Below are 57345 nucleotides of genomic sequence, written 5' to 3' on the forward strand. Positions count from 1 at the left end.
CCTTCAGCAACTGCTGGATACTTGTTTCCAGCACGAGCATGGGGCACCTCCCTTTCTGGCGATTGGGTGTGGTGCCTCATGCTCTTTCTTTTTTGCCGCGTGTCAACGAAAAGCTATGCTATCAGATCCTTCGGCCTGCAATCGATTGTGTGAGATTGTGTCCAGTGTGGCCGGCCTCAGGATGACGTCACTCTCTCACCCCGGTCGCGAGAGGCTTTCGGAAGCGCTGGCGGCGCGGCATCTTGCGATCATCCCCAACATCCCGCGAGGTGCGCCATGGAGCCCACGTTCATCGCGCTGGTCGGCGACCACGACCCGGAAGTGGTCGCGCACCGGGCCATCCCCAAGGCGCTGGGGCTGGCGGCGCTGTCGCTCGGGCGGATGGTGGACGCGGTGTGGGTTGCCACGGAGGAGGTCGCGGCCGACGAGGAGCAGGCGCTGGGGCACGTGGACGCCATCTGGTGCGTTCCCGCGTCGCCGTACCGGAGCATGGAGGGCGCGCTGGCGGCCATCCGCCGCGCCCGCGAGCGCGGGATGCCGTTCCTGGGCACCTGCGGCGGCTTCCAGCACGCCGCGATCGAGTTCGCGCGCAACGCCTGCGGGCTCGCGGACGCCGACCACGCGGAGACGAGCCCCGGCGGAAGCACGCTGCTGGTCGCGCCGCTGGCGTGCGCGCTGCGCGGCGTGGCCGGGCGCGTGCGGCTGGCGGACGGGACGAAGATCCGGGAGATCTACGGCGTGGAGGAGATCGAGGAGGAGTACATGTGCGGCTTCGGGCTGAACCCGGAGTACCGCGCGGTGCTGGAGCGCCACGGGATGCGCTTCACCGGCTTCGATCCCGACGGCGCGGTGCGGGCGATGGAGCTGCCGGAGCATCCGTTCTTCGTCGCCACGCTCTTCCAGCCGGAGCGCGCGGCGCTGCACGGGCACCTGCCTCCGCTCGCGCGCGCCTTCGTCCACGCGGCAACTTCGGCAGCCGCCGCACCGGCCTGATCATCCGAACAGCATCTCATACGGAATCCGGGAATTCAGTTCGTGTATTCTCGCCGCATCAAGCCGACGTCATCCTGAGGCCGACCACACGGGTAACCAGCGTCTAGGCGAGAGGTTGCAGGCCGAAGGATCTATCGGCGCCACAGCACGTGATTTGGCTAGATGCACCGATTCTCCCGCCAGATTTGGTATCATATCACTCAGAAAATCAGGGCAGCGGAGAGAACTCCTCCGCTGCCCTGCTTCTCTGCGTGAACCTTCCGTTCATCCCCGCAGCGGGCGGGCGATGAGGATGCCGGTGCCGCTGCGGAGGGCGGCGACGTACTGCGGAAGCGTGCCGCGGCTGATCTGCACCTGGCCGCCGGAGAGCGGGGCGTGCAGCACGCGCATCACGCCCCGCGGGTCGCGGTACGCCAGCCCGGTGTGCGTGCAGTCCAGCCCGTCGATGGAGCAGGCGAAGCCAAGCACGTCGCCCGTCTGGATGCGGTCCAGCACGGCGGGGATGCGCGCGGTGGGCACGAGATGGCGCGGCTGCGCGTCCAGCCGCCGCTCCATCGCCACGATGTCGCGGAACACGGCGTCGTCCTTCAGCGCCTCGTACGCGGAGCGGTGCGTGCCCATGAAGCGCAGCGGCCGCCGGTCCTCGGTAGCGCCCAGCTCCGGGCCCAGGTCGCGCACCAGTCCGCGCGCGGCGTTGTCGGAGATCCACTCGCTGAAGTAGTGCAGCCGGCTGGCGTACCCCGCCCGCACCCCGCCGCGGTAGCGCATCCGCTCGATCTCGTGCACGAAATCGTCCCATCCCGCCTCCGGCTTCCCCGCCGCGCGGGCGATGGCGAGCGACGACTCCACCAGCGTCACGCAGTCGAAGACGGTGAGGTAGCTCGTCACCGGCTCGTGCGCGGGGGTGCCGCCGGCCGCGGCGAGGTACTCCTCCAGCGTGTGCGCGCGGTAGGGCGTCCCCACCGCCAGCTCGCCCACGCGCGCCACCACGCGCCCCAGCGGCGCCCGCGCGGACGCCAGCCCGTCGCGCCGCAGCGCGCGCAGCCACGCCGCCAGCCGCTCGCGGTCCGCGTCCGCGTCCGCGGCGAACGCGCGCAGGGCGGACGCGGCTTCGAGCGGATCGGCGAGCGCGAATGCGGCCGCGGAGAGCGCGGCGGTGCGGAGGAAAGTGCGACGGGAGGAGGGCATCGGGTGCGAGAGTGCGAAGGTGCGAGAGTGCGAAAGTGGCCGCACGGCGGATCACGTCGCGTACACGGAATCTACCGCGAAGATGCGTGGGTTGGAACGGCGGGAGGATGGTGTGCGCCGGAAGGGCACCGCCGTGACTGGCCACGGATCCTTCGGCCTGCCGGCTCCGGCGAGTGCCCGGATTCGGCGTGGCCGGCCTCAGGATGACGTCTTTGTACCTTTGAATCCGCCGGTGACCATGAGTATCGACCGGATGGACGAAGCGGCCCGGTTCCGCTGGGGAACCGGGCCGCTTCGTCCATCACCATCTACCGAAACGCCTTTACCAGATCACCACGCGGTCGGCCTCGGGGCGGTACATCTTGTCGCCCTCCTTCACGCCGAAGGCGCGGTAGAACGCCGCGTTGTTCACCAGCGGGCCGTTGCCGCGGAACTGCCCCGGCGAGTGCGGGTCGGTGAGCAGCTGGTTGCGCAGCGACGCGTCGCGGTACAGCGTGCGCCACACCTGCGCCCACCCCAGGAAGAAGCGCTGGTCGCCGGTGAAGCCGCCGATGACCGGCGCCTCGCGGCCCTGCAGCGAGTTGCGGTAGGCGCGGTACGCCACCGCCAGCCCGCTCAGGTCGCCGATGTTCTCGCCCAGCGTGAGCTTGCCGTTCACGTGCATCCCCTCGAGCGGGACGTACGCGTCGTACTGCGCGGAGAGCGCGTCGGCGCGCTGCTGGAAGGCGCTGGCGTCGGAGGCGGTCCACCAGTCGCGCAGGTTGCCGGCGCCGTCGCTCTTGCGCCCCTGGTCGTCGAAGGCGTGGCTCACCTCGTGGCCGATCACCGCCACGATCCCGCCGTAGTTCACGGCGTCGTCGGCGTTCGGGTTGAAGAACGGCGGCTGCAGGATCGCGGCCGGGAACACGATCTCGTTGTTGGTCGAGTTGTAGTACGCGTTCACCGTCTGCGGCGTCATCCCCCACTCGGTGCGGTCCACCGGCTGGCCCAGGCGCGCCGTCATGCGGTTCCACTCGTACGCCCCGATCGCCCGCAGGTTGCCCACCAGGTCGCCGCGGGCCACCTGCAGCGCCGAGTAGTCCTGCCACTTGTCGGGATAGCCGATCTTGACCGTGATGTGCGACAGCTTGTCGTGCGCCTGCGCCTTGGTCTCGGGGCTCATCCACGACAGCGAGTCGATCCCCTGGCCGAAGGCGGCCATGAGGTTCTGCACCAGGCGCTCCATGGCGGCCTTGTTCTCGGCCGGGAAGTTCTGCTCCACGTACGCCCGGCCCAGCATCATCCCCAGCCCGCGCTGCACCAGCCCCACGCCGCGCTTCCAGCGCGGGCGCTGCTGCTGCAGCCCCGCCAGGGTGCGGCCGCGGAACTGGAACTGCGCGTTCTGGAAGGGCGTGCTCAGGAACTCGGCCGAGTTGTCGAGCAGGCGCACCAGCATGTACGCCTTCACGTCGGCCACCGGCGCGGCGGCCAGCACGCTGTCGAGCCCCGCGATGTAGCTGGGGGCGCTTACGATGACCTCGGGGGTGTTCAGCCCGGCGGCGCCCAGGTACTGCGTCCAGCCGAAGCGGGGCGCCAGCTTCTGCAGGTCCGCGATGCTCATCTTGTTGTAGGTGAGGTCGCGGTTGCGGCTGCGCACCCGGTCCCACTGGCGCTGGGCCAGCTGGGTCTCGAACGCCAGCACCCGGCGCGCGCTGCCGGCCGCGTCGGGCTCGCCGGCCAGGCGCAGCAGCGTTTCCATGTAGGTGACGTACGCGTCGCGCGCCTGCTGCAGCCGGGCGTCGCTCGACAGGTAGTAGTCACGGTCGGGAAGGCCCAGCCCGCCCTGGCGCACGTACACCGTGTAGCGGTCGGACTGCTTGGCGTCCTGCATCACCCCCACGCCGAAGGGATAGCCCACGCCGGTCTTTGCGGCGGCCGCGAAGAGCGCCGGGTACTGCGCGGCGCTGTTGACCGCGCGGATGCGGGCCAGGTCCGGCCGGATGGGGGTGATGCCCAGCTGCTCCACACGGGCGCTGTCCATGAAGCTGGCGTACAGGTCGCCCAGCTTCTGGGTGTCGGAGCCGCGCGCGCCGTTGGCGGCCACGGCCTGGTCCAGGATCTGGTGGACGGCGGCCTCGCTGCGGTCGGTCAGCGACACGAACGCCCCGAACGAGCCGCGGTCGGCCGGGATCTGCGCGGTGCGGGCCCAGTTGCCGTTCACGAACTGGTAGAAGTCGTCCTGGGGGCGCACGCTGCGGTCGAAGCCGGCGGTGTCCACGCCGAGCTCCTTGACCTGGGCCCCGAGCTGGGCCGCGGCGGCGGCCGTGAACGCCACGCCCAGCGCGGCGCCGCGCAGCCACGCGCGCGGGAGGGTGGTGCCGAGAGTCATGATGCGGTCAGGTTGAGGGTCCTGAGGGGGAGACGGGGGCTGATACGTCCCGCACCGCCGAAGGTTCCGCAAAGCGCGAATCCGCGTTCGCATCCGGAGCCGGGGCAAGGGTGCCTCCGCCATCGCAGGGGTGACGAAGATAAGACGCCTCGCACCCCCGAATCGTTTTTCCACCCTCCTCCACTCGCACCCGGCATGCGGTCGGATCGAGCGCGATTGATGGGCAGATGCTTCATCGTGGCTCCGCTGCGTCAGAATCGCCATCCCCCTCCCGTTCACCTCATGGATCGGGGACGGGACAATCGGCGGGGTGGCGGGTAGATTGCGGCGGGGATGCGGGAGAGGCTACGCTGGAGGGCGAGACGATGGCGGAGGCGGAGATCGCGGAAACCGGCGGGCCGCTGGTGCTGTACGACGGCACCTGCGGGCTGTGCAGCCGCTCGGTGCAGCTGATCCTGCGCCACGACCGGCGCGGGCGCTTCCGCTTCGCCGCGCTGCAGTCGGACGCGGGACGGGCGGTGCTGGCGCGCCACGGCCTCCCCGCGGACCGGCTGGACACCGTGGTGCTGGTGGACGGCGGACGCGCGTTCACGAAGTCGCGGGCGGCGCTGCGCATCGCGCGGGGGATGGACGCGCCGTGGCCCGCGCTGTGGCCGCTGGCGCTGGTGCCGCGCGCGGTGGCCGACTTCTGCTACGACCGCGTGGCCCGCAACCGCTACCGCCTGTTCGGCCGGACCGAGGCATGCATGCTTCCGCCTCCGGAGGTTCGCGCGCGCTTTCTTTCCTGAAGCGCGCCCTTCGCGGCTCATCCGCCCGGGGAGGGTGAAGATGAAGCGCCACAACGTGATGGCCGCGCTGCTCGCGGCCCCGCTGGCCGCCTGCGCGTCGGTGAGCGCGGGAGAAGAGGCCGGGTCCCGGATGGAGACCACGGACCCGTCCACGGTTCCCGTGTACTCCATCGGCCAGAAGGTGCCCTGCGGAATGGTGCGCCTCACCGAGGTGCAGGCGGGCTCGGTGGCCGGGCTGCGCTGGGCCGCGCTGCAGGTGCGCGGGAACGCGGTGGTCGGCGTCCGCAGCCGCCTGGTGGTTCCCGAGACGACCCGAGCCACCTACCGCCGCATGGCCGGCCCGGCCGCCGTGCGCGTGTACCAGGGGATGGCCGTCCGCCTGGACGACCGTTGCCACGCCTGACCCGCTGATCCACTCCACCCGCGCGCCGGGGGGACCCGCTCTCCCCGGCGCCGCTGGCGTCATGACACCCGGACCCCACCGTCCATGCCCGTGATCCGCCGCTCCGCGCTCGTTGCCGCGCTCCTCACCGCCGCCGGCACTCCCATGACCTCCCAGGCCCAGCAGCAGCCGCGCGACGTGCAGATCCCGCGGCTCTACGCGCGCGTCGTCTACCAGCCCGGCGTGGTGCGCGAGGACTCGTCGGGCCTGCGCTTCCGGCTGGACGCTCCGGCCGGCCGCGACGCCGTGGCCGCGCGCCCCGCCGCCGCCACCGGCCGGCTGCTGACCGCGGCCGAGCAGCAGCGGCTGCTGGCGCGCCTGGCCCCGCTCGCCGCCGACAGCACGCCGGCCGACGCCTTCAACTTCCCCGCGCAGACGCTGCCGCCGCCGCGCGCCGGCCGCGTCGTGGCCGAGCCCTTCCCCCCGCGCGACACGGCGGCGGCCGGGCGCCCCGTCTCCGCGCAGGCGCCCGCCCCGCTGGACGTGATCCGCCGCGCGCCCGAGGGCGACGTGGACACCGGCGCCGAGGTCACCATCACCTTCTCCCAGCCGATGGTGCCGCTCGGCTCCGTGGCCGACGTGGCGGCGCAGGCGGTGCCCGCGCGGATCACGCCGCAGCCGCCGGGGCGCTGGCGGTGGATCGACGTGCGGACGCTGAAGTTCGAGCCGCGGGGACGCCTTCCCATGGCCACCGAGTACACGGTCGAGATCCCGGCGGGAACGCGCGGCGCGGCCGGCGGGCCGCTGGGCGAGGCGGTGCGCTGGACCTTTGCCACCCCGGCGCCGCGGGCCATCGGCTCGCTCCCGCAGTACGGGACCACGGGGCTGCACCCGGTGATGGCCGTGGCCTTCGACCAGCGCATCGACCCCGCGGCGGTGCTGCGCGCCGTCACCGTGACCGCCGGGAGCGCGTCGTTTCCCGTGCGCCTGGCCACGGCGGCCGAGATCGCCGCGGACGTGGAGCTGAAGCCGGTGCTGGACACGCAGGAGCCGAGGCGGTGGCTGGCCTTCCGCACGGTGAACCCGCTCCCGCGCGACGCGCAGGTCACCGTGGCCGTGAACCGGGGAACGCCCTCGGCCGAGGGGCCGCGGCGCACCGAGGTCCGACAGTACTGGACGTTCCGCACCTACGGCCCCTTCCGCGTCCGCGAAAGCAGCTGCGGCGGGTGCCGGCCGGGGAACCCGTTCTTCGTCCAGCTGACCAACGAGGCCGACACGGCCTCGTTCCGCCCGTCCATGGTCACGGCGACGCCCGCCATCCCGGGGATGCAGGCGTGGGTGAGCGGGAGCTCGCTGGTCGTCTCGGGCGCCACGCAGCCCAACACGCGCTACACCGTCCGCATCGCCCCCGGGCTCCGCGACCGCTTCGGGCAGACGCTGGAGCCCGCGCGGCCGCTCACCTTCAACGTCGGCGCGCCGTACGCCTCGCTCGAGGGGCCCGACGGGATGGTGGTGCTGGACCCGCTGGCCGAGCGCGCCATCTCCATCTCCGCCGTGGGGCACCGGCGGCTGCGGCTGCGGCTGATGCGCGTGCAGCCGGAGGACTGGTTCCGCTTCAGCGAAGGACAGCGAGACCCGGCCACCGGCCGCCGCGTGCTCCCGGGCACCGCGGTGGTGGACCGCGCGGTCGCCGTGGACGCGCCGCTGGGGGAGCCGCGCGAGGTGCGCATCGACCTGGCCCCCGCGCTGGCGAACGGGCTGGGGAACGTGATCGTGGCCGTCGAGGCGCTGGACGGCACGGAGCGGGAGGAGCGCGAGCAGGCCGTGTACACCTGGGTGCAGGCCACCCACATCGGCCTGGCGGCGTTCTCGGACGAGACGGAGCTGCTGGCGTGGGCCACCTCGCTGGTGGACGGCGCGCCCGTCGCGGGCGCCGAGGTGCGGCTGGTCCGCGTGGGCGCGGAGACGGTGGCGGGGGCGACGGACACGCGGGGACTGGCGACGCTGGCGCTCCCGGCGGACGAGGCGGGGCGGCGGATCCTGGTGGCGCGCGCCGGCGGCGACGTGGCATTCGTCACGCCGGGGATCGGGGGATACGCCCGCTGGGCGCGCCGCGGCCAGGGCGCCAGCGCGGCGATGTTCTTCTTCACCGACCGCGGGCTGTACCGCCCGGGCGAGACGGTGCGCTTCAAGGGATGGGTGCGGCGGATGGCGACGGGGAAGGAGGGCGGCCCCGAGCTGCTGCGCGCCGGCGAGGGCGAGAGCGTGGAGTGGACGGCGTTCGACTCGCGGCACAACGAGGTGGCGAAGGGAACATCGCCGCTGACGGCGCTGGGCGGGTACGACGGCTCGTTCACACCGCCCGCGGACGCCAACCTGGGGAGCGGGACCATCGAGGTGCGGATGGTTCCCCGCGGCCCGGCGGGGCAGACGATGTTCAACTTCGGCTACCGGCTGGAGGAGTTCCGGCGCCCCGAGTACACGGTGACGGCCGCCGCGTCCGAGGGCCCGCACTTCGTGGGCGGCAGCGCCGAGATCACCGCCAGCGCCGCCTACTTCGCGGGCGGCGGGCTTCCCGGGGCGCCGGTGCACTGGGTGGTGAGCGCCATGCCGGGCTACTACTCGCCGCCGGGGTGGGACGAGTGGACCTTCGGCTCCAGCCCCGGCGTCTGGCGCGGCGTCTACCAGTCGCGCGGCGCGACGCGCACGGCCACGCTGGACGGCGCCACCAACGCCGCGGGCGAGCACGTGCTGCGCATCTCCTTCGACTCCGCCGATCCCCCGCGCCCCTACGTCGTCGCCGCGCAGGCCACCGTGACCGACGTGAACCGGCAGACCTGGTCGGCCGATGCGTCGCTGCTGGTGCACGCCGCCGCCATCTACGTCGGTCTCCGTCCGCAGAAGCCGTGGGTGAGCGCGGGCGATTCCATCGACCTGGACGTGGTCGCGGTCGATCTCGACGGGAAGCCGGTTGCCGGGCGCACGGTGGAGGTGAAGGCCGTCCGCCGCTCCTGGAGGAACATCTCCGGAAGCTGGGAAGAGGTGGCGGGGGATCCGGTGACGTGCACGCGGCAGTCCGACGCGCGCCCGGTGCGCTGCATCTTCCCCGCGGCCGAGCCGGGGTCGTACGAGATCACCGCGACGACGCGCGACGCGCAGGGGCGGCCGGCGGAGAGCAGCACCACCGTGTGGGTGACGGGGCGCGGCTACCTGGCCGGCCCGCCGGGCGAGAGCGGCGAACGCAGCGTGGAGCTGGTTCCCGACCGCAAGACGTACGCGGTGGGCGACACGGCGCGCATCCTGGTGCGCACCTCGTTCACCCCCTCGCGCGGGCTGCTGACGCTGCGCCGCAACGGCATCGCGCGCACCGAGGAGGTGCGGCTGGACGGCTCGACCTCCTCCTTCTCCGTTCCCATCACCGAGGCCGACGTGCCGAACGTGTGGGTGCAGCTGGACCTGGTCGGCACGAGCGACGGGCGGCACGGCGAGGGCGCGCGCGGCGTGCTGTACGCCGTGGGGCAGACCAACCTCTCCGTCCCGCCGGCGACCAGAAAGCTGGCGGTAAAGCCGCTCCCGCGCGACACCGCGGCCGCGCCCGACGCGCAGACCGCGGTGGGCGTGGAGGTGCGCGACGCCGCCGGGCGCCCCGTGGCCAACGCCGAGGTGGCGCTGGTGGTGGTGGACGAGTCGGTGCTGGCGCTCTCGGGCCACCGCATCGGCAACCCGATCGGCACCTTCTATCCCATGCGCGGGCCCGGGGTGGAGGAGATCCGGCTGCGCGAGGCGGTGCAGGTGGTGGAGCCGGACTTCGAGCCCGCGGCGCACACCCTGGTGGGCCGCGTGGTCGACGCGCGCAACGGCGGGTACCTGGGCGGCGCCACGGTGGCGGTCGAGGGCACGGCGCTGAAGACGACGTCGGACGAGGCGGGGCGCTTCCGCATCTCCAACGTGCCGTCGGGCGCGCACACGCTGGTGGTGACGATGGACGGGTACGCCCCGGCGCGCGAGCGGGTCACCGTGGCGTCCGAGGCGCCGAAGCCGCTCCGCATCTCCCTCGTCCCCGCGGCGCTGGAGCTCCAGGGGCTGGTGGCCACCGCGACGGGCTCGGAGTCCCGGTCGCGCATGATGGCCAGCGCGGCCATGCCCACGGCCCAGTTCGACGCCTCGGCGCCGCCGCCTCCGCCGCCGCCTCCCTCTCCCCCGCCGCCGCCTCCGCCGCCGTCTCCCGAGGGCGCGCCCGCCGCGGGCCCGCAGCCGGTGCCCATCGCGGTCCGCAGCAACTTCGACGCGCTGGCGCTCTTCGCGCCCACGGTGCGCACGGATGCCGACGGGCGGGCGGTGGTGCCCTTCAAGCTCCCGTCGAACCTCACCCGCTACCGCGTGACGGCGGTGGCGGTGGAAGGGGGGACGAAGTACGGCGTGGGCGAGAGCGCCATCACCGCGCGGCAGCCGCTGATGGTGCGCCCGTCGGCGCCGCGCTTCCTGAACTGGGGCGACCGCTTCGAGCTTCCCGTGGTGATCCAGAACCAGACCGGCGCGCCGCTCACCGTGAACGTGGCCGCGCGGGCGACGGGGGTGAACGTGGCCGAGACGGGGCGCCAGGTGGTGGTCCCCGCGCACGACCGGGTGGAGGTGCGGCTGGCCGCCGAGGCGACCCGCGCGGGAACGGCGCGCTTCCAGGTGGCGGCGGCCTCCGCGGCGCTGTCGGACGCGGCCGAGGGGACGCTCCCCGTCTACACCCCGGCCACGGCCGAGGCGTTCGCCACCTACGGCAATTTCGCCGGCGACAGCGCCGTCACCCTGCCGCTGCGGGTGCCGGCGGACGCGATCCCGGCGTTCGGCGGGCTGGAGGTGTCGACCTCCTCGACCGCGCTGCAGGAATTGACGGACGCGCTGCTGTACCTGGTCCGCTATCCCTACGAATGCTCGGAGCAGATCGCCTCGCGGATGCTGGGCATCACCGCGCTGCGCGACGTGCTGTACGCCTTCAAGGCCGACGAGCTTCCCCCGCCGGAGCAGCTGCGGGCGTCGGTCGACACCGACGTGCGCGACCTGGCGGCGCGGCAGAACCCGGACGGGGGATTCGGGTTCTGGCGGCGCGGCCAGCCGTCGTTCCCCTACGTCAGCATCCACGCGGCGCACGCGCTGCAGCGGGCGCAGGAGAAGGGATACGCGGTACCCCCCGAGGTGATGCAGCGCTCGCTGCGCTACCTGCGCGAGGTGCCGCGCAACGTCCCGTCCGACTATCCGGCCGACGTGCGCCGCGCGCTGGAGGCGTACGCCACCTACGTTCGCGCGCGCATGGGCGACGCGGGGGCGGAGGACGCGGTGCGGCGCTTCATGGCCGCGGCCCCGCGCGACTCCATCACCGTGGAGGAGGCCGGCTGGCTCCTCTCCGCGGCCACGGGAAAGGCCTCGCTCGCGGCCGAGCGCACCGAGCTGCTGCGCATCATCAACAACCGGGCGACCGAGACGCCCTCGACCGCCACCTTCGCCACGCGCTACACCGAGGGCGAGTACCTGCTGCTGCACAGCGAGCGGCGGACGGACGGCGTGGTGCTCGAGGCGCTGATCGGCGCGCAGCCGGACAACCCGCTGGTTCCCAAGGTGGTGCGCGGGCTGCTGGGGCACCGCGTGCGGGGGCGGTGGGACAACACGCAGGAGAACGCGTGGGTGCTGGTCGCGCTGGACCGCTACTTCCACGCGTTCGAGGGGCAGACGCCCGAGTTCGTCGCGCGCATCTGGCTGGGCGAGCGCTTCGCGGGGAGCCACGCCTTCAGCGGGCGGCAGGCGGACCGCGCGGTGACCTCGGTGCCCATGCGGGTGCTGCAGGAGCAGCGGCCGGAGTCGGTCACCATCGGCAAGGAAGGGCCGGGGAGACTGTACTACCGCGCGGGGCTGCGCTACGCCCCGCGCGACCTGGACCTGTTGCCGCTGGACGCGGGGTTCGTGGTGAGCCGCACCTACGAGGCGGTGGACGACCCGCGCGACGTGGTGCTGGGCGCGGACGGGCGGTGGCGGGTGAAGGCGGGGGCGCGGGTGCGGGTGACGCTCACGATGACGGCGCCGTCGCGGCGGGTGCACGTGGCGCTGGTGGACCCGCTCCCGGCCGGCTTCGAGCCGGTGAACCCGGACCTGCGCGGCGCGCAGGCCACGCCGCCGGCGCAGGCCGGCGCGCGGCCGATGGACTACGGCTGGTGGTGGCGCACGTACTGGTACCAGCACCAGAACCTGCGCGACGACCGCGCCGAGGCCTTCACCTCGCTCCTGCGCGCGGGCACGTACACGTACAGCTACGTGGCGCGCGCGACCACGCCGGGCCAGTTCATCGCCCCCCCGCCCCGTGCGGAGGAGATGTACTCCCCCGAAGTCTTCGGACGCGGCAAGACCGAGCGCGTCGTCATCGTCCCCGCAGACCAGCAGTAGCGGCTGGGGAGAAGTTCAGCGGTGACGGCAGAAAAGACGGGAATTTCGGTAGATGAATAGCCAAGGGCCCGCGGATGCATCTCCGCGGGCCCTCGGCGTTCGTGCAGCTTGGATGCTTTGGTGAGGGTCACGCGACACACCACCATCCGACGAGTGCGTCACCCTCTGCACGGAGCACACGAAGTTACCCCCTCCCGTTATCGGGAAGGGGGTACGCGGCCCCAGCCGCGGGGGGAGGGCTCCGCCGCGCGCACCGAAGTCATCCCCGCACCGATGCCGAGCGGCCTCGCCGATGCCACGCTCTTCCGCACTTCCGCACTTCCGCACTCAAGTCTTGAGATACGGCCCCAGCAGCCTGTCCCATGCCTCGCGCGTGCGGTCGTACTCCTCGGGGCAGCGCTCGGCGCGCTCGGGGGGGAGGGTGCCGTCGCGGGTCCACTCGGCATAGGCGTCGGGGTCCTGGCCGTAGACCAGGCAGAGCACGTTGTAGAAGCGCTGCCCGTTCAGCGCGTGCTCGTCGGCGAAGGCAAGGTCGTCCAGCTGGTCGTCGTCCGGCAGGCCGCGCACGCCGTTCACCGCCGCCTCGTCGCCATCGTCCGCGCCGTCCACCAGGATCAGCGAGGCGAGCTGGTCCACCGCGTCCTCCTCGCGCCCGGTGATGGGCAGGTCCAGCACGTTCACCAGCGCGTGCCCCACCTCGTGCAGCGTGGTGAAGAGCAGCGCGTCGTTCACCGCCTGGTCGCGGTCCTCGTCGTGCGCGAAGATCTGGTCCAGTTCGTCCACCAGCTCGAAGCAGACGGTCACGGTGCGGTCCTTCGGCTCGTAGAACGAGTTGGACTCGCCGCACTCGGCAAAGGTGAGCGTCACGTCCCGCGGCAGCCGCACCCAGTCGTTCATCCACGCGGCCACGTCTTCCAGGAAGTGCTCCTGCCGGAAGTCGTCCTGCCACTGCGCGAACACCGTGTCGCGCACCGGGCGGTACGCCACGCGGAACTGCCCCGCGCCCACGGCCGCCTGCGGAGCCGCGGGCGCCGCGCGGAAGCCGGGCGCCGCGCCCGGATGCGCCGCCCCCCCGCGCACCCCGCGCCCGTCGCACGCCGCGACCGCCGCGCAGGCCAGCGGCACCAGCGCGAGGGCGGCAAAGCGGGAGCGGAACGGGTTGCGGAGCATCGAGACGGATCGGCTGACACGGGTTCGGAAACGGGCGCATAAATCTGTGCAAACTAATGCGTTTACGCCAGTTGCCTCAGCCGTGGAGGAATTGAAGACAGGTCTTCGAATGGTTGAACACAGCGGAGAACACAGGCGGGAAATTGTCTGCGAAGCGGATTGCGGCGCCCGCGTCGTCCTCGCGCAGAAGAGGCGTGTGAATCAATTCCGCGATCTCGCCGGTTCCCATTCCATGGAATCCCTCAGTTTCCTCGTTCGGGCGAAGCGCGTCCGCATCGATGAATTCGCCGACCACGAAGACGCGCGTGAACGCCCGGCAGCGCTCGCCCGCTGTGGAGTTCGTCGCCTCGAGGAGAAGCGTCGAGACCGGAAGCAGTTTGTGGATCTCCAGCCCCAGCTCCTCCCGTGCTTCGCGGAGCGCGGCGTCCTCGTAGGCCTCGCCCGGATCGACGTGGCCGGAGCAGGTGCTGGTCCACAGCCCGGGGTTCATCGTTCGGCTGGTTGATCGCTGTTGGAGAATCCAGCGTCCCTGCCGATCCTGCGCCAGCACGTGCACCGCTCGGTGCAGCAGCCCGTCGCGGTGTGCTTCGGCGCGCGAGACTACGCCGAGCTCCTGGTCGTTTTCGTCGACGTGATTCACCATTTCGCTCATCACGACTCCCCGATTGTCTACGGCGTCAGCAGCACCTTGCCGAAGTTCTTGCGGTCCTGGATCCAGGCGTGCGCGTCGCCGGCCTTTTCGAACGGGAAGGTGCGGTCCACCACGGGGTCGAAGGTGCCGCCGGCGACCAGCGCCAGGATCTCGCCCATGATTCCCTTCAGCCGCGCGGCCTCGTTCCACAGGTGGCCCAGGTTCACGCCCTGCACGCCGCGGTTGGAGTTCATCATGGGCAGCGGGCGGAAGGCGGGCATCGCGATCAGCCCGCGCACCGCGCCCACGAGGCTGCGCCGCTTCCCCGTGGCCAGCGCGCTCGCGCCGAACACGTACAGGCGGCCGAGCGGCGCCAGCGCGCGGTAGCTCTTCCGGAAGCTCTCCCCGCCCACCGCGTCCAGCGCGATGTCCACCCCGCGGCCGCCGGTGACGCGCTTCGTCTCCGCCAGGAAGTCCTGCGTGCGGTAGTCGATGCAGTGCGCAACGCCCATCTCCCGCAGCCGCGCGTGCTTCGACGCGCTCGCGGTCCCGATCACCTCCGCGCCCTTCCACCGGCAGATCTGCAGCGCCGCCTGCCCCACGCCCCCGGCCGCGGCGTGCACGAGCACGCGGTCGCCCTCGCGCACGTTCCCCAGCGTCACCAGCATCAGCCAGGCGGTGATGTAGTTCACCGGGATCGCCGCGGCCTTCTCGAAGCTCAGCGCGTCCGGCAGCCGCTGCGCCTGCGCGGCGGGCACGCACACCACGTCCGAGTATCCCCCGAAGCGCGTGGTCGAGCCCACCCGGTCGCCCTCGCGAAAATCGGTGACGCCGGCGCCCACGCGGTCCACCGTCCCCGCGACCTCGTAGCCCATCACGGTGGGGAGCGGCGGCGCGTCGGGGTACAGCCCGAGGCGCGCCATCACGTCCGCGAAGTTCACCCCCGACGCGGCCACGCGGATGCGGATCTCGCCGGGCTTCGGCTCGGGGTCCGGCGCCTCGCGCACCTGCAGCACCTCCGGCCCGCCCCGCTTGGTGATCCAGACCTGGCGCATCGGTCCTCGTTTCTGATGTGGAGACGGAGGATGTTGGAACCGCTCTGATATGGGGACGGAGGATGTTGGAATCGCAGGATTGGGGTGTGTTTGCCCCTCAGGCGCCGGTGCGCGTCCCCGTCCCCGCGCCGCCCTCACCCCGCGCCGGAGGGCGCGACCCTCTCCCGTCCCGGGAGAGGGTGGCTATCCAGCATCTTTGCGGTTGTTTGGCCCTTCTTCGCACCCACGCACGGAGTGGCGCCGATGCTTGCCAGCTACCTCTCCCGGTACGGGAGAGGTGGACAGCCTAAGCCGGCCGGAGAGGCGCGATGCCGGGCCGACGAGCCAACATCCGTCTCCCCGCCGAGTCCTCCCCTCCCCGCGTGTCGGTCGGACGGTCGGGGAGGGGGAGAAGGCCGCTATACCGGGCGGGCAGGATCTCTCCAACCCGCCCGGCCGTCATCCCCGTACGAAAGCCGAGCGCACTCCCGCACTTTCGCACTCCCGCACTTTCGCACTTTCGCACTTCGGTTCACAGCCCCAGCACGCCGGTCCCCTGCTCGAACACCACGTCCACGGGAATCCCCAGGCGCGACAGGCGGCCCAGGTCGCCCTGCAGCTCGGGGCGGATCACGCCGTAGCCGGTCATGAACTCGCCCACGCCGGCGTAGTCGCCGTTGCCCTGCAGGCGCAGGATCTTGCCCGCCAGCGCGTTCACCGCCTGCTGCATCTTCTCGAAGTTCACGCGGTACTTCCCCGTGGCCGGCTCGCGGGTGAACGCGCCCTGCTCGGCGAAGAAGTTGAACGTGGCCATGTTCGCCCGCCCGTGCGCGTCGCCCGCGCCGAAGCGCACCGAGCGGAAGAGCCCGGCCAGGAAGGTGACGTAGTTGTTCAGCAGCGGCTCGTTCCCCAGCTCGCCCTGGCGGTTCAGCTGCGTCACCATGTACAGCCCCAGCACGTCGGCCTTCTCCTCCTCCAGCCCGCCGGCGCGCTCCTTCAGCGCCTCGCGCACCGTGCCCGTGCCGTTCACCACGTTCTTGATCCCCAGCCCGTGGGCCACCTCGTGGAACATGGTGTTCTCGAAGAACCCGTCGAAGGTGATGTTGGCCACCTGGTCCGGCACGATCAGCTCGCGGCCGATGGGGAGCATGATGGCGTCGAACTTGGCGCGCATGGCGTTCTTCAGCTGCAGCCGCCGCGTCCCCTTCTGCAGCTGCACCTGCTCGTCGTTCGGCAGGTTGATGGCGATGGTCTTGGCCCCCGAGTTGGCCTCGCCCGCGTAGTACACGGCGTCGTAGGCGTTCAGGTCGCTGTTGCTTCCCGGCACCTCGCGCTTGAACGCCTCCTCCACCGGCAGCCCGCGCTGCAGGGCGGGCAGCAGCTGGACGTAGTGCGCCAGGCGGCGGCTCCACTCGCGGTCCTTCACCAGCACGTACGCCTCGTTGGCCGCCTTGTAGCCGTACAGCGCGTCCTCGTACGTCTCGATGGGGCCGATCACGATGTCGAGCGTGTTGTTCTTCATGTCCATCCAGGCCAGGTCGCTGGCCTGGAAGTCGTCGCTCAGCAGCGCGTCGGCGCGCAGCGTCAGGTAGCGCTTCAGCCCCGGATCGTCGGCCAGCGCGGCGGCCTGGCGCAGCTTGTCCGCCGCGCGCTGCAGGTTGGGGGCGAAGGCGACGTGGAAGGGAACGGCGTACAGGCGCCCCGACTGGTTGCGGCGCACCAGCGTGTACAGGCTCTTCAGCGAGTCCGCGCGCGCGCCGCCCTTGGCCACCTCGGCGTCGAACTCCGCCTTGGTCATCCCCGCGGGATAGTAGTTGGAGCCCTCGTACTTGGCGGCCACGCCGGGGACGAAGGGCGCGTCGTTCTCCAGCCGGTCCCACGGGCCGTAGTTGAGATCCACGTACTGGCGCATCCGCGGGTCGGTGATGCGCCCCATCAGCTCGTCGCGGTTGCCGTACGTCTGCATCCAGAAGATGGCGTCCATCTCCTTCGCCGCGTCGATCAGCAGCGGGATCATCCGCCGCTCGTTGGCGGAGAGCTGGGACAGGTCGGTCGTCAGCCGCACGGTGCGGTAGCGGGCCAGCCGCTGGCCGATGTCCTCCTGCGGCTGCGCGGCCGAGCCGGCGGCGGGGGGCTGCACGGCGGCGGGAGCGGGGGCGGGCTGCGGCGCCTGCGTGCACGCGGCGAGCAGCGCGGCGGCCGCGGCGGCGGATGCGAGATGGCGAGAGGTCATGTCTTCCTCGATTGGATCGGGTCGGTCGTTCCTGCCGGACTGGATCGGAATGGGGGAATCCTATCCGTTGCCGCCGCTCCCGCAAGCGGAGCGCCGCCGTCACCGCCCGTTGATCCACCGATCGAAATCCCCGCGCGTGCCGTTGAAGGCGTTCAGGTCGACGTACGTCTCCACCCCGTCCATCCGCCCGCGGTTGCCGTACTGCCACAGCGTCCACCGTCCCCCGTACCGCGGCGCGCCGAAGATGCTGCGCACCCAGAGCGGGTTCGCCGCCGGGCGTCCGGCCAGGTACGCGTCGTAGAACTCGCGGGTGACGTAGAGCAGCGCGGGCCGCCCGTACGCCGCCTCGACCGGGGCGAGGAAGGCGCGCAGCTGGGCCGCGAGCGAGTCCGCGGAGGGGCGCGCCGCGCAGTTGCCTCCGAACTCCAGGTCGACGGCGGGAGGGAGCGCGGGTCCGGGGAGGGGCGGCGCGGCTGCGAGGAAGTTGCGCGCCTGCGCCTCGCCCGGCGCGCAGAAGGTGAAGTAGTGGTACGCGCCGGTCACCACGCCCGCCCGCAGCGCCCCGGCGCGGTTGCGCACGAAGGTGCTGTCGCGCCACGCCGCGCCCTCGGTCGCCTTGAGATAGGCGAACTCCGCCCCGTCCGCCCGCAGCCGCGCCCAGTCGATCGCGTGCTGGTGGTGCGACACGTCCACGCCGCGCACCGGGTAGCGCGCGCGGCTGGGATAGTTCCCGCGCAGCCACCCGTGCCACACCAGCAGCGCCGCCGCCAGCGCGAGGATGCCGACGGCGAGGAAGCCCGCGGCGGTGCGGCGCGAGGAACGGGATCGGCGTCGGGCCACGTCGCTCCGTCGGGTGGGGGATGGGGATCGGTGGCGCGCGGAGAAGATAATGGACCTCGTCGGAAAAGTGGGTTCTACGCGGAGAAGCAGGGCAGCGGAGAGAACGCCTCCGCTGCCCTGCTTCTCCGCGTAGAACCTCGCGGTTCCGCTACTTCGCCGGCTCGCCGGGGCGGCCGCGGTCGCGCTTCGTCAGGCGGCCGATCTCGATGTGGACCTTGGTCAGGTCGCCCGAAAGGTCGGTGATGCGCTCGGTCAGGTCCAGCACGGCACGCACGCCGTCGCCCCACACGTCGGCCACGTAGCGGTCGCCGGCCCGGAACATCACCCGCTGCGCTTCTTCCAGCGTCTGGATGGCCTCCCAGAGCATCTCGCGGGCGTTTTCCAGGTGTTCCTGTGCGCTGGGCTGGTGCTCGGCCATCGGGTGGGCGACGAAAGGTGGCGGGCGATGGTGAATGGGCGGCCTACAACCTAGCGCATCGCGCCGCCGCCGTCACCCGCGGGCGCCTACTTCGGATACGGCTGCATCGTCACGAGCCCGGGAACCGCACGGAAGTGCTTAAGATTGAACGTGCACAGCGGCGCGCCGCTGCGAAGTGCCGTCGCGGCGATGAGCGCATCCAGCAATCCCAGACTGTGGGAGAGGTGAAGTCTGGAGAAGATCTCCAGCGCTGCCGCGCACCCGCGCTCGTCAGGCCAGACCACCGCCATCCGCGACACGAATCGCAGCGCCTTCTCCACCTCCTGCGAGTTCCTCGCCGACTGCACCAGCTCCATAACGACGAAACCTGGAACAGACGGTTGCTCGCGCAGTCCGTCCAGCCACACCGCGGCCGGCGCGTAGCCACGCTGTACGTCGATCAGCACATCCGAATCGAGCAGAATCACGTCATTCGTGGGTTCGGCGTTCGGCGCGCTTGCGCAGTTCCCGAGCATACTCGACCGAGTCAGTAATATCGGTACGATAGCCGATCAGACCCTCGCGCCTCCAGAAGTCGACGAGTTCCGCCCCGGTCTGCGCGACGCGGTTCGGAGAAGCCGAGCTCTGCGTGAGCATCTGCACCACGTAATCCGCGAGAGGAACCCCAGCCTCGGCAGCCTCCGAAGCCAGCCGGCGCTCAAGATCGCCGGGCAGCTCCAATGTAAGACTCATGATCACTCTCCTTGCGTCCGACGATCTGTTTGCCTGGTCGCGATCCATTTCGCAACGCGGGTGATACGTCAACCTGCGGACGTTGTGCCAGCGCGCGTCACTTTCATCGCTGGCCCAGCGTCGCCAGCCGCTCGGCGGCGGCGGTGAGCGTCGCGTCGGTCTTGCAGAAGCAGAAGCGCACCTGGCGGTCGCCGCCCAGCTCGCGCGCGTGGTCGGCGAAGTAGAACGACGAGCCGGGCACCACCGCCACCCCCACCTCGCGCACCATCCAGCGCGTGAACTCCACGTCGTCCGCGTGCCCCAGGTGCGCGAAGGGGGTGATGTCGGTCATCACGTAGTACGCGCCGTCGGGGTCGGTGAAGCCGAACCCGGCGGTGCGCAGCGCGCCCAGCATGAAGTCGCGGCGGCACTGGTAGGCGGCCTGCAGCTCGGCGTAGTACTCGCGCGGCATCCGGAGCGCCACCGCGCCCGCGGCCTGCAGCGGCGCGGCGGCGCCCACCGTCAGGAAGTCGTGCACCTTCCGGATCGCGTTGGTGATCTCCGGCGGCGCGATCGCCCATCCCACCCGCCACCCCGTCACCGAGTACGTCTTCGACATCGAGTTGATGACCACGGTGCGCTCGCGCATCCCCTCCATCTGCGCCATGGAGATGTGCTCCACCGTGCGCCCCTCCGACGGGTAGAGGATGTGCTCGTAGATCTCGTCGCTGAAGCAGAGCACGTCGTGCTCCACGCACAGCCCGGCGATGAACTCCATCTCCTCGCGGGTGAACACCTTTCCCGTGGGGTTGTTGGGGTTGCAGAGGATGATGGCGCGCGTGCGATCGTTGAACGCCGCGCGCAGCTCGTCGCGGTCGAAGTGCCAGTCCGGCGCGCGCAGCGGCACGTAGCGCGGCGTGGCGTCGGAGAGGATCGCGTCGGGCCCGTAGTTCTCGTAGAAGGGCTCGAAGACGATCACCTCGTCGCCCGGATCGACGGTCGCCATCATCGCCGCGATCATCGCCTCGGTCGAGCCGCAGGTGACCACGATCTCGCGCTCGGGATCCACGTCCAGCCCCAGGTACCACTGCACCTTGTCCCGGATCGCCTCGCGCAGGTCCTTGGCGCCCCAGGTGATGGCGTACTGGTTGATGTCGGCGGCGATGGCGCGCGCGGCGGCCTCCTTGATGGCCTCGGGCGCGGCGAAGTCGGGAAAGCCCTGCGACAGGTTCACGGCGCCGTGCTTCAGCGCCTCGCGCGTCATCTCGCGGATCACCGACTCGGTGAAGCGCGCGGCGCGGCGCGACACCTTCGCGTGGGCAGAAACCAGCGTGGACATGGGGATCCGCGGAATGGGATGGGGGATGAAGATGCGTCTCGGCGGCTTCCCCAACCTTCGCACCGATACGGCCGTGCCGCAAGCCGTCGCCGCCCGGGGATGAACCTGCGTCCGGAGACGCGGCGAAACGGGGCTCAAGTAAGTAGCCAGAAGTTTTGTCGATTCGGCAGAAGCGATCCTCATTTCCCAGTGAACTCAGCGCGATCCCCTCAATCTCCGCGTCTCCCCAACGGTGATTTCTCACGCGGAGACACGGAGTCGCGGAGAACCCCGTGCCGTGACGAATCCTCCGCGTCTCCGCGTCTCCGCGTGAGATCAACGATGTAGCGGTCGATCGACGATGAAAGCCGACAGTACGTACCGACTTAGATCAACCCCATTCCGTAGCGGTCCAGCCACTCCGCGATCGGGTCCGCCAGCGTCCGCGGGTCCAGCACGCGGGTGTCCACTGGCACGATTGCACCGGCGGAACGGTCGAACAGCGCGATGGCGAACCCGTCGTCGTCGTGCCGCGCCCGGTAGCGGATCCCGTCGAGCGCGGCGGGGTGCTCGTGCAGCGCGAGCGCCCATGCGCGCGACACGGCGTAGGGGCCGGTACAGACCGCGGCGGTCGCCCCCGCGCGCGCCAGCCCCGGCCCGTGCATCGCCGCCAGGCGCAGGGCGCTCCGCACCTCGATCCCCGCGAGGCTCCGCGCCACCAGGTCCGGCTCCTCGATCACCGTCATCCCCGGCTCGCGCAGGAACGTCTCGGCGAAGGCGACGTGGGGATCCTCGGCCAGGTAGCAGACGCGGAACTCGCCGCCCGGCGCGTCCCACCGCCCCCGTGGAGGCACGCCGGGAGCCGGGCCGAAGAACAGCGGATCCCGCCGCGCCGAATGAATCCGATAGAGCAGCGCGGCGGCCGGGACGGCGTGGATCGGCAGATCGCGCGCGAAAAGGTCCGCCGGCGGATGGGGCGGCGGACCCGGATCGTCGGGCGGAACGGCCGGCGCGGCGCTCACCCCGACTGCTCGCCGTAGCCGGCGACCGCCTCGACGGCGCCTTCGACGTTTCCGCGAACAAGCGCGTCGAGCGGAGATACGCCGCCCAGCGCGTCCGCCGGGGCCACCAGCGCGGAGAGCCGCGTCCACGGTCCGTCGACCCGGAAGGCCGACAGGACGCGGCCGAGCCCCCGCAGCGGACCGTCGGGCCCGAACTGCCCCGCGGGATAGACGAACTCGCCGTTCGCCTGCGCCACCGCGAGCAGCGTCCCGCGTGCGCGGCGCGCATGCACCGCCGCCGGCTTCACCCCCATCAGCGCCGCCACCGCCCCCGCGGAGAGGCCGCCTCCCGCGCGCTCGAGGAGCACGGCCTTCGCCTGTGCGCCGCGCGCCCGGGCGGCCGCGAGCGGATCGCGGGCGGGGGGCGCGAGCGGGCCGACCTTCGCCAGCAGCCCGGCCAGCCCGCCCACGTCGTCCGACGCCGCGAGCGCGTCTTCCACCGCCTGCGCCGGCGCCGAGTCGATCAGCCGTTCCACCAGCGTCCGGTAGCGGACGAGCGCTGCCTCGCGAAGCCGGTCCCGATCCCCATGCGCTGCGCGCAGGCCCGGCACCGAGCGGAGCACGGGGCGAGACGACGCCTCGGGCGTGCTGCGGCTCTTCCTCCGTTGCTTCGATGACATCGAATCCCTCCGGGGCGTTGACACCATGATTCTAGCGTCGATTCCGCAATACAGTCAACATCCTTCCCTGCCCCTCATCTCCCGTTCATGCGGATGTCATCGTGCGGACAGCTTGCGGCGGTAGCATTTCCTCCGCATGGCCACGTCCCCCCACCCCGACGCGGACTTCGTAGACGACGCACTCGCGCAGGCCCGCATCCCCCCACCAGCCGACGCGGACCGGTAGCAGCACCCCAGGCTGGGATCCATGGCCGGACACCAGGTATTCCACGACCCCAGCGGCGGCCGGCGCCGGCTGGTGGCGCGCCTCGGCGCGGGCGCCGCGCTGGCGGTGGCCGTGGTCACCACCCTCTTCGTCCTCACCCTTCTCGCCATCCCGGTGCTCCCGCGGGTGCCGGGGCTCGACGCCGTCCAGCAGCGGCTGCGCCCGCGCGGCGCGCCGCTGCTGTTCGGCACGCGCGCGCAGGTGGCGCGGCACCACATGCACCTGGCGCGGCTGGCGCTCTGGCGCGAGATCCGCCGCGAGGAGCGCGCGAAGGCCGCCCCGCGCCGCCCCCTCTCCGAACCCGTGGTCGCCGGCTTCTACGCGCCCTGGCAGCGCACCGCGCTCAGCTCGCTTCGCGCCAACGCCGACCGCATGACGCACCTGATGCCCGGGTGGCTGCACCTTGGCCCCGACGGCGCGGCGACCGACACCACCGACTGGGATCCCCGCCTCACCCCCGCCAACCTGGAAGTCGTCCGCATCGCCCGCGCGCACGGGCTGCGGGTGGAGCCGGTGCTCAGCAACGCGGCCAGCTCCGCCTTCGACCCCGCGCGCGCCGACTCGCTCCTGGGCGACCCCGACACGCAGCTGCGGGTTGCCCGCGCCACCCGCGACTGGCTGCTGGCGCACCGCTTCGAGGGGCTGAACCTGGACCTGGAGAACCTGTCGGACGAGGGATACCGCCAGCTTCCCGCGCTGGTCGGCCGCTTCGCGCGGACGCTGCACGCGGCGGGGCTCACGCTCTCGGTCGACGTGGAGCCCGCCAAAGCGCAGGTGCCGCTCGAGGCCGTCGCCCGCGAGGCCGACCTGGTGGTGGCGATGGTCTACGGCGAGCACTCCCCCGGTGGCGACCCGGGGCCCATCGCGTCGGCCGCGTGGGCGCAGCCGCTGCTGGAGACGGAGCTGCGCCGCATCCCCCGCGACAAGCTGGTGCTGGGGATCGGGAACTACGCCTTCGACTGGGCGGACGACGGAAAGCCCGCCGCGCCGCTCACCTACCAGTCGGCGCTGCAGCTGGCGCACGCCGCGCGCGCCGATTCGGCCGCCGGCGAGCCGGTGGACTTCGACGCCGACGCGCTGAACCCCACCTTCGACTACGAGGACGCGGGCGGCCACGGCCACGAGGTGTGGATGCTGGACGCCGTCACGGCGTACAACCAGTGGCTGCTGGCCCGCGGCCTGGGCGTGCGCGGTGCCGCCCTCTGGGCGCTGGGATCGGAAGATCCGGAGGTGTGGACCTTCCTGGACCGCCGCCGCCTCGCCGCGCCCGCCGATCCGGCCGCGCTGCGGCGGGTGCGCTTCCCGTACGAGATCGAGTTCACCGGGCAGGGCGAGATCCTTTCCGTGGCCTCCACTCCGCGCGACGGGAGCCGCACGCTGGCGGTCGATCCGCAGAACGGGCTCGTCACCGACGAGCGCTACACCGCCGTCCCCTCGTCGTTCGTGGTGCACCGCAGCGGCTTCCACGCCGGGTGGGTGGCGCTCACCTTCGACGACGGGCCCGACGGCGAGTTCACCGGCGAGGCGCTGGACACGCTGAAGGCGCTGCGGGTGCACGGCTCGTTCTTCCTGGTGGGCGAGAACGTGGAGCGGCACCCCGGGCTGGTGCGGCGGATGTGGGCCGAGGGGCACGACATCGGCAACCACTCGTTCACCCATCCCAACATGGCGGCCATCGGGCCGCGCCGGGCCGAGCTGGAGCTGAACGCCACGCAGCGCGGGCTGCAGGCCATCATCGGCCGCTCCACCCTCCTCTTCCGCCCGCCCTACAATGCCGACGCCGAGCCGCAGACCGCCGAGCAGCTGGACCCCATCGTGGCCGCGTCGCGCCTCGGGTACGTCACCGTGGGCGAGCTGGTGGACCCTCAGGACTGGCGGCTCACCATGCCGGGACCGGACGGCGCGCCCGTCTCCCGCACGGCGGAGGACATCGCGGAGACCGTGGTCGGGCAGGTGCGCGGGGGACGCAGCAACGTGGTCCTCCTGCACACCGCCGGCGGCGACCGCAGCGCCACCATCGCCGCGCTCCCCCTCATCGTCCGCACGCTGCGCGGCGAGGGATACCGCTTCGTCACCGTCTCGCAGCTGCTGGGTGTTCCCCGCGCCGCCGTGATGCCCGCCGTCCCCGCGACCGACGAGACGCTGCTGGGGCTGGACCGGGTGACGTTCGGGACCTGGTTCACCATGGCCAACCTGCTCGGAACCGCCTTCGTCCTGGCCATCATCCTGGGCATCGGCAGGGGGATGGTGCTCACCGCGCTCGCCGTCGCCGCCCGCGTGCGCGAGCGGCGGCGCGGGGCACCCGCGGAGTTCGCGCCGCCGGTGAGCGTCTTGATCGCCGCCTTCAACGAGGAGACGGTGATCGCGCGCACGGTCGCCAGCGTCCTCGCCAGCCGCTACCCCGGCTTCGAGGTCATCGTGGTCGACGACGGCTCGATGGACGGCACCGCGGACGAGGTGGAGCGCGCGTTCGGCGGCGACCCGCGGGTGCGCCTTTTCCGCCAGCCCAACGGCGGCAAGGCGGCGGCGCTGAACCGCGCGATGCACGAGTCGCGCGGCGAGATCGCCGTCTGCTTCGACGCCGACACCGAGGTGGAGCCCGACGCGCTGCGGCTGCTGGCGCGGCGCTTCGCGGACCCGCGCGTGGGCGCCGTCGCGGGGAACGTGAAGGTGGGGAACCGGGTGAACCTGCTCACCCGGTGGCAGTCCATCGAGTACGTCACCAGCCAGAACCTGGACCGCCGCGCGTACGCCCTGCTGAACGCGGTCACGGTGGTCCCCGGCGCGGCGGGGGCGTGGCGGCGCGCGGCGGTCGACGCCGTCGGCGGCTATCGCGGCGACACGCTGGCCGAGGACATGGACCTCACCTTCCGCCTGCGCCGCGCCGGATGGCGCATCGAGAACGAGCCCGCCGCCATCGCGTGGACCGAGGCGCCCGAGCGGATGCGCAGCCTCTTCCGGCAGCGCTTCCGCTGGAGCTTCGGCACGCTGCAGGTGCTATGGAAGCACCGCCGGGGGCTGGGGAAGGATGGGTGGTTCGGCCGCGCGGTGATGCCGTCGCTCTGGATCTTCCAGGTGCTGCTCCCCATCCTCGCCCCGCTGGTGGACCTGCAGATGGGGTACGCGCTGCTGCAGTTCGCCACGGCTTGGGTCACGCGCGGCGTGTACAGCGCGGACTGGCGGCCGCTGGAGCAGAGCAGCCACACGCTGGCCACGCTCGGCTTCTTCTACGCGCTGTTCTTCGCGGTCGAGCTCCTCCTCGCCTTCGTCGCCTTCCGCTTCGACCGCGAGAAGGTGCGGACGCTCTGGTGGCTCTTCTGGCAGCGCTTCCTGTATCGCCAGCTGATGTACGCCGTCCTCTGGCGCGCGCTCACGGGCGCCCTGCGCGGCGTGGCCCACGGCTGGAACAAGGCCGAGCGCCGCGGCACCGTCGTCGCCGCGATCACGGGAACGTAGGGAAGTACGAAAGTACGAGAGTACGGAGGTACGGAACGGCGGCGGGCCGGGCGCGATCCTTCGATGCGCCCGGCCCGTCTCGCGTGCCGCCGTAGCCGCGGCTTCAGCCACAGTTCCGATCGATCCCGATCCGCCCGATCTCCCTCGCATCCACGGCGCTTCCCGCGTCTCCGCGTCCTCCGCGTGAGATCCAGCGATGCCGGCCGTCGCGCGAGGACGGCTGTCACCGCTCCACGGCCACGTCATCCTCCCCGCGCCCGCCGGAAGAGGCGATGCGCTGCGACGCCTGGACCATGCGCAGGAACTCGCCGCGATAGCCGCCGCGGTCGTCGCCCAGCGCGCCGCGGGCCAGGTCGGCCACCGCGCCGTAGCTCGCCGCGCCGCGGAAGCGCGAGCCGCGCAGCAGCATCCCCCACTCCGCCACCGCCGCCGCGAACCGGAAGTCCGCCGACGTCGCACTCAGCGCACCGCCGCGGTCGTGCAGAGGGTGCACCAGCAGCCGGCTCACGTCACCGTCGGGCGCCTTGTAGCGCAGCTTCACCGTCAGCAGCTCGCCGCTGGCCGCCGCGCCGGTGGGGCCGCGCGGCTGCTGGTAGCGCAGGGGGTCGGTGCCCCGCGCGGGGTTGTCGGGCGCGTCGGCGGGGACGACCTCGTACAGCGCCGTCACCGCGTGCCCGGCGCCCAGCTCGCCCGCGTCCTTGCGGTCGTCGTTGAAGTCCTCGGCGGCCAGCAGCCGGTTCTCGTATCCGATCAGCCGGTACGCCTTCACCCGCGCGGGGTTGAACTCCACCTGCACCTTCACGTCCTTGGCGATGGTGAACAGGGTGCCGCCCATCTCCCCCACCAGCACCTTTCGCGCTTCGGCGATGCCGTCCAGGTACGCGTAATTGCCGTTCCCGCGGTCGGCCAGCTGCTCCATCTTCGCGTCCTGCAGGTTCCCCGTCCCGAAGCCCAGCACGGTCAGGAAGATGCCGGACGCGCGCTCCTGCTCGATCAATTGCACCAGCTCCGCGTCGCTGCTCACGCCCACGTTGAAGTCGCCGTCCGTGGCCAGGATCACGCGGTTGTTCCCCCCGCGGACGAAGGCGTCGCGCGCCAGGCGGTAGGCCAGCCGGATCCCCTCCGCGCCGTTGGTCGATCCGGAGGGCTGCAGCGTCTGGATCGCGTCGCGGATGCGGTCCTTCTCGCTCCCGCGGGTCGGCGGCAGCACCATCCCCGCCGCGCCCGCGTACGCCACGATCGAGACGCGGTCCTGCGGGCGCAGGTTGTCGACGAGAAGTCCGAACGCCTCCTTCAGCAGCGGCAGCTTGTTTGGCTCGTCCATCGAGCCCGAGACGTCCACCAGGAAGACCAGGTTCGCGGGCGGGAGCGACGCCGCGTCCATCCGCCGCCCCTGCAGGCCCACGTGCACCAGCCGGTGCGCGGGGTTCCACGGCGCCGGCGCCACCTCGGTGGTGATGGAGAACGGCGCGTCGCCCCGCGGATCGGCGTAGTCGTAGTCAAAGTAGTTCACCAGCTCCTCGATGCGCACCGCGTCGCGCGGCGGCATCCGCCCCTCGGCCATCACGAAGCGGCGCACGTTGGCGTACGAGGCCGCGTCCACGTCGATGGCGAAGGTGGAGAGCGGGTCGGCGCCCGCGTCCTTGAACTCGTTCTCGGCGATCGGGTTGTACTGCTCGCGGCTGAACCCGCTGTCGACCATCGCGTAGCCGCCGGACGCCGAACGGGTGTCCGCCGCCACGCCGCTCGCGTTCGCCGGCGCGACCAGCTCCTGGTATCCCTTCACAACGGGTGGCGGCATCTCCTGCGCGACCACGTCGGGCGCGGACGAAGGCTCGGTCCGCTCCTGCTTGGAGCAGGCGGCCAGCGCGAGGATGCAGAGGAGGAGCGGAGTGGGGATTCGTGCGGTGCGCATGCGGTGCCTTCCGGTCAGGAGTGGGCGAATGGGCCTCGCGCACCGCGGCCGGCATGCGGCCACGGCGTGCACCGGGAGGGGGCATCGGGCGTTCCGGCCGCGTGGCCGTGACCCAAGTGCATCTCCCGATTGCGGTTGAGTCCCTTCCGAACCGGTTCGGCGGAGATCGCGGCCCGCGTTCAGTGCACGTCCACTGAACCCGTCCGCGCGTTCATTGAACGGCGCTGGGGGATGAGATTCTGACGGTGGATGGAGATCGGGCCGCGCGGAGGTGCTCGCCCTCCCCCTCCGTTTCCTCCGTTCCCTCCGTGTGATTCGATTCTGTTCAGCGGTCGATCAGATGAGCGCCGCGGCCTCCGGATGCCGCCGCCGCACCTCGTCCGCCACCTCCGCGTCGTCGCCCATCATGCGGAAGTCGGCGAAGTCGAACCCGGGGCCGACGGCGCAGGTCACCAGCGTGTACGCGCCCGTCGTCCGCGCCGCCTGCCACTCGCCCGCGGGGACCACCGCCGCCGCCTCCACGCCCTCGCCCGGCGCGCCCAGCCGCTCGCGCGTGAAGCCGTCCAGCGCGGCGGGAATGCGGAACAGCTCCAGCGCGTCGCCCTCCACCCAGCTCCACGCCTCGTCGGAGGCGACGCGGTGCCACCGGCTCGCCCCGCCGTCCGCGAGCAGGAAGTAGATCAGCGTCAGCCCGCTCCGCGCCGGCCGCGCGTCGAACGGCTGCACGCGGCGCGCGGAGCGGAAGATCTCGCGATAGAAGCCGCCCTCGGGGTGCGGCTGCAGCCCCAGGCGGCGCACCAGCTCGTCGGCGCGTGAATGCACGGTGTCCTCTCCCGGTTCGGATCGCGTCCCATCGCGGGACACGCAGGCCACCAACCTGCGCGCGCCGCGCGGCCCGCGAAAGTGCGAACGCGGCACGGCGCCTCGCATCTCCCGTCGCCCGATGCACTCCGCCACGCTCGCGCGAGTCTTGCGGCAAAATCCGGAAGATCGGGGCGTGGAGACAGGGAGCGCGGTGCGGCGGGGCTTCCCTCCGCGCCCCACGGAGGTCACTTTCAGGGAAACAACCGTACGCGCGGAGAGTAAGAAAGCACCGCCTCCGCGCGTTACAGGCTGCCACGCCGCGCCGTCCCGGCGCCCGCTGATCCATTCATCCGGAGAACACCGCCCATGCCCGTACGTGGCATCCGCCGAGCTTTCGTCCTGCTGGGGTGCGCCGCCGCCCTGGCCGCCTGCAGCAGCGACTCCACCTTTCCCGCCGAGGCGTCGGGGAGCTTCAAGCTCACCTCGGTGAACGGGAACGCGCTGCCGTTCCAGCTCCCCGGCCTCCCGGCCGGCACCTCGGCGCGGCTCGAGGCAGGCTCGCTGGTCATCCTGGACAACGGCCGCTTCACCGAGACGCTGCAGTACTTCCTGGTCACGCCAGACAAGCCGCAGGGCGCGCCGTCCACGGCCATCACCGTCGGCGACGCCAGCGGGGGCGGCGGCAGCATCACCTTCGAGCCGCGGTTCGAGGACTCGTGGAACGCGTCGTACACCGCCACCACCGTCACCTACTCGCGGCAGGCGAACTCCAACGTCACGCTGTCGTTCGTCTTCACCCGCAACAACTGATCGGCCGCCCCGCGCGGCGGCCGGGAGGCAAGGCCATGCCCCGTGCACTCCGGACCACGCTGGCGCTCGTGCTGCTGCTGGCGCCCGCCGCCTGCGGCCGCGGCGGCAACGCGTCGGCCAATCCCCGCCCGCGCCCGCCGCGCACCTTCGTCACGGTCACGAACCGCGACTTCCGCGCGTACACCGTGTACGTCACCAACAACCTGCAGCGGCAGCGGCTGGGCACGGTGCAGCCGGTGTCCAGCGCCACGCTGCTCATCCCCGTGTCGTTCGTGCAGACGGCGGGCACGGTGCGCTTCATCGCCGACCCCATCGGCAGCGACGCGGTGGCCACCACCTTCAACATCAACGTCTCCCCCGGCGAGACGGTGCAGCTCTCGATCTTCTGATCATCGGGGTTGCAGGGCTGATCTGAACGGCGGTTTCTGGGCGTGTTTGGCGCCGAGGCGCCAAACCGGGCTGCGCGCGCGGTAGGCAACGATACGGCTGTTGCCAACCGCGCCGGGCCACCGCCGCGCCGGCTCTCGACGCGTCTTCCCGGCATGTCCGCGGGCGCGGCGCCGTCCCGGCCCTCCGGGCGCGCATCCCTCACGCAGGTGCGCCTCCGCGGGGCCTCGCGCCGCCGTCACCCCGCGCCGGAGGGCGCGACCCTCTCCCGTCCCGGGAGAGGGTGGCTCGCCGGCATCCGCGCGAGCTGCGAACATCGGCCCACGCTGAGTTTTCCCCTCCCCCGCGGAGCGGGCGGAGGGCCAGCAAGGCGGGCAAGATGCAGCCTTTCAGCGCAGATCTCGCCCAGCTACCTCTCCCGGTACGGGAGAGGTGGACGGCCTAAGCCGGCCGGAGAGGGCGCGATGCCGGGCGACGCACCATCACTCGTTCCCGCGCCGCCGGCCGTTCGCGGCCTTGGTAAAACACCAGTTTTTCGCACGTGCGCGTGCATATACGCGCGCGCGTCAGAGACGGTCTTGCAGGTTCGTTCCACACTGCGCGTTCCCACGCGGACACCTTCGCTCCCCCGACGCATGCTCTCGCGCACCCTCCGCCTCGCGCTTCCCGCGCTCCTCCTTGCCACCGCGCACGCCGCCGCCCAGGCCGTGCAGGGCCGCCTCGTCGACGACGGCGGCGCCCCGGCGGGGCAGGTGCTGGTCGTCCTCGTCGACGCCTCCGGGCGGCAGGTGGCCGGCGCGCTCAGCGACGCCGCCGGCGGGTTCTCGCTGCGCGCGCCGGCCGCGGGGCGCTACACCCTGCGCGCCGAGCGCGTCGGCTTCGAGGCCACGGTCACCCCCGCCTTCGACCTGGCCGTGGGCCAGACGGCGCAGCAGCGCGTCGTCCTCGACGCGCCCCATATCGCGCTGCAGACCGTGGTCGTCACCGGCGAGGCCCGCCGCTGCGAGGTGCGCCCCGGCACCGGCGTGCAGACCGCCACCGTGTGGGAAGAGGCCCGCAAGGCGCTGAACTCGGCCGCGTACGGGCAGCAGCAGCACTGGTTCCGCTACCGCGTGGCGCGCTGGGACCGCGACCTGGACCCGCGCTCCAACCGCGTCATCCGCGAGTCGCGCCGCGACACCGGCGCCGTGGCCCAGCACCCCTTCGCCAGCCCCCCCGCCGCCGAGCTCTCGGCGAAGGGGTGGGTGCAGAACACCCCGGCGGGCACCCTGTACTACGGCCCCGACCCCGCCGCCCTCGTCTCCGACGAGTTCCTCACCGACCACTGCCTGCGCCTGGCCGACAACAGCGACGCGGCGGGCGACTCGCTGGTCGGCGTGGCCTTCGAACCGGTGGGCGGCCGCCGCCTCCCGGACATCCGCGGCGTGCTCTGGCTGGACCGCGCCAGCGCCGAGCTGCGGCGGGTGGAGTACACCTACACCGGCCTTCCCACCCCCGTCAGCCACCCGCGCCTGGGCGGCAGCGTGGAGTACGCGCGCGTGGCCGGCGGGCCGTGGATCGTCCGCCGCTGGTCCATCCGCATGCCGCAGGTCGAGATCCAGCAGGGCGCCCGCACCACCCCCGGCCGCGACGCCGACATCTACACCGCGTACGAGAACGCCCGCCTCTTCGCCATCCGCGAGAACGGCGGCGAGGTCGTCTCCACCACCGCGCAGAACGGCGCCCCCGCGCTGGCCGCCGCCGGGGCCGCCGCGGTCGAAGGCGTGGTGTGGGACAGCACCCGCGCCGCACCGCTCTCCGGCGCCCGCGTCTACGTCTCCGGCACCCCGCTCGAGACGGTCACCGACTCGGCCGGGCATTTCCGCATCGAAGGGCTGCGCGGCGGCACCTACACCGTCGCCTTCACCCACTACGGGCTGGGCCCGGTCGCCGCCTCGGTCCGCCCCGCCACCGTCACCACCCAGGCGGGACAGACCGCGACCGTCGCCCTCGGCGTCCCGGGCCTGGCCACCGTCGCCGCGGCCGTCTGCCCGGACCTGGCGGGGCAGCCCCACCGCGGCGTGATCGTCGGCTCGCTGAAGGCGCAGCAGGGCGCCCCCGCCGGCGCCACCGTCCGCGCCACCTGGGGCGCCAGCGGCACCGGGGCCGCGCGCCGCCCCGCGGGGTACGTGGCCACCGCGGCCGACGAGTCCGGCGGCTTCGCGCTCTGCGGCGTTCCCGAGGGGCAGCCGGTGACCGTCACCGCCGGGTCCATGGCCGGCACCGGCGCCCGCGCCGAGGTGCGGCTGGCCGCGGGCGCGCCGCTGCAGCGCGACCTTCTCCTGGCCCCCGGCGGGGGCGGCGCGGTCGCCGCGGCGTCGGCGGACGGGGGGCCGGCCGTGGCGCTCCCGCGCGTGACCGCTACCGGCCGCGCCGCGCTGGCCGACTTCCAGCGCCGGCGCCGCAGCGGGCGCGGCATCTTCCTCACCCGCGACCAGATCGCCGCGAAGAACGCCCACCGCACCGCCGACATCTTCATGGGAATGCCCGGCGTGCGCCTGGTGGACGACGGCACCGGCGCGCTGAAGGTGCAGATGGCGGGCGCCATCGCCCCGCGCACGCTGGGCGGCGGCGTGCTCCCGCAGACGCACAGCCAGGCCGCCGCGCAGGCGGACGCGCGCTCCGCCCGCAACGCCCAGGAGCGCGGCAACGGCGACCCCGGCGCCACCACGCCCACGGCCGCCGGCCTGGGGGGCGAGGTCGCCGCCGGCCCCATCTCGCAGCGCACGGGCGCGGGCGACTGTCAGGTGCAGTTCTTCGTCGACGGCACGCGCTTCTACCCCTCGCGCGAGGGCGACATCTCCGGCGACGTCCCCCTCGGCCTGGTGGAGGCGGTGGAGGTGTACCGCAGCGTGGCCGAGACGCCGGTGGAGTTCCGCGGCGGCCAGTCGGCCGGGTGCGGCACCGTGGTGATCTGGACCGCCAACGCCACGCGCTGAGCCGCCGCCCGCCCGCTGGCGATCGGGTGCAGCGTGGCGCGGCGGCGGCACTCCGCGCCGTTCGCGGACGAGACGGATTCGTGGGTGCGGAATCCGGGTCCGCCGCGTTCCCGCCGCTCCTTCGGCGGCTCGCTTTATGCTTGATCCACCCCTCCGGCCGGATGGTTTTTCGACCGGCAGCAACCCACCACGGGAGGTCGCCATGCGCCTCGCCCGTCTCCGCTCACCCGCCGCCCTGGCCCTGCTCGGGCTCGCCGTGCTGGCCCCGTCCGTCCGCGCGCAGCAGGGCGCGGGCGAAAGCCGCTTCCTGGTGGTGCACGTCACCGACTCGGCCACCGGCACCGGCGTGGCCGACGCCGAGGTGTGGGTGGGCGGCACCCGCGTCAGCACCGACTCGGCCGGAAACGCCCTCCTCCCCCTCCGCCACGACCGCGAGACCGTGGTCGTGCGCCGCATCGGCTACGGCGACGCGCGGCGCGAGGTGGCGGCCGGCCCCGCGTCGGTCGACGTGGCGCTCGAGCCTTCGCCCGTGGCGCTGAATGGCGTGTCGGCCAGCAGCCGGCGCATGCCCATGAGCCCGCCGCTGCAGCGCTTCTACGCGCGGATGGAGCACGGCCGCGGCTCGTTCCTCACCCGCGAGCAGATCGACCGCCGCAAGCCGCGGCGCCTGACCGACCTCTTCCGCGAGATCCCCGGCGTGCGCGTGGCCAGCACCTCGCGCGGCGACCGGCTGGTGATGACCGGCGCCACCCCCGCCATGTACCGCGTGGACCCGCGCTGGGAGGCGGGCGACTGCCCGGTGCAGTACTACCTGGACGGCGTCAGCTACCAGCCGGACTTCGCCGGCGTCCCCAACGACGTGCGCCCCGACGAGGTGGAGGGGATCGAGGTGTACCGCCGCCTCTCCGAGGTCCCCGTCGAGTTCCGCCGCCCCGGCGCCGAGTGCGGCGTGGTGGTCATCTGGCTCAAGGAACGCGGCTGACCGTCCGATAGGTAAAGCACGCGGAGGAGCGGAGGAGCAGAGGCGGGCACATCCCCCTCTGCTCCTCCGCTTCTTTGCGTGATACCGGATCTGGCCGTGTCCTCCGGTGCCCTCCGTGAGAGCCCCTCGTCGCGTGGAGAGCCAACGACGACGGCCGGCACCGCGAAGCTAGCGGTGCCGGCCGTCATCTCTCCACGAAGGGAGACGGACTACTTCGTGGTCCCCGTCCCCCCGCCGCTGCCGCTGGCCCCGCCGGCCACTCCGGTGGCCTTGATGGCCACCGCACCGGCCACGATCAGCGCCCCGAACACCGCCGACCGCCACGGCGAGATCCGCTTCTGCGCGAGCCCCACCACCGCCGTCCGCGGGAACGCCACGGTTTCGCCCGAGGCGTCCACCCCGAACCCGGTCGACGAGCGCATCCCGAACACCGACAGCAGCATGGAGGTGTCGCGCGCCTGCACCACCTCGCCCTGCAGTTCCACCACGTCGCGCACCGTCACGTCGCTGATGGGAAAGTCCATCGGCCGCGACAGCCGCACCCGCACCGCCGTAGCCGGGGGAGGCGTGGTGGAAGGCGACACCGGCGAGTACGAGAAGCACCCGCCCAGCGCCAGCGTGCACAGCAGGACCGCCGATCCCGATCTCATGCGAACCATCCTTCCTGGGTACCGAACCGGGCGTACGGCCGCCGGTGCGGCGCCCTTACGCGTGAAGCGGAAGGCCGGCCCCGCCCGGGGGCGAGACCGGCCTCCTCCGTCCATCCGTCAGAGCCCGTGCGCGGTCAGGCGCCGGGCAGCCCCAGCACCGTGGCGCAGCTGATGGGGTCGTTGCGGTTCCGGAGGCCGTTGTTGCCGCTTCCGGGCGCGCTCAGGTTGGAGTTGGACTGGCGCTCCGACTGGCCGTACAGGAGGCGCGAAGGGATCGGGTCGTTCTGCACGGGGCTCCCGGCCTTCACCGCCGCCGCAACGTTCGGCTCGCAGGTGCGCTTGTAGTCGTTGAACGCTTCCATGTTCAGGAAGAGCGCGAAGTACTTCTGCATCATGATCTCGTGGAAGAGCGCGCTCCCCGTGAGACCCTGCACCGCCGCGACTCCCGACGTGCCCCAGCGGGCGTTCTGGCACGCCACGCCCGCGTTCAGCGCGGTGTAGACCTGCGCGGCCGTGGCCCCCTGCCGGTACAGCGCCTCGGCGATGATGAACTGCGTCTCCGAGCAGGTGATCAGCGCGATCCCGGCGCTCGCCGCCGCGATCCCGTTGTCGCTGTTCAGCGCGCTGGCGTCGCCGTTGTTCTCGCCCGGCTTCGAGCCCACGAAGTTGTCGTCGCCGTTGGGCAGCGCGTACACCTGCAGACGCGGGTCGCCCCGCGCCGCCAGCGAGTCCACCATCAGGCGGCCCAGCGCCGTGTACCCCGAGCGCTCGCTGTTGAACTGGTACCACCAGTTCGTCTCGGTGGCGGTGCCGCTGTGCACCGACTCCCAGTCGCCCGAGGCCGTGTTGATGCCGTTCTGCGCGGCCGCCAGCGCCTTGGCCACGCAGTTGCCGCCGCAGGCCGTGTTGGCCGCGGTCGCGGCCGCGCCGCCGGCGGCCTGCGCCTCTACCCAGTGCATGTAGAAGCGCGCCTTCAGCGAGTTCGCCACCCGGCGCCACGCCGCCGCGTCGCCCCCGAACCGCATCTCGCGGTCGGCCAGCAGCGCGTTGTCGGAGGCGCTGCCCGCCGCCGCCAGCTGCGCGATCGCCTGATCGAGCAGCGTCTGCACGGCGGCGTACACCACCTCCTGGTTGTCCACCGGCGACTCGGGGTTGGCCGCGCCGCCGCCCGCCTGCGTATACGGAAGGTCGCCCCACATGCTGGACGCCATCCCGAACAGGAAGGCCTCGTGGATCTTCAGCACCGCGCTGGTATGCCCGAGGTTGGCCGAGTCGGCCCGGGCGCGGGCCAGCCGCAGGTCCTGCAGCCCGCCGCCCGGGTAGATCTCGCTCATCTCGTTGTCGAACTCGTCCTCGCTGTACACGTACTGGTCGAGGCTGGAGAACTGGCGGTCGATGCCCGCCATCTGGTTCAGCCACAGCGAGGTCGCGCGTGCCACGTGGCCCTCGTTGAAGAGCCACGTCTTCAGCTGTACCGAGGTCAGGAGCTGGCTCACCGACGCGTTCTGGACCACGTTCTCGTTGCCGGGAACGTTGTTGATGAAGTCCGAGCACGCGCCCAGCGTGGCGGCCAGCCCGGCCGCGCAGAGCGCGCGGCCAACCCCTTGGGTCAGGTTTCGCATGTTGGTTTCAGTCTCCGTGGGTTAGCGGTTCAGGTTCACCGAGATCACCCACGAACGCGTCTGCGGGTTGTTGAAGTAGTCCAGCCCGCGCCCGACGCTCTGGCCCGTGAGGTTCGACTCCGGATCGATGCCCGTGTAGTCGGTCCACGTCTTCAGGTTGCGGCCGCTCAGCGTCAGGTTCATGCTGCTCATGCCGAAGCGGCGCTTCAGCCAGGGCTGGTCGATCGTGTACGACAGCGACACGTCGCGCAGCTTCACGAAGCTGGCGTCCTCCAGGAACTGCGAGAACGGACCGTTGAAGCCGTTGCCGATGCCGGCCTGGCCCCAGCGGCGGTCGATGAGCACCGTCTTCCCCTTGCCGGGGCCCGCGTACGTGAACTGGTCCATGAAGCCCTGCCCGAACGCCGTCTGGATCCCGGCGCCGTGCCAGGCCAGCGTGCTGCGGTGCGTGCCGTAGCTGGTCAGCGCGCCGCGCGTGCCGTTCCAGATCTGGCCGCCCTGGCTGATGTCGAGGAGCCCCGACAGGCGCAGGTTGCCCAGGATCGTGAAGGTGTTGCGCAGGCTCCCGGTCCAGCTCGGGTTGGGGTCGCCCACCACGTGCGAGGTCCCCGACAGGCGCGGGAAGCCGTCCGACGCCAGGAACACGTCGCCCGCGTTGCCCGCTCCCGACTGGGCGTCGATGTCCACGCCGCCCACCACCTCGCCGCGCCCGTAGCGGACGAAGTCGCCGCCGTAGAACACGCCGAACGGCGAGCACCCGGCCCCGTCCACGCCCGGCGCCACCAGCGCCGCGTACGAGCCGCCGGTGCCCGAGAAGCCGTTCAGCACCACGAACTCGGCGCCCTCGAGCTTCTTCACGCACGAGCGGTTGCGCGAGTACTGGGTGTTGATGCTCCAGCTGAAGTTGTCGCGCTGGATGGGGTTCAGGTCCAGCGTGAGCTCCACGCCGTGGTTGTCCACGCGGCCCGCGTTCTGGAACTGGTCCGTGAAGCCGCTGCTGGGCGGCAGGTTCACGTCCAGGATCATGTCGCGGGTGATGCGGTTGTAGTAGGTGAAGCCCAGCGCGGCGCGGCCGCCCAGCACGCCGAAGTCGAAGCCCGCCTCGTACTCGGTCTTCCGCTCGGGCCTGATGGTGGGGTTGCCCAGCGTGACCTGCGAGATCACGCCGTCCTTGCCGTTGTAGATGGTGGTCCAGCCCGCGTTCTGCACCCAGCCGTCCACGAAGGTGGCCTGGTTGAACGAGCTGCGGTCCACGTATGCGGGGGGCTGGCGGCCGCTGACGCCGAAGTTCGCGCGAACCTTGAACTGGTCGATGAAGCTCAGGTTGTCGAACATCGGGAGCTTGCTCACCTGCCAGCTGAAGCCCGCGCCCGGGTACCAGAAGCGCCGCTGCGCGCTGCCGAAGGTCGAGCCGCCCTCGTACAGCACGTTGCCGGTCAGGGTCAGCTGGTCCCACATCGTCATCTCGCCGTTGGCGAAGTAGCCGTCGGTCCGCGTGACTTCCTTGTACTCATCGGGCACCTTGGTCACCGCGAAGTCCAGCTGGTCGGTGCCGTAGATGAGGTTGAAGGCGTTGGTCTGGTAGCGGTTGAACTCGCTGTGGTTCAGGTTCTGCCCCAGCGACAGGCTTCCCACCGCGTTCTCGCCGAAGTTGTGGTTCAGCGTGGCCAGGAAGCGGCTCTCGATCTGGAAGTTCCGCAGGTTGGCGCGGATGACCTTCCCCTCGGGCGTGTCCGACGAGCTCTTGGGGAAGAGCGAGCGGCGGTCGTCGCTGCTGAAGTCGGCGCCCAGGGTGTAGCCCAGGCGCAGCCAGCTGGCGGGCGAGTAGTCCAGGTTCACGTTGCCGAACGTGCGGTTCACGTTGGCGCTGTTGGGCATCTCGTACGCAACCCAGAACGGGTTGTCGAACCCGCGGGCGTTCTCGAGCGAGCCCGTGCACGACTGGTCGTTGCACCGGTACGAGCGGTGGAAGCCGGTAACCGGGTCCAGGTACGGCAGGTTGTTGAACTCGGGCGGAGCGCGCAGGGCGCCCAGCTGGATCCCCGAGATGTTGGAGCCCTGCTGCACGAAGTCGCCCTTGCCGTTGGTGTAGGCGACGTTGCCGCCCACCGTCAGGTTGTCGGCGAACTGGTGCGTGCCCTTCAGGCGCAGCGTGGTGCGGTCGTAGCCCTGCGGGCCCACGATCACGCCCTGCTGGTCCAGGCGGCCCAGCGACATGTAGTAGGTGGTGCGCTCGCCGCCGCCCGAGAGCGTGAGGTTCGTCTCCCAGTGGTTGCCGGTGCGGTACACCTCGCCCGCGTGGTCGAACACCGGGGTGCTGGACGGCAGCACGGTGCCCCACGAGCGCACGCCGGCGGTGGAGCCCGCGGTGCCGCTGCAGGTCTGCGTCAGGTTCGACGCCGGCACCGCCGGGCAGTTGTTCAGGCCCAGGCCGTACTCGGTCTGCAGCGGAACGAGCTTGTTCACCTCGTCGCTCGCGTAGCTCCCGTTGAAGCTCACGCGGGTCTGGCCGCTGCGGCCGCTCTTGGTGGTGATGAGCACCACGCCGTTGGCGCCTCGCGATCCGTACAACGCCGTGGCGGCGCCGCCCTTCAGGATCTGGATGTCGGCGATGTCGGCGGGGTTGATGTCGGCGGCGCGGTTGGTCACCGCGGTGCCGTTGGTGCCGCCGGTGCTCGGGTCGCGGTTCGAGTAGTCGTCGATGCGCGTCGAGCGGTTGTCGATGGGCGTGCCGTCGACCACGAACAGCGGCTGCGTGCCGCCGTACACCGAGGCGGCGCCGCGGATCTGGATGTACGCGCCGGCGCCCGGGTCGCCCGAGGTGCTGGTGACCAGCACGTTGGGCGCCTTGCCGGCGAGGGCGGCCACGATGTTGTTCTCGCGGCTCTCCTCGATCGCCTGGCTGCTCACCGTGTTCACGGTGGTGGTGGCGCGGGCGCGCGTGGTGGCCGTGCCCTGCCCCGTGGCCACGATCTCGCCCAGGCGCAGCACGTCGGAGCCGAGCTGGAAGTTCTGGGTGAGGCTGGCACCCGGGTTCAGCGTGATCTGGCGCGACGAAGAGGCCAGGCCCACGCGGCTGGCGGTGATGGTCACCGTCTGTCCCGCGCGCACGCGCGAAGCGGGCACCACCATCCGGTAGGTGCCGTCGGCGCCCGTGGTCACGCCCACGCTCAGCGCCTCGATGCGCACGAGCACGGCGTTCTCGGGAGCGCCCGAAGCGTTGGTCACGCGGCCGGACACCACCGCCGGCTCCTGAGCCAGCAGCGACACCGGCGCGAAGGCTACCGCGACCAGGATCGCGAATAGCCAGCGGAGTCTGCTCATGAAACGTCCTCCTGGGTTTTCCGGCGGCCCCACTGCGGGGCTCGCCACGATTGGGGGTTCCGGCACGTGTGCGGGAACGGGGCGCCCGTTCGGGGTGCGCCGCGGCCCGCGCCGGAGTGTTCTCGCGGAATCCGCTGCCGGGCGGCGGGGTGCCGGGTCCGGGCTCGGGATTCCCTCTGCGAAGAAACCTGGGTTCGCTGGCCGCCTCCTTTCATGGGGGTGAAGAGCGCGTGGAGCCCGCAGACGATCATACAACGCCCGGGTGCTGGCGGGCGTGACGGACCTGTGGCTTTAGCTGCGTACCGGCTGGAACGGTGACACCGTACGGTACTTCCGGAATGCGCGTGGCTGGGTCTGGAACGGCCTTGCCCGGCGGGGAGCGTAAGCCCCGTGTGGGCGGGGATTTGATTGAGAGGTGACAGGGATTAATAGATCGGGCGTTCGACCATGTCAAGGAATCGCCGCCCGCTCCCGCACCTGGCCGTCCGTGTTCCCGGTAGGCGAAAGTAATACGCTCCCGGCCGAGCGGCGCAAGGGGAGTCACGAAACGGCATCACCGCGCCCGCCGTCCCCGGCCCGTCGGCCGCCGCGTCCGCATCTCCTTTCGAGCCAGCCGCATACGGGCAAGCGGCGATTTCCCCGGCAGCCGCGCCTCATCCCCATCTCCCATCCCCTTCGCCGCCGCCCCGGTGGAGACTGGGCGCGGTGATTTTCATCTCCATCTCAAAGTGACCCAAACGAGGCCCCTCACCCAATGTGAACCTTCCCGTCTTGACTATGGAGCAGCCGGTACTGCTTCCCAGGTTGCCCGCGGCGGGGGATGGAGATGGACGGCGCCGCGAGATGCATTCTCCGCGGCGCCGTTTTGCGTGTGGCGCGTCGTCTGCGGCGGTGGATGGAGATCGCCCACCTGTGCGCGGAGGAGATGATGAGGATCGGAAGAAAGCTGCTCGCGGCAATCGCCGCACTCGCATGCATCGCGGCGTGCACCCCCGCACCCGCGCCGGCGGACGGCGGGCATGCGCGGGCACCCGCATCTCCCCCCGCGTCCCCGCGCGCGGCGCCGGTGGCGGATGCGGGCGCGGCGTCCGAGGCGGAGGCGGACACGGGGCGCATGGCCCGGCTGGAGCGCGAGGTGGAGGCGCTGGTCCACACGGAGGGGTGCACGGCGGGACAGTGCCGCACCGCGCCGGTCGGCAGCCGCCCGTGCGGGGGCCCGCGCGCGTACGTCGTCTACTGCGCAGCCACGACGGACTCGGCGGCGCTCTTCGCCAAGCTGGCGGAGTTGGCGCGCGCCGAGGACGAGTACAACCGCCGCAATGGGATGGCGTCGACCTGCGAGTACCGGATGCCGCCGGGCGTCGCCATCTCCGCCGGCCGGTGCACCGCGACGGCGCCGAGCAGCCCGGGGCCGCAGTGAGGGGCTGATTCCAGACCGCTGTCGATCTTCCGATCTTCCTAACGACAACGAGCGCGCGACCGGATGCCGGCCGCGCGCTCGTTCCACTCAGGACTTTGGACCGAGGACTTACGCTTCCTCGTCCTCGTCGACCACCGGCAGCCCCTCGGGCCAGCCGCGCCCGCTGGGATATGTCTCGCGGGCGTAGCTGGACGGGCTGGTGTACGTGGGCCGCGGCGTGCGAACCGGGCGCTCGCCGCGCTCGAACACGGTGCGCTCGGGGCGCTCCGGGCGCTCGCCGCGGTCGTGGCGCTCGAACCCGCCGCCCTCGCCGCGCGGCTCCTGCTGCGGCCGCTCGGACAGGAGGAAGGTGTTCAGCAGGTCCGGCGTGATGACCGTGCGGTCGTCGGCCTCTTCCCACAGGTCGCGGTGCGGCTGCTGCGGGCCGGTGCCGTGGAACAGGTGGATCAGCACGCCCTCGTTCTTGGCCGCGCGGATGGCCGGCAGGAAGTCGCTGTCGCCGGTGATCAGGATGGCGCGGTGGATCCGCTGCTTCACCGCCAGCATCACCAGGTCCACGCCCAGGTAGATGTCGACGCGCTTCTGCTCGAAGATGGGGCGGTTGCTCTCGCGGTCGGTGCCGCGGTACTCCAGCTTGCCCTCGCGCACCTCGAAGCGGTTCAGGCGGTTCAGCGCGCTGAAGAACCGCTGCTTTCCGGCGTACCGCTCCTCCTCTTCCGGCGTGGGCACCGGGCTCATGTACGGGAGGCAGTGGTAGTAGTAGGTGCGAAGCAGGTCGTCGGGGCGCGACAGCTCGGTGGCCAGCTTCCCGAAGTCGATGCGCGGCGAGCCGCAGTCGCGCGACACGCGGTCGAAGTAACCGCCGTCCACGAAGATCGCGGTTTGACCCATTGCTATGAAGTCCCTCTGCGTGGAAGAAGAAAACCCGCCCGGGAGTGCCGGCGGGTAGATTTATGCGGCGAGGCGTTCCCGCCGTCGCGGCGGGACGCACCCGCCGCCTGCCCGTAGCCGAGAGTTACCGCCGAGGGAGCAGATTGTCAAGCTGCGGCCAAACTGCCGCCGGGTACGCGCCAATCCCGAAAAGCCCGGCACCGCATGCCATCCGCCACCCCATGAACGGCCACCTTGTCCATGCACCAGAATGGGCGCGGCGGGGCGGCGCAGATGCCCGCGTCGCCCCCGCCGCCGTCGTCCGGAACGCGCGTCAGTGCGAGCCGTGCACGTCCAGCAGCTCCACGTCGAACACCAGGGTGGAGTTGGGAGGGATGGGCCCCACCGCGCGGGCGCCGTACCCCAGTTCGGCGGGGATCACCAGCGTGCGGCGGCCGCCCACCTTCATCCCCGCCACGCCTTCGTCCCACCCGCGGATGACGTGGCCGGCGCCCAGCGGAAAGTGGAACGGCTGCCCGCGGTCGCGGCTGCTGTCGAACTTCTTGCCGTCCTGCAGCGTTCCCGTGTAGTGCACCACCACGTGGTTGCCGGACTTCGCCTCGGCGCCGGTGCCCACCACGTCGTCGCGGTACTGCAGCCCCGAGGGGGTCGTCGTCATCCCGTTCTCCGCCACGTTCGCCTCCCGTCCCCTGAGTGAAGATGTGCCGCCCCCGCGGGCGCGTCCGCCCCGGCCGGACCGGCCCGTGCGTCCGTTTTCCGCCGCGGCACGCGAATTCCGGCGCAGCTCTCGGTGCCGGTGGAGCGCTGAACTTCGCCCGCGCCCCGCCCCGCCACAACCCCTTCGCGGCGAGGGCCGAATGGCGCCGCACGACTCGGGCCGGGGCTCACGTCCGGAAGGGAGGCCGACATGCGAAGCATGGCACGGTGGGCGATTTCGGCGGCGGTCGCGGGTGCGCTGGCGTTCGGCGCGGCCGGGGCGGCGGCTTCGCCGGAACCGGCGGCGGCGGGCGGGCGCCAGTGCAACAACGGCGACTGCAAGGCGCTCTGCAAGCTCGACGGCGCGCGCTCCGGCACCTGCGGCGGAGACCAGTGCATCTGCATCTACTGAAACCCGGGGAGGGAAGATGAGGAGAATCCGGGAGATGGCGATGGGCGCCGTGGTCGCGGCGGCGCTGGGGTTCGGCGCGGCGCAGGCGGTGGCGGCGCCGCGCGCACCGGTGGCGGATGCGGCGCGGGCGTGCAAGCCGGGCGACTGCGGCCGCCAGTGCAAGGCCGCCGGCTACGACGGCGGAAGCTGCGCCGGCGGGCTGTGCGAGTGCTTCATCGGCCCGCTACGGTAGCGCGAGGGCGGCGGGAGGGAAACCCGAACCACGAGGGGGGACGATGACGGGACGGATCAGGCAGCTGGCGTTCGCAGCCACGGTCACGGCCGCGCTGGGCTTCGGCGCCGCGCAGACGCTGGCGCAGCCCGCGCGCGCGAGCGGGCCCGCGCAGGTGTGCAACGACCAGACGTGCGCGCGGGTGTGCAGCGCGCTGGGGTTCCACGGCGGCTTCTGCAACACCGGCGGCGGGTGCAGCTGCTACCTGTGAGCGCGCCCCTGGAGCCACCCGTGAACGGGAGAGGGTGATGAGCGGAAGAATCGGCCAGGCGTCGCGCTGGACCCTTGCCGCGGCGGTCGCGGCGGCGCTGGGGTTCGGCGCGGCGCAGGCGGTGGCCGCGCCGGCGGCTCCGTCGCCGCACAGCCCACGGGTGTGCGCCGGGCCCGCGTGCGACCTGCTGTGCAGGCAGCTGGACTACGCGCGCGGGCAGTGCGTGGAGGGCGTCTGCCGCTGCTTCACGCAGTAGCGGGGCGCCCGGTGAGCCATCCTCGACCTGGGAGGGAGAGATGAGGGGACGGATTCGGAAGATCCGGCGCTGGGCGGGCGCCGCGGCCGTCACGGCGGCGCTCGGGTTCGGCGCGGCGCAGGCGGTTGCCGCGCCCACGGCCACGCGGGAGGCGCGCGCGTGCGACCCGGACGAATGCGCCACCTGGTGCGCGTCCATCGGCGGCGTGGGGCAGTGTGTCAACAAGGTGTGCCGCTGCATCATCTGACCGGCGCCGGAAAGCGCTAAGTCTTAAGTCCTAAGTGCTAAGTGCTAAGTGCTTGGTCGCATAGGAAATATGGACGGCGTCACTCAGGACTTGGGACTCAGGACTTAGGACTACTTATTTAGATCGGCGGCGGGCGCCGGAGACCGGATCCGGCGCCCGCCCCGTGCATCACCCCAGCGTGCGGTACTCGCGGCGGTGGTGGACGAGCGGCGGCGCGTCGCGGCCGATCTCCGCGCGCTCGACGCGGCCGATGACGATGCGGTGGTCGCCGCCGGGGTGCATCTCCGCCACCGAGCAGACGAGGGCCGCGAGCGCGCCGGGGAGCACGGGGTCGGCCTGTGCCGCGGAGATCGCCTGGTCGAACGGGAAGCGGTCGGCGTAGCTGAGGGCCAGGCGGCGCTGGTCCTCGGCGAGGAAGGAGACGGTGAACCGGCCGGCGTCCTCGAGCGACGGGAGGAGCGCCGCCTGCTCGTCCACGCACACCAGCACCAGCGGCGGCCGCAGCGACAGCGAGGTGAACGCGCTCACCGTCATGGCCACCACGTCGTCGTCGTCGCGCACGGCCAGGACGGCGACGCCGCTGGTCCAGCACGCCAGCGCCTCGCGGAAGTCGTCCAGCCGGAGCTCGCCCTCGGGCTCCGGCTCCTCGTCGCGCGTGCGGATCGCGGCCACGATGGGGCGGCGGGTCATCGCGGTGTCTCCATCTCCGTCTCGATCTGCATCTCCATCTTCATCCTGGTCACCCTCTCCATCTCCCGATCCCATAAATCGCGAAAATGCGACCAGGAAGCCGCCCTTCACGGAGGCTGTCACCGCCGCTCACCGCAGGTATGGCGCGACGTTGCCGGCGATGATGCGGAACTCGGCCTCGGTGAGCGGGAGCATGCCGTGGAACGCGCCCCACGACTGGCGCAGCGGCGGGTTGCCGCCCCAGCCGCCGTCCGAGCCCCAGAGGATGCGCCGCGGGCCGATCTGCCGGATGCGGCGCACCAGCTGCTCGAGCTCCCGGTCCGGGCTGGTGATGGTCACGTTCGAGGCCACGTCGAAGTACAGGTTGCGGGTGCGCGGGTCGCCCGCGGCCACGGCCTCGGCCAGCGGCGCCATCGCGGCGTCGGCCTCGTAGCCGGGGCCCGCGTCGGTCATGTGCGCCACCTGCACCACCACGTCGGGCGCCTCGGGAAGGATCTGCTCCAGGAAGATCCGCGAATGCGCGGCGCCGTACGACGGGTCGCGCGTCCACAGGTGCGCCACGATGGGCATCCCCAGGCGGTTGGCCGCGCGGAACACCTCGCGCACCCTGGCCACGTGCTCGGGGTTCAGCACGTTCACCCCCGAGTTGCCGAAGTGCAGCTTCAGCCCGCGCATGTGCAGGTCGCGCGAGCAGCGCTCCATCTCCCGCACCGCGTACTCCTTCAGCGGGTTCACGCCGCAGAACGCCACCAGCCGGTCCGGATACCGCGCCACCTCGCGCGCCGTCCAGTCGTTCTCCGCCCGCACCTTCCCGTACTCGTCGTCCACCGGCGGCGCCAGCGGGCTCCCCCACGAGTAGCCGAGCGAGAGCACCACCGCGCGCCGCACTCCGGCCGCGTCCATCTGCGCGATCAGCTGGTCCGCCGTCACCTGCGATGGCGTGGCGTCGGCCGGGAAGGTGGCCGTCTCCGCGGCGACGCGCCACGCGCCGTAGTCGCCCTTCCGCAGCGCGAGCAGCACCTGGCCGAAGTGCCACGGCCGCCCCTCCACCGGCCGCGTGTAGTAGCCCGCCACGTGCGCCGCGGAGCCCTGCACCGCAACCGAAACGGGGGTGATGGTGTACGGCCGCGCGAACAATCGCGCCATGAACGATGCCGCGGTGGAGCCACGCAGCCAGCGCCCGCTCTCCGGATCGAGGACGACGGCGTCCGGCGCGTAGACCCGCGCCAGCGCGAGCGAGTCGTTCCACGCGGCCGCCCGGCCCGCCAGCACGCGCGCCAGCTCCGCGGGAACGTCCACGGCGGGGAGCTGCGACCGGGCCGCGGACCGCGCCGCGAGCGCGGGACTCAGCAGGTGCTGGTGATGTGCCACCACGGGCCGGATCGCCTCCGTGGCCGCCCCGGGCGCGGCGGACGGCGGCGGCGCATTCCCCGCTTGCTGCGGAGCGCACCCGATCGCCGCGAACGCGAGCAGATACGACGCGCTTTTGCGAATCATCGATCGCATGTCGCTGGGGCGATGGGGAAGGAGATGGAATCGGGTCGGGATGAAGATAGCGGCGCTCCCGCGATGCGACACGCCGCCATCCATCGTCTTCGTCCCGGTTCGATCCACCTGCCGGGGATCGGACGATGACGGGTTCGCACCGCGGGAGCGGATGACGTAGTTTGGGGCGGAGCGCCCGGTGCGCTCCTTTCTTTTCGTATCCGTAGCCAGATGATGCTGACCGCAGCCCTCGCGCTCGCCCTGGCGGCGGCGCCCGACACCTCGCACGCGCGGCCGCCCGACGCGGCGCAGGACGCGCCCGCCGTGACCGTGCACCGACAGCCGGCGCTCCCCACGGTGGCGCTGCGCCTTTCCATCCAGGCCGACGACCCGCCGGGGTACGCGGGCGCGGGGCACCTCTTCCAGCACCTCCTTCTCCCCACGCTCGAGGACCAGGTGGCGCGGGTGGGCGGGCGCGTGCAGGCCATCCGCGGCTCCGACGCCATCGTCTACACCGTGGTCGGCCCGGCGTCCGAGCTGGACTACCTCGCCGGCATCCTGCGCTCCACGCTCCGCGCGCCGGCCACCCCCGCGCCGGGGATGCTGGCCGCGCTCGGCGCGCTCTCCGGCGAGCGCGCGGCCGAGCGCGAGACGGCGCCGCAGTACGTCCGCGCCGCGCTGCGCGCCCGGCTCTTCCCCGCCGACCTTCCCGCGGCAGGGACGGACGAGGCCGCCGCGCGGCTGGCGTCGGCGCCGCTGGACGAGGTGTGGAGCGAGATCTACCGCCCCGACCGCGTCTCCATCGTGGCGGTGGGCGACGTGCAGCTGGACGCGGTGCGCCGCGCCTTCCGCTCGCTCCCGCCGCCGGCGTCGCGCGGGCCGGCGTTCCTGCCGGAGGACACCGTCCCCTCGTTCGAGGCCGACACCCCGCAGGCCACGCGCGGGTGGATCGGCTCGGCGTGGGCGGCCACCGACGCCGACCCGGCGGCCCTCTCCGTCACCGCGCGCCTCCTCCGCTCGTACCTGCGGCGGCGGATGACCCGCTCGTCGGTGGACGTGGAGCACTGGTGGACGCACCACGGGCAGGCGCTGGCCCTGGTCGTCGCCACGCCGGACTCGCTCGTTCCCGCCGCGCGTCGCACCGTCGACGGTGCGCTCACGACGCTCGCGGGGAACGTGGACGCGGATGCGGTGCGCGACGCGGCGGCATCGGTGCGGCGCGACCTGCTCTTCCTCTCCCGCTCGCCCGAGCGGATGGCGGAGCTGATCGGCGAGTTCGCGGACCGTGGCGCGGGCGGCGACGGGGTGCAGCAGTTCTACGCCGAGCTGGGCGAGGTGACGGAGGACGACGTGCGCCGCGTGCTGGAGTCGCTCGGCGCGGCGGACCCGGCGAAGGTGTACGTGCCGCCGCAGCGCATCCCCGCCGCGCAGCGCCGCTGATGACGAGCCTCCGCATCTTCCGCGCGGCCGCCGGCGCCGCGCTGGCGCTGGTCGCGCTCGCGGGCCCCACCTGGGCGCAGGACCGCATCTTCGTGCGCACCGAGCCGGGGACGCCCGTGGTCGCCGTGCAGGTGCTGGTCGGCGTCGGCTCGGCGGACGAGCCCGAGGGGCAGGCGGGGATCTCGTACCTGGCCGCGCGCGCGGTGACCGATCCCGCGCGCGGCGTGCTGGACTCGCTGGGCGCGCACCTGGACGTGGACCCGCAGAAGGACGGCGTGGGCTTCACCCTCACCGCCGCGCCCGACGCCTGGGCCGAGGCCACGCGCGTGCTGATGGTGGCGCTCTTCCGCGACCCCGTCGACAGCGCGGCCACGGTGCGGCAGCGCTCGGCCATCGTGCGCGAGCTGGGCGCGCGCGAGTCCAGCCCCGCCGACGCGCTGGAGCGCGAGCGCGAGAAGGCGGTCTACGGCGCGGACCACCCGTGGGGGCGCCCCGCGGTGGGCACGCCGGCCGCCGTGGGCCGCATCCGCGTGTCGCAGGTGGACGCCTTCCTGCGCGGCCAGTTCACCCCGGAGCGCACCGTCGTGGCCGTGGTCGGCCCGGTGTCGGAGGACGAGGTGCGCGAGGTGCTGGCGCCGCACATGCCGCCCGGCGAGCTGCGCGGCGACAGCGTGCCGCCCCCCGCGCCGGCCGAGAGCGCGGTGCACGCGGACTACAACTCCATCACCACCTGGGTGTCGGCCACCTGGCGCTTCGGGCCGGACGCCGACGTCGAGGCGCTGCGGATGCTGGCGCACCTGGCGCTGGACCGCGTGAGCTTCGGGCCCAGCCGGCGCTCCGTCTACAACAGCCGCGCCGAGGTCGTGCAGTACGCCGGCGGCGGCGAGGTGCGGCTGACGGTGGTCATCCCGCCGCGCGAGGCCGAGCAGTGGGCCGGGCAGCTGCGGCAGGCGGTGGGCGACTACGCGGACCAGGCGCTCTCGCCCGGCGTGTTCAACGACCGGCTGCGGCGCTACCGCGGCGAGCGGCTGCTGGAGCTGGACCTTCCCGAGGCGCGCGCGGCGCAGATGGCCCGCTCGGCGCTGCTGGGCGACCGCACCGCCACGCTGGTGGACTTCACCCGCCTGACCCCGCAGCGCTTGCAGGACGCCGCGAAGGGGCTGGAGCCGCCCATCGTCGTCTTCCTCGGCCCCGGCGGCGACCAGGGCGCGTAACAAAACCGCCGCTGCTCCCGTAGGGGGGATTCACGGGCAGGGGAAATCGCCCGGGGTGGCGCGAGCGGAGATGCCGGACAGGGAGTCCGCGAAGGCGGACTTCGGGCCGTTGTTGCCGCGATTTCAATCGCCCTTCAATCCACACTGAGCCTCCCCCCGCCGGGCTCGGCCATCGGGGGTGATGCGGCATCCGGCACAATCGGCGATGACAACGAACGGAGGTGGATCGTGGGATGGTACGTTCTTTACCAGCTGCTCAGCATCGTCGAGCTGCTGATTGTGGCGCGGGTGATTTTGTCGTGGGTGGCCAGCCCGGTGAGCCGCAACCCGTTCGTGCAGTTCGTGCGCGGCGTCACGGATCCCATCCTGTCGCCCATCCGCTCCGTCCTGCCGCGCACGGGGATGTTCGACCTGTCGCCCATGATCGCGCTGTTCGCCATCTACCTGATCCAGCAGATGATCGCGCGGTGACGGAGCGTCGTGCCCGATTCGGGGATCGATCGCGCAACCCGGAGGCGCACGTGCGGTCTCGCCTATGGATCCTTCGGCCTGCGAGCGCTCGCGCGGAGGCAAATTACAGTGTGGCCGGCCTCAGGATGACGTCTCTCCGTGCGTTTGTGATGCGGGTGATTGCCAAGTCCGGCGTCACAGCTCCAGCTCCCAGGTCTCGGCGATGAGGGGAAGGCCCCAGTGGTCGTTCTCCTCCTCCTGCACCATCCGGAACCCGGCGCGCGCGTAGATCCGCCGCGCCACCAGCAGCACGCTGTTGGTCCACAGCACCAGCTTGCGGTACCCCGCCTCCCGCGCGAAGCGGATGCACTCGTCCACCAGGCGGTGCCCCAGCCCCACCCCCCGCGCCGACGGCTCCACCAGCAGCAGCCGCAGCTTCGCCACGTCTTCCGACATCCGGGTGCAGAAGACGGAGCCCACGATCTCCCCCTCGCGCTCGGCGATCCAGGCGCGCTCGCGGCCGGGCTGGAATTCGTCGATGAAGCCGGCCGCCACGCGCGCCACCAGCGCCTCGAAGCGCTCGTCCCACCCGTACTCCCGCCAGTAGAGCACGCCGTGGCGGTGGACGATCCATCCCATGTCGCCCGGCCGGTGCTCGCGCAGGGTGATGGGCGCGTCCGCGCGGCCGCCCAGCAGCCGCTCCACCCGCTGCAGCGCGCCGACCAGCGAGCGGCGGTCGTCCTCCGCAAGCGGCCGCAGCATCTCCGCGATCTCCCCCTCGGCCGCGGCGTTCAGGCGCGCGAACTCCTCGCGCCCGGCGCCGGTCAGCGACAGGTGCGCCTGCCGCGCGTCCTTCTCCGACGGCGTGCGGGAGACGAGCCCACGCTCCTGAAAGCGGGTGAGGATGCGGCTGAGGTACCCCGCGTCCAGCGCCAGCCGCTCCCCCAGCTCCGACGCGGTGATGCGGTCCTGGTGCGCGACTTCGTACATCACTCGCACCTCGGTAAGCGTGTACTGCGTCTGGAGATGCCCCTCCCCCAGCGCGCCCACCCTCCGCGTGTAGAAGCGGTTGAAGCGCCGCATCGCCGCGATCTGTGCCTCCATCTCGGCCGGATCCATCGCCATCTCCCTGTCTCGGTGAATGCGTGACAATTCTGAGATAAGGAGGATGATTGACGGAGTCAACTATTCTCGTGTGGGGAAGGCGCCTGAGGCCGCAGTAACAACGACGGAAAGCCTCGCAAACCACGCGAGGCTTCGGTGCTTCGAGGGCGGACGCAGGGTGCGCGTCGCCCTCGAATCGCTATTCAGATCTGCGGGGTGAGCCAGTCCATGCGGGGGACGCGGGCGGGCTCGCGGAACGGGCCCTCGCCCAGGCGCCGCCAGAGGCCGCTTTCGGCGACGGTGCTGTAGAAGTAGAACGAGAACCCGTTCACCCCCAGCTCGCGCCCGATGCGGATCTGCTTCTCGACCTCGGCGTAGCCCAGGCCCGCGAGGATGCCGGCGTAGACGTGGCGGCCGGTGGGGCGCATCCCCGCCACGTGGTCGCGCACCATGCACATCCAGTCGGGGTTGGGCTCCGCGCCGGGGCGGCGGCGCAGGTAGGTGCACGGCTGGTCGGCCACGTAGAAGTAGGTCATCGGCACGGCCACGTCCAGGTAGCCGTCGCGCGCCCACGTCCAGGTGTCCTGGAAGAAGTCCGCCGAGCCGCTGGACGAGGGCCAGCCGAAGCGCGCGCGGTCGTAGATGGGCCACACCGCCGCCGAGAGCGGCACCGGGCGCACCGCGCGGATGCTGTCGTGCACCTCGCGCACGGTGCGGTCCACCAGCTCGCGGCGGAAGCGCGACCACCCCGCCGGGTCGGCCGACGGGTCGCGCCCGAACTCGGCCAGGCTTGCCGAATCCCACCCGAACTCCGGGCCGGGGTAGCGGATGCGGTCCAGGTGCACGCCGTCCACCGCGTAGCGGCGCACCACGTCTGCGGCCACGCGCGCCAGGTGCGTCCGCACCCCCGCGTAGCCGGGGGAGAGGAAGACGTACTCCTCGTCGTTCGGGCACGCCTGCGGCGCTCCGCGCCGCGTGCGCATGGCCCACTCGGGGTGCGCGATCAGCTCGTGGTCGGGGTTCCCCGGCAGGCTGGGCGTCAGCCCGCGGCAGAGGCTTCCCGACTGCGAATCCCACCCCGACAGCGCGTTCAGCCACGCGTGCAGCTGCAGCCCGCGCGCGTGCGCCTCGCGGACGGCCACCTCCAGCGGGTCCCACCCCGGCTGGCCGCCCAGACGGCCGCAGAGCCGCGCCGAGCACGGGTCCAGCTCCGAGCGGTAGCGCGCGTCCGACGGCCCGCGCACCTGGAAGTACACGATGTTGAAGTGCGCGCGGCTGGCGATCTCCATCACCTGCGCGATCGTCTCGGCCGAGCCGTAGTCCCACCGGTTCACCCACAGCGCGCGCGCCTCCTCGGGCGGCTCCCGGTGCTTCGGCGCGGCGGCGGCCGGACGTGCGGCGAACGCGGAGGCGAGCGCCGGGATCCGCGCGTCCGCCGGCGCGGCGGCGTGGCGGATGCCGGGACGCGCTCCGGCAGCGCCCAGCAGGAGCGCGGGAACGGCCGCCAGCAGGCCGATGCTGCGTGTGCTGATCATCCTTCTCGAATCTCCCGGACTACGGATTCTTGAGATGCGCGGAACAAGGCATCTCCCGGACTTCGTCGAGCTTTGTTTTTCGGGTGCCGGGGTTTACCCGCGGGGGCGATGGGTGGTCCCCCGGTCCGGACCTTGCGCCGCCCGGGCGGCATGATCCGCTACGGGCCGGCCGGGTTCCAGTACAAGGACTGGGAGGGAATCGTGTATCCCACCTCCCGCCCGAAGGGTTTCGACCCGCTGGGGTACCTGGCGCACTACTTCGACACGATCGAGATCAACTCCACCTTCTACGGCCCCGCGCGGGCGACCACGGCGGAGAGCTGGGCGCGGCGGGTGGCGCACAACCCCGATTTCCGCTTCACCGCCAAGCTCTACCAGCGCTTCACGCACAAGCGCACCTCCGCGTGGACGCAGGCCGAGGTGGACGAGGTGCGCGCCGGCTTCGACCCGCTGATGGAGCGGGGGAAGCTCGGCGCCGTCCTTCTCCAGTTCCCCTGGTCGTTCCGCCGCACGGACGAGAACCGCGAGTGGGTGGCGGACGTGGTGGGCACCTTCGGCCAGTACCCGCTGGTGCTGGAGGTGCGGCACGAGAGCTGGAACGTGGCGGCGTTCTACGAGGAGCTGATGGAGCGGGGGATCGGGTTCGTGAACATCGACCAGCCGCTCTTCCACGACTCCATCAAGCCCAGCGCGGTCGCGACCTCGCGCGTGGGGTATGTGCGCGTGCACGGCCGCAACTTCCAGGACTGGTTTCGCAAGGACGCGGGCCGCGACGCGCGCTACAACTATCTGTATCCCCCGCACGAGCTGCAGCCGTGGGCGGCGCGGACACAGGAGCTGGCGCGGGAGCCCGCGACGGACGACGTGTTCGTCGTCACCAACAACCACTATCGCGGCAAGGCCGTCGCCAACGCGCTGATGCTGCAGGCGATGGTCGAGGGGAAGCCCGCCCCCGCCCCGCCCCCGCTCTTCGACGAGTACGGCGAGGCGCTTGCGGATTTCGCCGTCCCCGAGGAATTCGCCACGGACGAGCGGAACGATGGGGATGACGAAGACCTCCCCGAAAAACCCGCGCCGGCGAAGAAGAAAACCTCCGCGGCGAAGAAGAAGACGGCCACGCCGAAGAAGAAGACGTCCGCGAGGAAGAACAAGAGCGCCCAACCGTGACCGCGCGATTCCTCGCCATTGAAGGGCGAATGGAATTCGCGGCAACAACGGCCCGAAGTCCGCCTTCGCGGACTCCCTCCCCGGCATTGCCGCGGCGCACCGGCTTCGCTCAATGCTGGCTGGATTTCCGGGCCCCGAGGATGTGTCCCAGACGCGCGAATACATCCTCGCGAGTCCGCGAAGGCGGACTTCGGGCCGTTGTTGCCGCGGTTTCAACCGCCTTTCGCGATCGCTGCGCCCCGGCGAATCAGACCCCCGCGGTCGCCGGTGCGGGCTGCAGGAACTGCGCGGCCACCCATCCGGTCACGTCCGCGACACCGTTCACCGTTCCCTGCGCGCGCACCTGCTTCCACCCGCCCTGGTCGGCCAGCGCGGTGACCACGGTGCCCTTCGGCAGCGGGCTTCCGGCCACCGCCGCGTTCGACGCCGCCGGGCCGCTGCGGATGTTCAGCGTGGTGGCCACGATGAAGCTCGCGCCGCCCGCGGCCGGGGCCGGCTGCGGCGCGGGCCCGGTCTGCGGAAGCGCCGGCACGCCGCCGGGAACGGCCGCGATCACGCTGTCGCGCAGCACCTTCTCCAGCTTCGTCGCGTACCCGGCGATGCGCTGCGCCTGGTCCATCCCGTTGATGATCTTGCGGGCGTTCACGTAGTCGCAGCCGGCATCGTTGATGAAGCGGCCGAGCCTGGCGCCGGTGAACGATCCGTTGCGCATCCCGTACGACATGATCTGGTAGGCGATGTCCGCGTCCAGCGCCAGCTGGGGCTCGTACAGCAGCCGGTTCTTCAGGAAGCTGCCGAACTGCCGGTAGTTCCAGTCCCACGTGAGCTGCACGTAGCCGCGGCCGTAGTACACGTTGGTGAACTGCTTCCCGGCCGGATCCGTCACCGTGACCGGGTTGCCGTACTTGCGCCCCTTCCCCTTCCCGAACTCCTCGATCGGCTTCCAGCGGTCGGCGCACTCGTGCTTCACCGTGGCCAGCATGTAGGCCAGCCAGCGGATGTCGCTGATCTGGGCATCGGCCTCGGCGGCGGCCAGGATCTCGTTCAGCCCGTCGGTCTGCGCCTGCGTGGGCGCGCCGAACGCGGCCGTGTACGAGGCGATGAACTTCGCGCGGTCGAATCTCATGGGAGTGCGGGGGGTTGGATGATGGAGATGGAGATGCGGGGCGGGGTGGGGAACCCGCGCGTGCGCCGGGCGGCGCTGATGCAAAGCTAATCCCCACAACCCGTTCGCGCCACCGGGAGCAAACATCGGAAGCGGACGACGACGTTGATTCCGCGTTCTCGCTTCCTCCAGCGATCGTTGAACTCACGCGAGCCGCGGAGACGCGGAGGTGCAGGGCGAACGCCTCCGCGTCTCCGCGTCTCCGCGTGAGATCCAGCGATGCCTGGAGACGCTGGAACGTGGCTCGCGTCCGCCATCCCCGGGTGTTAGCTTGGCCGCCCGGATCCGCATCTCCCAACCCGCGATTGCTTGAACGATGGCCGACGCGACGCAGACCCTTCAGCGCACCCCGCTCCACGCCGAGCACCTGCGCCTGAACGCGAAGATGGTCCCCTTCGCCGGCTACGAGATGCCGGTGCAGTACCCCAGCGGGATCACCGCCGAGCACAACGCAGTGAGGAGCGCCGCCGGCCTGTTCGACGTGTCGCACATGGGCGAGTTCGAGGTGCGCGGGCGGCGCGCGCTGGACTTCGTGCAGCACATCACCACCAACGACGCGTCGCGGCTCGCCGTGGGGCAGGCGCAGTACAGCACCATGGTGAACGAGCAGGGGATGGTGATCGACGACCTGCTGGTCTACCGCTTTCCCGGGCACTACATGCTGGTGGTGAACGGCGCCAACCGGCACAAGGACTGGGACTGGGCCCGCCGCTGGGCCGCCGAGATCGGCGCCGAGCTGGAGGACAGGACCGACGACATCGCCCTGCTGGCGCTGCAGGGCCCGAAGGCGCCGGAGATCCTGGCGCGGCTGACGGAGACGGATCTGGACGCGATCCGCTACTACCACTTCGAGGAGGGGCTGGTGGACCGCGTTCCCGCCATCATCAGCCGCACCGGCTACACCGGCGAGGACGGCTTCGAGCTGTACGTTCCCGCCGCCCAGGCCGCCGCGCTCTGGCGCAAGCTGCTGGAGACCGGCGCCGCGGACGGGCTGATCGCCACCGGCCTGGGAAGCCGCGACTCGCTGCGGCTGGAGATGGGGATGGCGCTGTACGGCAACGACCTGGACGACGGCCACACTCCGCTGGAGGGCGGCCTGGGCTGGGTCACGAAGCTGGACAAGGGAGATTTCGTCGGGCGCGAGGCGCTGGCGCGGCAGAAGGAGGCCGGCGTCAAGCGGCGGCTCGTCGGCTTCCGCCTGAAGGAGCGCGGCTTCCCCCGCCCGCACTACACGGTGACGTTCAACGGCCAGACGGTGGGCGAGGTCACCAGCGGCACGCTCAGCCCCACGCTGGGCGAGGGGATCGGGATGGCGTACGTCCCGCCGGAAGCCGCCAAGCCGGGGACGGAGATCGGCATCGTCATCCGCGACCGCGCCGTCCCCGCCGAGGTGGTGAAGCCCCCGTTCCACACGAAGGGCACCGTCAAGCGCTGATCGCGCACCACTGCCAATCGAATCGCCGCCGCGCCGAACCATCCGCGGGGCGGCGACTCGTTGCTGTTGAAGCCTCGCGCAGTTTGCGAGGCTTTCCGTGGTTGTTGCCGCGACTTCAGCCGCCTTTCAACCCCGCCGCGCGAGAGTTATCGTTCCACGCATCCCCCACCGCGCCCCGCCCTGCCCCGCTCCGAATGACCGACCTGCACGACCGCCTCGGCGCGCTGTCGCCGGCCAAGCGCGCGCTCCTCGAACGGCTGCGCATGGCGCCCGCGGCCGCCGAGCCGATCCCGCGCATCGCCGGGGCGGCGGCGCCGCTCAGCGCGGAGCAGCGGCGGCTCTGGTATCTCCTGCAGCTCGCGCCGCATCGCCCCATCTACACCATCCCCATAGGGTTCCGCCTGCGCGGGCCCGTCGATGTGGATGCGCTGATGGGCGCCTTGCGCGACGTGGTCGCCCACCACGAGGCGCTGCGCACGGCGTTCCGCGAGAGCGCGGGCATTCCCGTGCAGGTGGTGGGCGACGGGGCGGCGTTCGAGCCGCGCGTCCTGGACCTCCGCGGCGACGAGTGGGCGGAGAGCGAGGCCAACTACCAGATGGACGACTTCGCCCGGCGCACCTTCGACCTTGCCCGCGGCGACACCTTCCACGCGCTCCTGGTCCGCGAGGGCGACGCGGACTTCCGCCTCCTCCTCGGCCTCCATCACCTGGCCGCGGACGGCTGGTCCACCGGCGTGCTGCTGCGCGACCTGAGCGCCTTCTACGCCGCCCGCCTCCGCGGCACGGCGGCCGATCTCCCCGCCCTGCCGCTGCGCTTCCGCGACTGGGCGGCGTGGCAGCAGCGTCCGGACGCGCCGCATCCGGCGAAGGAGGAGGCGTACTGGCGCGGCCAGCTCGACGGCACCCGCCACGTGCTGGAGATCCCTCCCGACCGCACGCGTCCCCCCGTGCAGGCGTGGGACGGGGAGAAGTGGACCTTCGACATCCCCGCGGACGTGACCGCCGCCGTCCGCGCGCTGGCCCGAAGGGAGGGCGCCACGCCCTTCGCCGTCGCCGCCGCCGCGTTCGCGCTCCTGCTCTCGCGCTACGCGGGCGAGGAGGACCTGCTGATCGGCACCCTCCTGGCCAACCGTCCGCGACCGGAGCTGGAGGCCATCGCCGGCTTCTTCGCCAACACGCTGCCGCTGCGCATCGGGCTGGAGGGCGACCCCACCGCGGCCGGGCTGGTGCGCCGCGCGCACGTGGCCGCCGTCGGTGCGCAGGAGCACGCCGCGCTCCCGTTCGACCGCATCGTGGAGATCGCCGGCGTGCGGCGCGACTTCAGCCGGGCGCCGCTGGTGCAGGCGGTGCTCACCTGGGCCGACGCGCCGGCCTCCTCGCTCGCGCTCCCCGGCGTCGCCGTCGAGCCGCTGCACCTGGATTCGCTCACCGCGATCTTCGACCTCACGCTGGCCGTTGAGGATCGCGGCGACCACCTCGGCGCGGCCTTCCAGTTCTCCACCGCGCTCTTCCATCCGCTCACCATCCGCCGCATGGCCACGCACCTCGAGGCGGCGCTGGGAACGCTGGCGATGCAGCCCGACCGGCCCGTCTCCGAGATCCGCCTGGCGTGGGCGTCGGAGCTGCGCACGGTGGAGCGGTGGAGCGCCGCGCCCCCCGCCGCGCCCGCGGAGCTCTGCATCCCCCAGCTGGTGGAGCGCCAGGCGGCGGCGTCACCGGAGCGGACGGCGCTGGTGTGGGAGGATGAGCGAGTCTCGTACGCGGAGCTGAACCGGCGCGCGAACCGCATCGCCCACGGGCTGCGCGGGATGGGGATCGGGCCCGAGTCGCGCGTCGCCGTCTGCCTGGAGCGCACGCCGCTGTTGATCGCGGCGATGCTGGG

The 57345-nt window shown here is 72.0% G+C and carries 46 protein-coding genes (1 of these 46 only partly in view); 21 read left to right on the forward strand and 25 right to left on the reverse strand.

Translation table 11 applies throughout. The features are described 5' to 3' along the window. The first annotated feature begins 276 nt into the window (after nt 1–276). Nucleotides 277–993, forward strand: a complete 717-nt coding sequence (locus VLK66_RS14355) for a CTP synthase C-terminal region-related (seleno)protein (protein WP_325310123.1) — start codon at nt 277–279, stop codon at nt 991–993. A gap of 264 nt (nt 994–1257) precedes the next feature. Here the strand turns inward: VLK66_RS14355 and VLK66_RS14360 are convergent, their stop codons facing one another. Both VLK66_RS14360 and VLK66_RS14365 read right to left on the reverse strand, forming a co-directional pair. Further along, nucleotides 1258–2181 carry an N-acetylmuramoyl-L-alanine amidase-like domain-containing protein gene (locus VLK66_RS14360; protein WP_325310124.1) on the reverse strand — a complete coding sequence of 308 codons (924 nt, stop codon included), beginning with the start codon at nt 2179–2181 and terminating at the stop codon, nt 1258–1260. A gap of 322 nt (nt 2182–2503) precedes the next feature. Further along, nucleotides 2504–4549 (reverse strand): M13 family metallopeptidase, encoded by a 2046-nt coding sequence (locus VLK66_RS14365; RefSeq protein WP_325310125.1) that lies wholly within the window; start codon nt 4547–4549, stop codon nt 2504–2506. 365 nt (nt 4550–4914) lie between these two features. Between VLK66_RS14365 and VLK66_RS14370 the strand changes: the two genes are divergently transcribed. The 3 genes from VLK66_RS14370 (at nt 4915) to VLK66_RS14380 (ending at nt 12145) form a co-directional block, all read left to right on the forward strand. Continuing rightward, entirely contained in the window at nt 4915–5337 is a 423-nt protein-coding gene (locus VLK66_RS14370) for a thiol-disulfide oxidoreductase DCC family protein (protein ID WP_325310126.1), read from the forward strand. A gap of 40 nt (nt 5338–5377) precedes the next feature. Beyond that, nucleotides 5378–5740: a hypothetical protein gene (locus tag VLK66_RS14375; protein WP_325310127.1), complete on the forward strand. Its 363-nt coding sequence runs from the start codon at nt 5378–5380 to the stop codon at nt 5738–5740. Nucleotides 5741–5824: 84 nt separating this feature from the next. Further along, nucleotides 5825–12145, forward strand: coding sequence for an alpha-2-macroglobulin family protein (locus VLK66_RS14380; RefSeq protein WP_325310128.1), 6321 nt, complete (start codon nt 5825–5827; stop codon nt 12143–12145). Nucleotides 12146–12472: 327 nt separating this feature from the next. On the opposite strand, the gene VLK66_RS14385 is transcribed toward VLK66_RS14380, so the two are convergent. From VLK66_RS14385 to VLK66_RS14435, 11 genes are all read right to left on the reverse strand, one after another. After that, complete coding sequence (locus VLK66_RS14385; protein ID WP_325310129.1) at nt 12473–13315, reverse strand: DUF4344 domain-containing metallopeptidase; 843 nt, start codon at nt 13313–13315, stop codon at nt 12473–12475. A gap of 76 nt (nt 13316–13391) precedes the next feature. Further along, a complete protein-coding gene (locus VLK66_RS14390) occupies nt 13392–13967 on the reverse strand; it encodes an NUDIX hydrolase (protein WP_325310130.1) in 576 nt (191 codons plus the stop codon). Between the two features lie 17 nt (nt 13968–13984). Further along, the gene (locus tag VLK66_RS14395; RefSeq protein WP_325310131.1) at nt 13985–15001 is read right to left on the reverse strand and encodes a medium chain dehydrogenase/reductase family protein; all 1017 of its coding nucleotides are present in this window, start codon (nt 14999–15001) and stop codon (nt 13985–13987) included. A 511-nt stretch (nt 15002–15512) separates the two neighbouring features. Further along, the gene (locus tag VLK66_RS14400; RefSeq protein WP_325310132.1) at nt 15513–17213 is read right to left on the reverse strand and encodes a dipeptidyl-peptidase 3 family protein; all 1701 of its coding nucleotides are present in this window, start codon (nt 17211–17213) and stop codon (nt 15513–15515) included. 99 nt (nt 17214–17312) lie between these two features. Further along, a complete protein-coding gene (locus tag VLK66_RS14405) occupies nt 17313–18053 on the reverse strand; it encodes a GH25 family lysozyme (RefSeq protein ID WP_325310133.1) in 741 nt (246 codons plus the stop codon). Nucleotides 18054–18201: 148 nt separating this feature from the next. Then, nucleotides 18202–18471 carry a hypothetical protein gene (locus tag VLK66_RS14410; protein WP_325310134.1) on the reverse strand — a complete coding sequence of 90 codons (270 nt, stop codon included), beginning with the start codon at nt 18469–18471 and terminating at the stop codon, nt 18202–18204. Between the two features lie 86 nt (nt 18472–18557). After that, nucleotides 18558–18938 carry a PIN domain-containing protein gene (locus tag VLK66_RS14415; RefSeq protein WP_325310135.1) on the reverse strand — a complete coding sequence of 127 codons (381 nt, stop codon included), beginning with the start codon at nt 18936–18938 and terminating at the stop codon, nt 18558–18560. Between the two features lies 1 nt (nt 18939). Continuing rightward, nucleotides 18940–19251, reverse strand: coding sequence for a hypothetical protein (locus VLK66_RS14420; protein ID WP_325310136.1), 312 nt, complete (start codon nt 19249–19251; stop codon nt 18940–18942). Nucleotides 19252–19306: 55 nt separating this feature from the next. Next, entirely contained in the window at nt 19307–20521 is a 1215-nt protein-coding gene (locus tag VLK66_RS14425) for a pyridoxal phosphate-dependent aminotransferase (RefSeq protein WP_325310137.1), read from the reverse strand. Nucleotides 20522–20886: 365 nt separating this feature from the next. Further along, on the reverse strand, nt 20887–21522 hold the full coding sequence (locus VLK66_RS14430) for an RES family NAD+ phosphorylase (protein ID WP_325310138.1): 636 nt from the start codon (nt 21520–21522) through the stop codon (nt 20887–20889). After that, nucleotides 21519–22181, reverse strand: coding sequence for a hypothetical protein (locus VLK66_RS14435; protein ID WP_325310139.1), 663 nt, complete (start codon nt 22179–22181; stop codon nt 21519–21521). The genes VLK66_RS14430 and VLK66_RS14435 overlap by 4 nt, the downstream gene beginning before the upstream one ends. A 247-nt stretch (nt 22182–22428) precedes the next feature. Between VLK66_RS14435 and VLK66_RS14440 the strand changes: the two genes are divergently transcribed. Next, on the forward strand, nt 22429–25902 hold the full coding sequence (locus tag VLK66_RS14440) for a glycosyltransferase (RefSeq protein WP_325310140.1): 3474 nt from the start codon (nt 22429–22431) through the stop codon (nt 25900–25902). Between the two features lie 223 nt (nt 25903–26125). Here the strand turns inward: VLK66_RS14440 and VLK66_RS14445 are convergent, their stop codons facing one another. After that, nucleotides 26126–27817 (reverse strand): VWA domain-containing protein, encoded by a 1692-nt coding sequence (locus VLK66_RS14445; RefSeq protein WP_325310141.1) that lies wholly within the window; start codon nt 27815–27817, stop codon nt 26126–26128. A gap of 336 nt (nt 27818–28153) precedes the next feature. Beyond that, nucleotides 28154–28639: a cupin domain-containing protein gene (locus VLK66_RS14450; RefSeq protein WP_325310142.1), complete on the reverse strand. Its 486-nt coding sequence runs from the start codon at nt 28637–28639 to the stop codon at nt 28154–28156. A gap of 348 nt (nt 28640–28987) precedes the next feature. Between VLK66_RS14450 and VLK66_RS14455 the strand changes: the two genes are divergently transcribed. From VLK66_RS14455 to VLK66_RS14470, 4 genes are all read left to right on the forward strand, one after another. Further along, on the forward strand, nt 28988–29431 hold the full coding sequence (locus tag VLK66_RS14455; RefSeq protein ID WP_325310143.1) for a hypothetical protein: 444 nt from the start codon (nt 28988–28990) through the stop codon (nt 29429–29431). Between the two features lie 35 nt (nt 29432–29466). Beyond that, nucleotides 29467–29820 (forward strand): hypothetical protein, encoded by a 354-nt coding sequence (locus VLK66_RS14460; RefSeq protein ID WP_325310144.1) that lies wholly within the window; start codon nt 29467–29469, stop codon nt 29818–29820. Nucleotides 29821–30453: 633 nt separating this feature from the next. Next, nucleotides 30454–32796, forward strand: coding sequence for a carboxypeptidase regulatory-like domain-containing protein (locus VLK66_RS14465; protein ID WP_325310145.1), 2343 nt, complete (start codon nt 30454–30456; stop codon nt 32794–32796). Between the two features lie 202 nt (nt 32797–32998). Further along, complete coding sequence (locus VLK66_RS14470) at nt 32999–33778, forward strand: TonB-dependent receptor plug domain-containing protein (RefSeq protein ID WP_325310146.1); 780 nt, start codon at nt 32999–33001, stop codon at nt 33776–33778. Nucleotides 33779–33987: 209 nt separating this feature from the next. Here VLK66_RS14470 and VLK66_RS14475 read toward each other — a convergent pair whose 3' ends face one another. From VLK66_RS14475 to VLK66_RS14485, 3 genes are all read right to left on the reverse strand, one after another. Beyond that, nucleotides 33988–34428, reverse strand: coding sequence for a hypothetical protein (locus VLK66_RS14475; RefSeq protein WP_325310147.1), 441 nt, complete (start codon nt 34426–34428; stop codon nt 33988–33990). Between the two features lie 134 nt (nt 34429–34562). Continuing rightward, nucleotides 34563–36050 (reverse strand): SusD/RagB family nutrient-binding outer membrane lipoprotein, encoded by a 1488-nt coding sequence (locus tag VLK66_RS14480; RefSeq protein ID WP_325310148.1) that lies wholly within the window; start codon nt 36048–36050, stop codon nt 34563–34565. A 21-nt stretch (nt 36051–36071) separates the two neighbouring features. Then, entirely contained in the window at nt 36072–39374 is a 3303-nt protein-coding gene (locus VLK66_RS14485) for a SusC/RagA family TonB-linked outer membrane protein (RefSeq protein WP_325310149.1), read from the reverse strand. 928 nt (nt 39375–40302) lie between these two features. Here VLK66_RS14485 and VLK66_RS14490 point away from each other — a divergent pair. Then, nucleotides 40303–40794, forward strand: a complete 492-nt coding sequence (locus VLK66_RS14490) for a hypothetical protein (protein WP_325310150.1) — start codon at nt 40303–40305, stop codon at nt 40792–40794. A 108-nt stretch (nt 40795–40902) separates the two neighbouring features. Here VLK66_RS14490 and VLK66_RS14495 read toward each other — a convergent pair whose 3' ends face one another. Both VLK66_RS14495 and VLK66_RS14500 read right to left on the reverse strand, forming a co-directional pair. After that, nucleotides 40903–41685, reverse strand: a complete 783-nt coding sequence (locus VLK66_RS14495; RefSeq protein WP_325310151.1) for an NYN domain-containing protein — start codon at nt 41683–41685, stop codon at nt 40903–40905. Between the two features lie 313 nt (nt 41686–41998). Beyond that, entirely contained in the window at nt 41999–42343 is a 345-nt protein-coding gene (locus VLK66_RS14500) for an FKBP-type peptidyl-prolyl cis-trans isomerase (protein ID WP_325310152.1), read from the reverse strand. 249 nt (nt 42344–42592) lie between these two features. Between VLK66_RS14500 and VLK66_RS14505 the strand changes: the two genes are divergently transcribed. From VLK66_RS14505 to VLK66_RS14525, 5 genes are read left to right on the forward strand one after another with little or no spacing between them, the layout of a single operon-like run. Further along, nucleotides 42593–42793, forward strand: coding sequence for a hypothetical protein (locus VLK66_RS14505; protein ID WP_325310153.1), 201 nt, complete (start codon nt 42593–42595; stop codon nt 42791–42793). A 16-nt stretch (nt 42794–42809) separates the two neighbouring features. Continuing rightward, entirely contained in the window at nt 42810–43025 is a 216-nt protein-coding gene (locus tag VLK66_RS14510) for a hypothetical protein (protein WP_325310154.1), read from the forward strand. A 43-nt stretch (nt 43026–43068) separates the two neighbouring features. Continuing rightward, complete coding sequence (locus tag VLK66_RS14515) at nt 43069–43275, forward strand: hypothetical protein (RefSeq protein WP_325310155.1); 207 nt, start codon at nt 43069–43071, stop codon at nt 43273–43275. A gap of 37 nt (nt 43276–43312) precedes the next feature. Continuing rightward, nucleotides 43313–43531 carry a hypothetical protein gene (locus VLK66_RS14520; protein WP_325310156.1) on the forward strand — a complete coding sequence of 73 codons (219 nt, stop codon included), beginning with the start codon at nt 43313–43315 and terminating at the stop codon, nt 43529–43531. 40 nt (nt 43532–43571) lie between these two features. After that, the gene (locus VLK66_RS14525; protein ID WP_325310157.1) at nt 43572–43778 is read left to right on the forward strand and encodes a hypothetical protein; all 207 of its coding nucleotides are present in this window, start codon (nt 43572–43574) and stop codon (nt 43776–43778) included. 168 nt (nt 43779–43946) lie between these two features. On the opposite strand, the gene VLK66_RS14530 is transcribed toward VLK66_RS14525, so the two are convergent. Then, nucleotides 43947–44468, reverse strand: a complete 522-nt coding sequence (locus tag VLK66_RS14530) for a flavin reductase family protein (RefSeq protein ID WP_325310158.1) — start codon at nt 44466–44468, stop codon at nt 43947–43949. Nucleotides 44469–44597: 129 nt separating this feature from the next. Further along, nucleotides 44598–45842 carry an amidohydrolase family protein gene (locus VLK66_RS14535; protein WP_325310159.1) on the reverse strand — a complete coding sequence of 415 codons (1245 nt, stop codon included), beginning with the start codon at nt 45840–45842 and terminating at the stop codon, nt 44598–44600. A gap of 342 nt (nt 45843–46184) precedes the next feature. On the opposite strand from VLK66_RS14535, the gene VLK66_RS14540 reads away from it, so the two are divergent. The 3 genes from VLK66_RS14540 to VLK66_RS14550 all read left to right on the forward strand — a co-directional run bounded on the left by VLK66_RS14540 (nt 46185) and on the right by VLK66_RS14550 (nt 49078). After that, nucleotides 46185–47393: a hypothetical protein gene (locus tag VLK66_RS14540; RefSeq protein WP_325310160.1), complete on the forward strand. Its 1209-nt coding sequence runs from the start codon at nt 46185–46187 to the stop codon at nt 47391–47393. Continuing rightward, the gene (locus VLK66_RS14545) at nt 47393–48607 is read left to right on the forward strand and encodes a hypothetical protein (protein ID WP_325310161.1); all 1215 of its coding nucleotides are present in this window, start codon (nt 47393–47395) and stop codon (nt 48605–48607) included. Before VLK66_RS14540 ends, VLK66_RS14545 begins: the two co-directional genes overlap by 1 nt. Before the next feature lie 228 nt (nt 48608–48835). After that, nucleotides 48836–49078, forward strand: a complete 243-nt coding sequence (locus VLK66_RS14550; protein ID WP_325310162.1) for a YggT family protein — start codon at nt 48836–48838, stop codon at nt 49076–49078. A gap of 174 nt (nt 49079–49252) precedes the next feature. Here the strand turns inward: VLK66_RS14550 and VLK66_RS14555 are convergent, their stop codons facing one another. Then, nucleotides 49253–50182, reverse strand: a complete 930-nt coding sequence (locus VLK66_RS14555; RefSeq protein ID WP_325310163.1) for a bifunctional helix-turn-helix transcriptional regulator/GNAT family N-acetyltransferase — start codon at nt 50180–50182, stop codon at nt 49253–49255. Nucleotides 50183–50364: 182 nt separating this feature from the next. After that, nucleotides 50365–51696 carry a glycoside hydrolase family 10 protein gene (locus tag VLK66_RS14560; RefSeq protein WP_325310164.1) on the reverse strand — a complete coding sequence of 444 codons (1332 nt, stop codon included), beginning with the start codon at nt 51694–51696 and terminating at the stop codon, nt 50365–50367. A 150-nt stretch (nt 51697–51846) separates the two neighbouring features. On the opposite strand from VLK66_RS14560, the gene VLK66_RS14565 reads away from it, so the two are divergent. Then, nucleotides 51847–52863: a DUF72 domain-containing protein gene (locus tag VLK66_RS14565; protein WP_325310165.1), complete on the forward strand. Its 1017-nt coding sequence runs from the start codon at nt 51847–51849 to the stop codon at nt 52861–52863. 247 nt (nt 52864–53110) lie between these two features. Here VLK66_RS14565 and VLK66_RS14570 read toward each other — a convergent pair whose 3' ends face one another. Next, nucleotides 53111–53989, reverse strand: coding sequence for an SH3 domain-containing protein (locus VLK66_RS14570; RefSeq protein ID WP_325310166.1), 879 nt, complete (start codon nt 53987–53989; stop codon nt 53111–53113). 355 nt (nt 53990–54344) lie between these two features. On the opposite strand from VLK66_RS14570, the gene gcvT reads away from it, so the two are divergent. Then, nucleotides 54345–55463, forward strand: a complete 1119-nt coding sequence (gcvT, locus tag VLK66_RS14575; protein ID WP_325310167.1) for a glycine cleavage system aminomethyltransferase GcvT — start codon at nt 54345–54347, stop codon at nt 55461–55463. A gap of 194 nt (nt 55464–55657) precedes the next feature. Next, nucleotides 55658–57345 carry the 5' portion of an amino acid adenylation domain-containing protein gene (locus VLK66_RS14580; protein WP_325310168.1) on the forward strand. The gene runs 2338 nt beyond the window's last position, so only the first 1688 of its 4026 coding nucleotides appear in the window; its start codon is at nt 55658–55660; its stop codon lies beyond the right edge, outside the window.

Source organism: Longimicrobium sp. (assembly GCF_035474595.1).
Lineage (GTDB): Bacteria > Gemmatimonadota > Gemmatimonadetes > Longimicrobiales > Longimicrobiaceae > Longimicrobium.

Excerpts from the sequence above, each read along its gene's own strand:
- VLK66_RS14390 (WP_325310130.1), bottom strand. The coding sequence starts at position 13,967 with ATGAGCGAAATGGTGAATCACGTCGACGAAAACGACCAGGAGCTCGGC.
- VLK66_RS14440 (WP_325310140.1), top strand. The coding sequence starts at position 22,429 with ATGGCCGGACACCAGGTATTCCACGACCCCAGCGGCGGCCGGCGCCGG.
- VLK66_RS14435 (WP_325310139.1), bottom strand. The coding sequence starts at position 22,181 with ATGTCATCGAAGCAACGGAGGAAGAGCCGCAGCACGCCCGAGGCGTCG.
- VLK66_RS14475 (WP_325310147.1), bottom strand. The coding sequence starts at position 34,428 with ATGAGATCGGGATCGGCGGTCCTGCTGTGCACGCTGGCGCTGGGCGGG.
- VLK66_RS14515 (WP_325310155.1), top strand. The coding sequence starts at position 43,069 with ATGACGGGACGGATCAGGCAGCTGGCGTTCGCAGCCACGGTCACGGCC.
- VLK66_RS14525 (WP_325310157.1), top strand. The coding sequence starts at position 43,572 with ATGAGGGGACGGATTCGGAAGATCCGGCGCTGGGCGGGCGCCGCGGCC.
- VLK66_RS14510 (WP_325310154.1), top strand. The coding sequence starts at position 42,810 with ATGAGGAGAATCCGGGAGATGGCGATGGGCGCCGTGGTCGCGGCGGCG.
- VLK66_RS14425 (WP_325310137.1), bottom strand. The coding sequence starts at position 20,521 with ATGTCCACGCTGGTTTCTGCCCACGCGAAGGTGTCGCGCCGCGCCGCG.
- VLK66_RS14375 (WP_325310127.1), top strand. The coding sequence starts at position 5,378 with ATGAAGCGCCACAACGTGATGGCCGCGCTGCTCGCGGCCCCGCTGGCC.
- gcvT (WP_325310167.1), top strand. The coding sequence starts at position 54,345 with ATGGCCGACGCGACGCAGACCCTTCAGCGCACCCCGCTCCACGCCGAG.
- VLK66_RS14365 (WP_325310125.1), bottom strand. The coding sequence starts at position 4,549 with ATGACTCTCGGCACCACCCTCCCGCGCGCGTGGCTGCGCGGCGCCGCG.
- VLK66_RS14570 (WP_325310166.1), bottom strand. The coding sequence starts at position 53,989 with ATGAGATTCGACCGCGCGAAGTTCATCGCCTCGTACACGGCCGCGTTC.
- VLK66_RS14565 (WP_325310165.1), top strand. The coding sequence starts at position 51,847 with ATGATCCGCTACGGGCCGGCCGGGTTCCAGTACAAGGACTGGGAGGGA.
- VLK66_RS14480 (WP_325310148.1), bottom strand. The coding sequence starts at position 36,050 with ATGCGAAACCTGACCCAAGGGGTTGGCCGCGCGCTCTGCGCGGCCGGG.
- VLK66_RS14355 (WP_325310123.1), top strand. The coding sequence starts at position 277 with ATGGAGCCCACGTTCATCGCGCTGGTCGGCGACCACGACCCGGAAGTG.
- VLK66_RS14400 (WP_325310132.1), bottom strand. The coding sequence starts at position 17,213 with ATGACCTCTCGCCATCTCGCATCCGCCGCCGCGGCCGCCGCGCTGCTC.
- VLK66_RS14470 (WP_325310146.1), top strand. The coding sequence starts at position 32,999 with ATGCGCCTCGCCCGTCTCCGCTCACCCGCCGCCCTGGCCCTGCTCGGG.
- VLK66_RS14410 (WP_325310134.1), bottom strand. The coding sequence starts at position 18,471 with ATGGCCGAGCACCAGCCCAGCGCACAGGAACACCTGGAAAACGCCCGC.
- VLK66_RS14360 (WP_325310124.1), bottom strand. The coding sequence starts at position 2,181 with ATGCCCTCCTCCCGTCGCACTTTCCTCCGCACCGCCGCGCTCTCCGCG.
- VLK66_RS14380 (WP_325310128.1), top strand. The coding sequence starts at position 5,825 with ATGCCCGTGATCCGCCGCTCCGCGCTCGTTGCCGCGCTCCTCACCGCC.
- VLK66_RS14420 (WP_325310136.1), bottom strand. The coding sequence starts at position 19,251 with ATGGATCGCGACCAGGCAAACAGATCGTCGGACGCAAGGAGAGTGATC.
- VLK66_RS14395 (WP_325310131.1), bottom strand. The coding sequence starts at position 15,001 with ATGCGCCAGGTCTGGATCACCAAGCGGGGCGGGCCGGAGGTGCTGCAG.
- VLK66_RS14555 (WP_325310163.1), bottom strand. The coding sequence starts at position 50,182 with ATGGCGATGGATCCGGCCGAGATGGAGGCACAGATCGCGGCGATGCGG.
- VLK66_RS14485 (WP_325310149.1), bottom strand. The coding sequence starts at position 39,374 with ATGAGCAGACTCCGCTGGCTATTCGCGATCCTGGTCGCGGTAGCCTTC.
- VLK66_RS14370 (WP_325310126.1), top strand. The coding sequence starts at position 4,915 with ATGGCGGAGGCGGAGATCGCGGAAACCGGCGGGCCGCTGGTGCTGTAC.
- VLK66_RS14490 (WP_325310150.1), top strand. The coding sequence starts at position 40,303 with ATGAGGATCGGAAGAAAGCTGCTCGCGGCAATCGCCGCACTCGCATGC.
- VLK66_RS14385 (WP_325310129.1), bottom strand. The coding sequence starts at position 13,315 with ATGCTCCGCAACCCGTTCCGCTCCCGCTTTGCCGCCCTCGCGCTGGTG.
- VLK66_RS14530 (WP_325310158.1), bottom strand. The coding sequence starts at position 44,468 with ATGACCCGCCGCCCCATCGTGGCCGCGATCCGCACGCGCGACGAGGAG.
- VLK66_RS14455 (WP_325310143.1), top strand. The coding sequence starts at position 28,988 with ATGCCCGTACGTGGCATCCGCCGAGCTTTCGTCCTGCTGGGGTGCGCC.
- VLK66_RS14500 (WP_325310152.1), bottom strand. The coding sequence starts at position 42,343 with ATGACGACGACCCCCTCGGGGCTGCAGTACCGCGACGACGTGGTGGGC.
- VLK66_RS14495 (WP_325310151.1), bottom strand. The coding sequence starts at position 41,685 with ATGGGTCAAACCGCGATCTTCGTGGACGGCGGTTACTTCGACCGCGTG.
- VLK66_RS14445 (WP_325310141.1), bottom strand. The coding sequence starts at position 27,817 with ATGCGCACCGCACGAATCCCCACTCCGCTCCTCCTCTGCATCCTCGCG.
- VLK66_RS14560 (WP_325310164.1), bottom strand. The coding sequence starts at position 51,696 with ATGATCAGCACACGCAGCATCGGCCTGCTGGCGGCCGTTCCCGCGCTC.
- VLK66_RS14460 (WP_325310144.1), top strand. The coding sequence starts at position 29,467 with ATGCCCCGTGCACTCCGGACCACGCTGGCGCTCGTGCTGCTGCTGGCG.
- VLK66_RS14540 (WP_325310160.1), top strand. The coding sequence starts at position 46,185 with ATGATGCTGACCGCAGCCCTCGCGCTCGCCCTGGCGGCGGCGCCCGAC.
- VLK66_RS14545 (WP_325310161.1), top strand. The coding sequence starts at position 47,393 with ATGACGAGCCTCCGCATCTTCCGCGCGGCCGCCGGCGCCGCGCTGGCG.
- VLK66_RS14465 (WP_325310145.1), top strand. The coding sequence starts at position 30,454 with ATGCTCTCGCGCACCCTCCGCCTCGCGCTTCCCGCGCTCCTCCTTGCC.
- VLK66_RS14505 (WP_325310153.1), top strand. The coding sequence starts at position 42,593 with ATGCGAAGCATGGCACGGTGGGCGATTTCGGCGGCGGTCGCGGGTGCG.
- VLK66_RS14520 (WP_325310156.1), top strand. The coding sequence starts at position 43,313 with ATGAGCGGAAGAATCGGCCAGGCGTCGCGCTGGACCCTTGCCGCGGCG.